We start from the raw sequence: 57,671 nt of genomic DNA, 5'->3' as shown, positions 1-57,671 counted from the left end.
ACTTAATCACCGAAATATCAGGTAGCAAATTGACAACATCATCTTAAAATTTTATTGGATGAATTTATAAAAATTAAATTATTTAAAATAATGAGTAATATTTAGATCTAAAAGTAAGGATGATATATGCAATTCTGGAAAAAATTATTATCAAAAAATAAAAAACTTGACCAATTTGGAGCGCATCAAGAAAAACAAACATTAGAAACCCTTATCGAACAATATGTTGGACTTGCTTTTGAAAAGCAAATGGATTTAGATGGTGTTATCAACGATAAGCCTTGGCAAATTGATATGCTCAAACAGCAACTTGTTTTTGGTAATGATTTATATTGTTCTTTTCAGCTATTGGGATCTTTTTCACATTTGAGCGAGACTTGGCTTTGGGCTTGGGGAAATGAACAAGCTGATCTTCCAAAAAATGTTATCGAACAGTCTCTTAAGCTTAAAAAATTTGGTGAAGAGAACAATATTGATTTATTTAAATTTCCTAAATTTGATGCCACCAAAGAAGATCTACATCCATTGGGAATTATTGCAAGTGGTATGTTTAACTCAAGTGGTTATTATGTCGGTAATTATGGTCAAGGTACACTTGTGTTAACTTTTAATAATGATTATATTGACCAAATTCATCAAGAGAAGGATACGCATTACCGCGTTGCTAGTGTAATCTCGCAATATATTGCCGGCTTTGAAGTAAATCACTATGCTGCTATAAAATACTATTTGCTAGCTAAAGATTATCAAATAACGTTTGATGATGGTTTAAAGCTGATCGCAACCAAAGGTGAAAAACAAATTAACGCAGAATTTGACGACTCATTGCGCTTACGTAACCTTGATACATCCTGTGATGATTCAGATTTTATCAAAACCAAAGATAAAAACTAAATGCTCATATAGGTATTTATGCTCTGATAAACATACTTGTGTATATTTTAATCTGTCGCTATTGTTTACTATGATAGTTCCAGTTCCTTAGATTAAAGGAAATAACCATAAGGAAATTGTATAATCATGACAAAGACAACATATAATAATCCTTATCATCCATATCCATATGAGATGCGTGGGCAATGTGCAGAAAGAAAAGAAAATAATAAATCTCGATTTTTTCAGATTTTTTCACTTGAATATGATGAAAAATATATAAAAAGGTTAAAAGAAATTGATGCGCTAGAACACTCAAAGTTAGGTAGATACCTTGGTTGGCTAAATAGACCAATTACTGATAGTGATAATGTTTTTTATTTGTACAAGTTTGAAACTTATTATGCGGATCCTAATCAAGAGGATCTTTATTTATTTAATAAAAGCATTGATTGTTATGAGGCTTATGTTTTTCAAAACATTGATGAATTATTTGAGTATGCTAATCATAAGTGGGGATTGGTTTTAAGTGATTTTGTACCGATTTATGAAACCCATATACCAGATTAAGAACAGTTAACTGCCGGATAGCCATCCGGCTTCTTATAAAATTAATTATTAGTTACATAGCCGTATTCCCGTATCTCTCCTCTGTTTTTGGTAACTAGTTAATCACCATTAATCAAATCAGGGAGACCGTTATTTTTTGCATCTATTTCTAATCTATCCTAACCGTTAATGTAGACGATTTACTTGATTCTGTATTTATTTCCAATTTATTCTGACAGTTAACTTAGGAGACTACCCTAACCTAGAAAGGTGTTTGATAATCTAAATAAGTATATTGGTTAGCAAAAGTTGATAAACATACTTGTGTATATTTTAATCTAGCGCTATTGTTTACTATGATAGTTCCAGTTCCCTAGATAAAAGGAAATAACCATAAGGAAATTGTATAAACATGACAAAGACAACATATAATAATCCTTATCATCCATATCCATATGAGATGCGCGGGCAATTTGCAGAAAAACAGGAGAAAGATAAGACTCGGTTTTTTCGGATTTATTCACTTGAATATGATAAAGAAATGATTAAGCGTTTCAAAGAAAATGATATATATGAGGACTCTAGATTTGATTCATATATCAGACGGTTAAATAGACCAATTACTGATAGTGATAATGTTTTTTATTTGTATAAGTTTGAAACTTATTATGCAGATCCTAAGCAAGAGAATCTTTCTTTATTTAATGAAGGAATTAATTGTTATGAACGCTATTATTTTCAAAACATTGATGAATTACTCGAGGTTGCTAATCATAAGTGGGGATTGGTATTAAGTGATTTCGTACCGAGTCGCGAAACACATTTCCCACTTAAAAATCTTTAACAGCCGGATACCCATCCGGCCTTTTATAAAATTAATTATTAGTCACATAGCCGTATTCCCCCTATGTTTTGGTACTAGTTAATCACCATTAATCAAATCAGGGCGACCGTTATTTTTTGCATCTATTTCTAATCTATCCTAACCGCAGTTTTGGCAAGTTGCTTGATAAACGGCGTAGTTGACATGAAGTTAAATCATGTAAACCACCATTTTCTTCATCTATCTCTAATTTATCCTAACATAGAAGGGGGGTAGATAATCTAAATAAGTATATTGGTTAGCAAAAGTTGATAAACATACTTGTGCATATTTTAATCTAGCGCTATTGTTTACTATGATAGTTCCAGTTCCCTAGATTAAAGGAAATAACCATAAGGAAATTGTATAAACATGGCAAAGACAACATATAATAATCCTTATCATCCATATCCCTATGAGATGCGCGGGCAATGTGCAGAAAAACAGGAGAAAGATAAGACTCGGTTTTTTGAGGTTCATTCATATAAATATGATAAAGAAAAAATACAACGGTTAAAAGAAAATGATATGTTTGAAGACTCTGGGTTGGCTAGGAAAATAGAACGGTTAAATAGACCAATTACTGATAGTGATAATGTTTTTTATTTGTATAAGTTTGAAACTTATTATGCGGATCCTAATCAAGACGAGATTGAATTATTTAATGAAAGCTCTAATTGTTATGAGACTTATTATTTTCAAAACATTGATGAATTACTCGAATTTGCTAATCATAACTGGGGATTGGTTTTAAGTGATTTTGTACCGAGTTATGAAACACATATACCATCATATTAAAAACAGTTAACCGCCGGATAGCATCCGGCTTTTTGTAATATTAGTTGCATAGCCGTATTCCCGTATCTCTCCTCTGTTTTTGGTAACTAGTTAATCACCATTAATCAAATCAGGGAGACCGTTATTTTTTGCATCTATTTCTAATCTATCCTAACCGCAGTTTAGGCAAGTTGTTTGATAAACGGCATAATTGACATGAAGTTAAATCATGTAAACCACCATTTTCTTCATCTATCTCTAATCTATCCTAATTTAAAAAAGTGTTAGATAATCTAAATATTTACATTGGTTTGCATAACCGGATTAATATAGTTGTGCTTAAACCATGGTAGCGTTATTATCTGTAATGGTATTGATAAATTAGCTGGTTAGTAAATGGAAGGACGCATTATGGAACCCAATATACAAGAAGCAGTAGCAGTACTAAAAAAATTTATTATCGCAATGAATAAATGGGAAGTATATTATGGTAATTTAACTATGGACTACGTAGACAAAGGTGAATATGAAAAGTTAGAATCCTTGGACCCCAAAAAGGGAGAGGAGCTTGATGCAATATTTAATACTTATTGTACCTTAAAAGAGCGGAAATATGGTAGGCAATCTGCTTTAAGTGTTAGATATCCACCAGAATATTCTCCTGATGAAGAAATACTGGCAACCGAAGTGTTAAAGAAAAATAAAATTGCCATTGAAACCCAAGATCATTCTATCTTGGAATATCGCTATCGTTATACGCTTCACTATAAAAATAAAGAGTGGCGAATCGATAAAAAAGAAGCTTATGATGACAAAGACGATAAATGGGAAAGGTGGATTCTGTAGAGGATAGTTAAATTAAGGCTTAACGATTTTAATTTGCAGTAAGTGTAGTAAGCTTTTAAATCGCAGTTTTAAATATAGTTTAAGTAATAAAATGCATTATAAGTTAAATATCATACTAGCTAAATGTAAAACGAAAATTAAGCTTGATATAATAACCAGTGCTGAAAGTTAGGAAACGATAATGTTAATATATTTTATCTAGTTTCAGTTCAATGATTTTGCATAAGAAGGTTAACTTGACCACGTGACTTATTTGCTTAATAATCAAGTATATTAAAATAGGTTATATTTATAACTAAATAAGGATGATATATGAATTTTTATAAAAATTTATTTGCTAAAAATAAAAAACTTGACCAATCTGGAGAAAATCAAGAAAATCAAGAAAATCAAGAAAATCAAGAAAATCAAGAAAATCAAGAAAAGCAAACATTTGAAGATCTTATCGAACAATATATTGGACTTGCTTTTGAAAAGCAAATGGATCTTGAAGATATTATTTACGGTAAGCCTTGGCAAATTGATATGGCCAAACAGCAACTTGTTTTTGGCGATGATTTATATTGTTCTTTTCAGCTATTGGGAACCTTTTCGCATTCATCCGAGACTTGGCTTTGGGCTTGGGGTAATGAACAATCACAACTTCCGAAAAATATTATCGAGCAGTCTCTTGAGCTTAAAAAAATTGGTGAAAAGAACAATATTGAATTATTAAAATTTCCTAAATTTGATGCCACCGAAGACGATCTACATTTATTTGGAATTATTGCTAGTGGTATGTTTAATTCAAGTGGTTATTATGTTGCTGATTATGGTCAAGGTACATTGGTGTTAACTTTTAATAATGAAGATATTGAACAAATTCATAAAAAGAACGACACTCATAACCGCGTTGCTAGCGTAATCCCGCAATTAATTGCCAATTATGACGTTAATCACTATGCTGCAATAAAACACTATTTGCTAGCTAAAAATTATCAAATAACCTTTGATGATGGTTCAAAGCTGATCGCAACCAAAGGGGAAAACCAAATCAGTGCAGAATTTGATAATTCATCGCGCTTAATTGGACTAAAAGGTTAAAAGCGATTATTAGTGAGAACATAGATAAAAGTTTATTAACAAAATATTAATTAGGCAGAAAATAACTGAACATTCATGTTATATGCCATAAGAATGCTCATATAGTTGTATATGCTCTAAGGAGGATTCTTATGTTTGCTTTAATCTGACGCTATTATTTGCCGTGATAGTTTCAGCTCGATAGATTAAAAGGAATAAACATAAGGAAATTTTATAAGTATGACAAAGACAACATATAATAATCCTTATCATCCATATCCATATGAAATGCGCGGGCAATTTGCAGAAAAGCAAAAGAATGATAAAACTCGTTTTTTTGAGCTTGATTCAATCAAATATGATGAGGAAAAAATTAAATCGTCAATAGAAAATGATTCATATAAATACTCTTTAAGTGAAATTTATATCGAACGGTTAAATAGACCAATTACTGATAGTGATAATGTTTTTTATTTGTATAAGATTGAATCTTATTATGCGGATCCTAACCTAGAGAAACGTGATTTATTCATTGACAGTATAAATTCTTATGAGCGCTATTATTTTCAAAACATTGATGAATTACTCGCGTTAGTTAATTATCGGTGGGGATTGGTTTTAACTGATTTTGTACCGATTTATGAAACCCATATACCACAATATTAAGAACAGTTAAACGCCGGATAGCCATCCGGCTTTTTGTAAAATTGATTATTAGCGGTATAGCCGTATTCCTCCTCTGTTTTTGGTAACTAGTTAATCACCATTAATCAAATCAGGTAGACTGTGATTTTTTGCATTTATTTCTAATCAATCCTAACCGCAGTTTAGGCGATTTGTTTGATAAACGACGTAATTGACATGAAATTAAATCACGCAAACACCATTTTCTGTATTCATTGCTAATTTATCCCAACCGTAATAGCCGTTATGACTAATAAATTGAGTAAGTATTATCATAAGTTCGATATCGCGAAGCGACCTATCAAGCGAAAATTAAACCAGTGTTATAACGGCAGTTCACCAAAAGGTAGCGAAAACGTTAATAGATTTTATCTATCTCAATCTCTATGATTTTACATAAGAATAGTTAACTTGACTGTATCAATCGTTTGCTTAATAATTGAGCATGTAAAACCGGAAGTGAATCATGATAAAAAGCTTTTAGGTTATTTTTCTTACTTAATCGCTGAAATAGCAGCTAGCAAATTGATAACATCATCTTAAAAAATTTATTGGGTGAATTTATAAAAATTAAATTATTTAAAATAATGAGTAATATTTAGATCTAAAAGGAAGGACGATATGAAATTATGGAAAAAATTATTATCAAAAATTAAAAAATTTGACCAATTTGTTGTAGAGCAAGCGAAACAAGATCCCAATATTCAAAAATACTTAACCGCTACTATAATTCGCAAAGTTATTTATCTACCAGGTAAATTATTGAATCTGGTAGTAAGTTAATATTATTGAATAATTGAGATAAAGGAGGTAATACCAATGAAAAAATATTTAGCTTTACTGATGTTATTGACAATATCACTAACTAGTTATGGTTCTCAGTTGCCAAATGAAACAGAAGTTCCTGCCCAATTTAACACACTCTTTTATGTTAGTAGCGAGCCTGATGGTCGTTTGTCTAGAGACATTAAAGAGTCACAACGCGACAATGGCGTAATTTTAACTAATCTTAATACCGAACAATATCAAGGAAAACACCCATTACAAGCCCTTATTGAACAATATGGAGGGAGTAGTTTTGAAAAACAAATGGATTTAGAAGATCTTATTGTCGGTAAGCCTTGGCAAATTGATATGGATGAACAGGAACTTGTTTTTGATGATGATTTATTATGTTCTTTTCAGCTATTGGGAACCTTTTCGCATTCGACCAAAACTTGGCTTTGGGCTTGGGCAAATGAACAATCAGATCTTCCTATAGATGTGATCGAGCAGTCTTTTGAACTTAAAAAATATGGTGAAAAGAACAATATTGATTTATTTAAAAAGGCTAAATTTGATGCCACCGAAGACGATCTCCCTATATTTGGACTTATTGCTAGTGGTATGTTTAACTCAAGTGGTTATTATGTCGCTAACTTTGGTTCAGGTACACTGGTGCTAACCTTTAACAATAAGGAAATTGACCAAATTCATAAAAAGAACGACACTCATAACCGCGTTGCTAGCGTAATCCCGCAATTAATTGCCAATTATGACGTTAATCACTATGCTGCAATAAAACACTATTTGCTAGCTAAAAATTATCAAATAACCTTTGATGATGGTTCAAAGCTGATCGCAACCAAAGGTAATAAACAAATTACCGCAGAATTTGATAATTTATCGCGCTTAATTGGACTAAAAGGCTAAAAGCGATTATTAGTGAAAACAGAGATAAAAGTTTATTAACAAAATATTAATTGGGTAGGAAGTAGAAAAATTCTGTTTTGAATATATAAATGACTGATTAGAAATAACAGAGAAAATAGCTGTTCTTTTACTCCGTTTTACTAATTGGTCAGTTATATTATGTTAAACTCAACCGAAAAAACGATAGTATATTCCGTTGAGAGCTTGGTTGTAGAACGAAAATATCAATTAAACTTTTTAAGGTAATATTAAATTTAGCAGCCAAGCACCAGTATTAAATTTTAGGTCTAAATCCCAAATAGCGAAAACAATAGATATAGTCATGATTGAAAGTATTATAAGCAGTATTAAGTTGATTACAGATCCCGGTATTTCGTCTGAAATAGATGTTTTTTTTCGAGATAAGGAGTGTGTTTTAGATTATGAAGTTTCAATTAAAGATAGTAAATATTTTGTGGAAGTTGAATTGAATCAACCTTCGAGAGCAATAGCGAGCGAGTTATTTATGTCTCTGATATCCTTTATTCAATATTCTCGTTTTACTTATTATCAACGGAATTTATTAGATAACACTATCATATATGAGTTAGTTACCGCAATTGATGATAGGGAGGGATTTTATTGTAAAGTTATATTTAAATAATAAATAGATATTAATTTTTATTACAGTAAATATCTGCCAGCTAAGGAATGCTATTTTACTGTTATTATCGTTGAAACTCACTTCTAAAAATCCAACACTATAACGTTGTTGAAAAATTGTTCTAAAAACGCATATCAAAGCAATAAATCGATTGTTAATTCAGGAAAAAAGTTATAAATATCATGTAAATAGCATAATATATTCTGTTTTGTATCATAAAAAATAGTTTTTTACTGCGACATTGTGTATATTATGTTAGTATTAGTTTTACACTAGAAGTAGAATAACAGAACTTTTTTAATTTAAATAGTAGTTAGGTAATAGTAATGGTTGTTTAATTTATGTAAAGGTGGTGTATCTATGAGTAAAAGTACCAGTGTTGCTCCAAAAGAGAGAATCAATATTAAGTACGTGCCGGCAACAGGCGATCAGGTTGAAGAAAAGGAATTACCTCTAAACCTAGTTGTTGTTGGTGATCACAAAGGTAGAGCTGAAGATAAATCGATCGAAGAACGTCAGCTAGTCTCTATAAACAAAAATAACTTCAATGATGTAATGGAAAAATCAGCAATAAGTTTGTCATTTAACGTGCCAAATAAGCTGGAAGATAATTCAGATGATGAATTGTCAATCAATCTTGATATCAAAAATCTTTCTTCTTTTAATCCTGATAACATTGCACAACAAGTACCAGAAATCAATAATTTAATCCAATTGCGCGAAGCACTCACTGCTCTAAAAGGTCCTATGGGAAATATCAAAGCTTTTAGAGAGGCGATTGCTAATGTATTGACTGATGAAGTATCAAGAAAAAATTTATTAGATGAGTTAAAACTTTCTGAGAACGAATAACTTTCTTGTATATATAGTAATTATGGGATTAATAATAAATTAAATAAGGAATCTGGTATATGTCTAAAGCAGAATCTAATGCTCTTCAAGAATCAACAGTAGTTCAAGAAAGTTGCCTACTTGATCAAATCATGTCGAAATCTCGCCTAGAGCCGTCAGAAGAAGGTTATGAAACCGCTAAAAAAGGTGTAGCTGCCTTCATCGCTAAAATGTTAGAAAGCGACAATAAAGAAGAACCGATTAATAAGATACTTGTTGATCAAATGATTGCCGAGGTGGATAAAAAAATATCTGCACAAATGGATGAAATTTTGCATCATGAAAAATTCCAACAAGTTGAAAGTGCTTGGCGTGGAATAAAATTATTGGTTGATAGAACAGATTTTCGTGAAAATATTAAAATTCAATTGATGCATGCAACCAAAGAAGAGTTATTGGAAGATTTTGAATATTCGCCTGAGATAGTGCAAAGTGGCTTTTTTAAACACATTTACTCAGCTGAATATGGGCAATTTGGTGGTGAGCCTGTTGCTGCCATTATTGGTAACTATGCTTTTACCGCAGGCGCTCATGATATTAAATTATTGCAATATGCGACATCAGTTGGTGCGATGGCTCATGCTCCATTTATTTCAGCTGTATCTCCTAAGTTTTTTGGCGTGGATAGTTACACTGAACTTTCGTCAATTAAAGAACTTAGTTCAATTTTTGAAAGCCCAGCTTATGCCAAATGGCGTTCATTCAGAGAGTCTGAAGATGCTCGATATTGTGGTTTATTAGCAGGTAATTATCTTGCTCGCTTACCTTATTCGATTTCAGACAATCCTATTAAAACGTTTAATTATAATGAACAAGTAGACGATAATCATAATCACTTCTTATGGGCCAATTCAGCGTTTACTTTTGCATCACGTATTACTGAAAGTTTTGCCAAATATCGTTTTTGCGCCAATATTATTGGTCCTCAAAGTGGTGGGGCAGTTGAAGATTTGCCTGTCCATTTATATGAGTCAATGGGTGAACTTCAAGCAAAAATTCCTACAGAAACACTTATTTCTGATCGACGTGAATTTGAATTATCGGAACAAGGTTTTATTGCTTTAACGATGAGAAAAGGTTCGGATAATGCAGCATTTTTCTCCGCTAATTCAGTACAAATGCCTAAACGATTTGCAAATACGAAAGAAGGAAAAAATGCTGAAACTAACTATAAACTAGGTACACAGTTGCCTTATATGTTTATCATTAATCGATTAGCACATTATATTAAAGTGTTACAACGTGAACAAATTGGTTCTTGGAAGGAACGAGCTGATATAGAACGCGGTTTAAATGTTTGGCTTAAACAATATGTGGCTGATCAAGAAAATCCTCCTGCAGATGTTCGTAGTCGTAAACCATTACGTGCGGCGCAAGTTGCTGTTTCTGATGTTGAAGGCGATCCAGGTTGGTATCAAGTAGAATTATTAGTTCGCCCACATTTTAAATACATGGGTGCTAATTTTGAATTATCATTAGTTGGCCGCTTAGACAAAGAATAAAATTTGTTATGGCAGCCTTGTTAAGATGGAAGAACGATCAACAGCAAAGCTTGTTTGATCGTATAAATACTGAGTCCAATCGAGATGATTATCGAGTAGATAAAAATCGATTGGATTCGATTAAGTATAATTTATCTAGAATTCTTAACAGCCGTCCAGGTGGTTGTCAAAGTGCAAAATCTATCGGTGTTGTTGATTTAAATGATGCAACTATAAGTGCATCAGAAATTAGAGCTGAAGTTTGTCGGGCTATCAAAGACTGTATAATGCAATATGAACCACGCATTGTTGAAGTCACGGTGGTTTCTCGAACAAATGAAGATGATGCATTGACAATGCAATTCGAAATCCTAGCGGTTGTGAAAGATGAGCTGGGTACGGATAACGTAACGTTCAGAATGTATATTGATAATAGGCAACATTACTTTTTTGATTAATTCAGGATTGACCTTATGTCGTTAGTTGCAGAACAATTTCAGGATGAAATCACATTTGTTCGAAATGTAGTGCGTGATTTTGCTAAAGTTAATCCTCAATTACTTCAGTTTATAATTGAGGAAGAGACAGATCCCGATGTCGAAAGGCTTATTGAAGGGCTTGCTTATATTACAAGTACGCTTAAATTAAAGCTAAAACATGATTTTCCTGAATTAATCCAATCGCTTTTGGTTTTACTGTGGCCAAACTATTTAAAACCGATTCCGAGCCTAACTATTCTTGAAGCATCAATCAACGATGAAACCCAACAAGTGATGTTGCCTAGAGGAAATAATGTCTATTATCAAACTCAAACTTTATTTCCTTATACTTTCCAAACTTGTCGTGATTTGATAGTTACTCCATTGATTATTAGTGATTTACAACTCTCACGTCAGTTACAAAATGATTCGCTGATTATTCATTTTAAGTTGGATACTAACTTTAAACCTCGTAATCTTAATGATCTTCAATTTTATCTTGGTGAAGATAGTTATGTCGGTTCGATTTTGTATATGATGCTAATGAATTATGTAGAATCTGGTTGTATTGTAATTAATGGTGTTGAATTGCCCCTCACTAATTTACAATTTAGTCCAATTGGTTTTAGTCGTGAACAATCTCTATTGCCTTACGCAGAGAACACCAATAAAGGATTTAGAATTCTTCATGAATATTTTGCTTTTCCTGAAGCCTTCCTTTTTTTGCAACTTTCTCATCAAGATGATCATATACTACCTGATAGCATTGATTATTCAGAGTTTCAATTAAAGATCTCCTTTAGTCACATGTTTGATTCTCGAATTAAATTACGTAAAAACATGATTAAGCTTAATTGTGTGCCGGCGATAAATTTATTTTCTCATGATAGTGAACCGATTCTTCTCGATGGCAAAAAAGAGAAATATCCATTAGTAGCTAGCTATCAAAATAGTGACCAATTCGAAATTTTTACTGTCACAAAAGTTGAAAGTGGTTCAAGGCGAAATAAGAACGGTAAAAAGAGAGCAGAATATGTTGATTTTAATAGTTTTGATCATCAACATCAATTTGATAAAGGTAGAGATAAACTCTTTTATAATGTCGTAGAAACGCAAGATAAACGTACGTTAGCAATTCGTCACTGGCTCTCTTTTATACGTGGAGACGAAGAGAATTGGATCAATAAGATTGAAACGATCTCTGTCACCTTATTATGCTCAAATAAAGATAAACCCTCTAACTTAAAAATTGGAGAATTAAAACAAGTTATTTCATTGGAAAATCATATACAGGTATATTTAACTAATATTATTCGTCCCACCTTGCAATTAGTGCCAATGATTGATGAAACTCAATATTGGACAACAATTTCAAATTTAGCAAAAAATTATAATTCATTATTACAAAAAGATATCTTGAAGCAACTTTTTCAAAGCTATCATTTTCCTGCAATGCATAACAGACAAGAAGAAAAAAGTTTATTAAAAGTCATTAGTGGTATTGTGGAAATTGATTCAAAGCAAGTCGAACGTAAATTGAAAAATGGTCTTATTGTTAGAGGAGTTGAAACTTACTTATATTTAAGTCAATCAGTCTTTAAATCCGAAGGTGACCTTTATGTATGGAGTACTGTATTGGCTCACTTTTTTGCTCAACAAGCCGCATTAAATTCATTTCATTTGTTAAATGTGATCAATGTTGATAATCAGGAGCACTACACATGGCCAGTGAAAATCGGGCAGCACTTGCTGATATAGACCCGAAAACATATAGTTTTTATCAACTGCTAGAGTTAATTTATAAAATATACGATCGGCAGGATGATTTAAATAAGGATATTTTTCCTGAAGATGAATTAGTTCGCTTTAAGTCAAGTGGTACCTTAGCTTTTCCTAAAAGTGATATTGCTGATTTAAAAAAGGATAAAGATGGACATTATCTTTTAGAAACCACCTTTTTAGGGCTTCAAGGTAGTCAGTCTCCTTTGCCAAGTTTTTATCTGGAAGAGTTAGCTTGGAGTTATGCCCAAGATGAACCAGGTATGAACAATTTTCTTGATTTATTCAATCATCGTTTCACGACGCTTATTCACCGTATTTGGCGGAAATATCGTTATTATATTTCTTATAAAGACGGAAAAGATTCTTTTTCCCAAAGAATGTTTGCATTCGCTGGTTTAGAAAATCCAATGATAAGGCAAGCATTAAAAATTAATCACAGCAAAATGTTATCTTATGTAGGATTACTTTCTGATTCTACACGTTCTCCCGAAGTAATTAGTGGCTTAATTGCTCATTGCTTTGATTTAGATGATGTTTCGATTATTTCATGGCAAGAGAGGCTAGTACCTATTCCAGAAGATCAACAGACTAACTTGGGTGAAAAAAATAGTGAGCTAGGTGAAAATTTTGTTATTGGTGATTGTGTTGATGATTGTAATGGAAAATTTATTTTATGTTTAGGTAATTTGACGGTTAAACGTTATCTCTCTTTTTTACCTTCCGGTGATACGTTTGAACCATTGAAAACGTTTGTGTCATTTATTTTACGTGATCAGTTTGCCTTTGATGTCAAACTTTCCCTAGCTAAAAATCAATTAACTGAAATGACGTTAGGTGATGACATTAGTTGTTTATTAGGTTGGACTACTTTTATTGGTGAAATGCCAGATTATCCAAGTGTTACCATTTGTATGAGAGAATAAAAATATGGATCAAACAAACTCCCCAAAAGTTTTACAATTAAAAATCAGAAATACAGAAGCCCTTCAAAGTGGTAATACTAGGGATCATGTGTTTGAACGATTAGGCGGTACGTTAGGTAGTAATCAAAATGCTGAATGGCAGATTCAGGATCTGTATAAAAGTGTATCAGCAGTACATGCGCAGATAGAATATAACGATAGTGAATATTTTATTAAACCATTGGGTGATAAGTTATTTATCAATCGTTCTGAAATTAGCCTAAATAGCAAATCTGTAAAATTACAACATGGTGATGAAATAAGAGTAGGTAACTTGGTCATACTAGTCAGGATTGCTGATAGTCTTGAGTTTTTGTTAGATGACCCTTTGGATAAATCACCTGAACAAATAATATCAATGAGGGAAATTTCAGTGAATGATATGTTAAAAACCGATAATCCAAATGAGGCCTCATACCACTTTGATGATGATCTATCTGCATCACAAGCCAATGAAGTGATTGATCCACTTAAAGCAATAGAAAAAGATTCTCAAGATGAATTAACTCGCTTTTATAACAGTATTCCAAATAATCAACAGCAAGTATCAACCAGAACATCTTCATTAATTGACTATAATGCCAACGCTGAACAAGGTAATGTGTTAGATAACTCTTTTATTGATGTTCCGCGATTTGAGTCAAAATTATATGATGACAATACCTTTAGTATGGAAAAAATAAATTTGAGTTTAGTCCCTTTTCTTCGTGGATTAGGTATCGGATTAGACATTAGTAACACCGATGAAGCTAACTTACTTTTGGAGGAGTTAGGAGAAACATTAAAAGCAACTGTTGAAGGATTATTGAAATTAAACCATTCAAAAGCAGTCTTAAAAAATAAAAATTTGCGACCGATTGAAGATAATCCCTTAAGGTTAAATCAAAATTATGCGGATACGATGGATCTCTTGTTTTCAGAGCAACCTTGTACTGTTTATCTATCTGCCCCTGCTGCAGTAAAAGAGTCACTAGAAAATGTAGCTATTCATAATCAAGCAAGTGAAGTTGCGACGAAATTTGCACTTTCGGCCATGTTAGATGCTTTTTCCCCAGAACAATTAACTAACAGATTTGAAATTTATCGTAATAGCCGTAGAGTGAAAGAGCATGATGGTACATGGTTTTGGAACATGTATTGCAGTTATTATAAAGAGCTATCGTCAAATCGCCAGCAAGGCTTTGAAAAATTGTTCTGGGAACATTATGAGCAAGAGTATGATCGACAATTGCGATTACTTAATCAGGAGCAACAAAGAAATGTGTAATCGTTTACTTAGATTCTCTTTTTTAGTTTTAATCTCGCTGACGTTGTTTGGCTGTGAGACATCTAAAAAGATTTACGAGGTGATCAGCGATCCAAATATACCGGTTGGTTATCCTTCGGATAATCCAACTGAGTTGGTATTGACTTTTCTGTCTGATGATAATATCAACGAGAATCTAGATGGCGATGCAACACCTATCGAGATACAAGTTATTTATCTCAATGAAGATTCCTATTTCTTGAGTGTGGATTATGATCAAGTATTAATCAATGGACCAGAGAAGACATTTAGTAAGAATTATGTTGATCATCAAGACTATATTATCTCGCCCGATCAGTATAAGGTTTTACCTCCATTAAAGCTTGATTCAAAAACCCGTTTTGTCGGCGTTATTGCTCATTATGCTGATATCAATGAATCTTATTGGGCTGATATTGTTGATGTTGAAGCAGTGGGTAAGAAAACAACGCTCATTATTCATATAAAAGCAGATGAAGTTTTAATTAAGAAGGAAGAAAAATAATGGGTACACATAGTAATGTTATTTGGGTAAATGGTGCTGTTCGACCACAGAATTTTCAGCAACAACAGCGTTATTATGATTATTTGTTAAGTCACCATTTAAATCTAATGAATCACTATTTTTATGGATTTAGTATCCTAGAACTAAATCGTGAGTTTTTGCGATTAGGTCGAATCGGTTTAGCCTCAGCATTAGGTTTGATGCCTGATGGTACTTTATTTGACTTGCCTTTCCAAGATAAGTTACCTGAACCGATTGAAATTAAAAAATTGGATTCTGCTGAAAGTCATAATATTTATCTTGTATTACCTAATCGAAATGATTCTGTCACAAACATTGAATCAATAAACGGAACCACTAAGTTAGGAAATACTCGATATGTACAAGATGAGATCCCTGTTCGTGATGTGTTTGGTAAAAATGGTGAAGTGCGAGACGTGCCAATCGCTAAATTCTCTCCAAGACTAATGCAGGGGTCAGAAGATCTCAGTGCTTACACTGTGTTGCCTGTTTGTCGAATTAAAGAAAAGAAAGCAGATGGTACAATTGTATTGGATGAAAATTTTATTCCTACCTGTAATTCAATTAATGTGTCATATCTACTTTATGACTTCTTGGGTGAAGTGGCGGGATTAATTGCCGAACGAGGGAAACAGTTGTCACAAAGGATCAGTGCTCCAGGCCAACAAGGTGTTGCTGATGTCGCTGAATTTATGATGTTACAACTATTTAATCGAGCAAAACCTGTCTTTTTACATCTATCTAAACAGACGAGTGTTCATCCAGAGGTGCTTTATCATCAATTAGTCTCACTTTGTGGCGAGTTAATGACGTTCACCGATGAATCTCGAGTTGCCCCGCTTTTTGAAAACTATAATCATGATGATCTTACCATGACTTTTTATGACTTAATGTTAATCACTCGGCGAGCATTAAGTACTGTATTGACCCCAAGAGCGGTATCAATTCAATTAACTAAACGGTCTCATGGTATTTTAGATGGCGTAATTCATGATAAGACATTATTACGTACCGCCGACTTTATTCTCGCGGTTAAAGCTCAAGTTCCACAAGAGATCTTATTACGATTGTTTGTTCAACAAACTAAAGTCGCAACACCTAATAGAATTCGTGAGCTTGTGAGTGTTCAAATACCTGGTGTGCCACTTAAAGCACTTAGCGCCGCACCGTCACAGTTACCCCATCACTCTGGTTATACTTATTTTCAATTAGATACTAATGTGAGCGCTTGGGAAGAAATTGTGAAAAATGGCGCTATTGCATTCCATGTATCAGGTGATTTCCCTGAACTTGATATGCAATTTTGGGCTATAAGAGGTAAATAGTCATGCAAAATACAACATTTCAGAATGAAGAAAGCATTCAACAAGAGTTTATCTTGCGCGGTAATAGTATTAACCCAATGATTGATGCCGCAACCCCTTTGCTTGGTATGACTCAAAGGTTAAGAGATGTGACAATTTTAGATAATGCCGAAGAAGTTTATAAACAGGTGGTGAATGATATTTTAGCTATTGAGCATATTTTACAAACCAAAGGGTATGAACCTGGTGCGATTGTCTCTTTCCGCTATGTACTTTGTACCTTTATTGATGAGTTAGCAATGCAACATCCATGGAATACCCAAAATAATTGGGGTAAACATTCGCTACTTGTGCGTTTTCATAATGAATCATGGGGCGGTGAACGCGTTTACTTATTGCTTGAACGTCTAATGAGTGAACCTAAAAAGTATAAAGATCTTCTCGAATTTATTTATCTCTGTTTCTGCCTTGGTTTTCGTGGTCGTTATAAAGTGGGTATTGGACATACAGAAGAGTTTAATAAGATTTTTCGCCAATTACATAATCTGGTTATCTCCATGCAAGAAGAATATGGTAATACCGTATTATCTCAAGGGAAAAGCCTGAAGAGCATCTATAAAGTGAAGAAGAAAGTATCAATCAGGGCTCTATGTGTATGGTTGATTACCTCTTTTATGATTATTTATCTCATTTACGCTCTAAAATTGAATAGTCAAACTCAGGGAATTATAGAACAGTTAAATCAATTGTTACGTTAATATTAGGATAACTATATGATTAGAGTCGATTTGCCGAAACTTGTTGCACAATTACATCCGACTAGCCGACAAATTTTGGAAACTACAGCTTCACTATGTGTCAGTAAAAAGCAACCTGAAATTACAGTATCGCATTATTTATTACAATGTTTAGAAGTTCCATTAAATGATATCAGAGTTATTTTGGATAAAGCTAAAATTGATTATAAATTATTACAAAAGTTGTTAGATGAAAGTGCTATTATTCATGCCGAATGGGACGATATGCCGCCTTTTTCTCCGCTACTGATTGAATGGTTTCAGGACGCATTATTAATTTCTCAAGTCGAATTAAAACAGCATCAGATTCGAACTGGTGCAATGTTACTTGCTTTACTTCATAACCCAACTCGTTATGTTTCTGTACAAATTGCTCAATATCTTAAGCCAATTAACCAAGAGTTACTAAAAGATCAGTTTGCATTATGGACAGAAGGTTCGGCAGAAAATCTTACTGAAGATGAAAGTTCACAATCTAGGCTCGCTAAGTCAACCGGCGAATTAACTTTGTTAGATCGTTATGCCACAAATGTTACTGAATTAGCAAGAAATTCCAAGCTTGATCCTGTTTTATGCCGTGATGAAGAAATTGATCTTATGATCGATATTTTATGCCGTCGCCGCAAAAACAACCCGATTGTTGTCGGTGAGGCTGGTGTGGGTAAAAGTGCACTTATTGAGGGATTGGCATTACGAATTATTGATAATCAAGTACCTGATAAGTTAAAAGGAACGGAGTTAATGAACCTTGATTTAGGGGCACTGCAAGCTGGTGCGTCAGTAAAAGGTGAATTTGAAAAACGTTTCAAAGGTATTATGTCCGAAGTGATTGAATCACCAACACCAATTATTCTGTTTATTGATGAAGCACACACATTAATTGGTGCAGGTAATAATGCCGGGGGATTAGATATCTCCAATTTATTAAAGCCCGCATTGGCGAGAGGCGAATTAAAAACCATTGCTGCAACAACATGGAGTGAGTATAAAAAATATTTTGAAAAAGATGCTGCGTTATCTAGGCGATTTCAACTGGTAAAAGTCGATGAGCCAAGCGCTAAAGAAGCTGTGATTATTCTTCGAGGATTGAGATCTATCTATGAACATTCACATGGTGTTTTAATTGATGATGATGCATTACAAGCTGCGGCAGTATTAAGTGACCGCTATTTATCCGGAAGACAGTTACCAGATAAAGCAATTGATGTATTAGACACAGCTTGTGCGCGGGTTGCGATTAATTTAACCACGCCACCAAGGCAAATTTCGGCGTTACAAAATTTATTACATCAACATAAAGCTGAAATGGAGTTACTACAACGTCAACAATGTTTAGGATTAGGCGATCATACTGAACGTTTAGCTGAATTAAATGAAAAAAATGTTTCAATAGAAAATGATCTTCAACAAATGGAAAAACTTTGGCAACAACAGCAAAATTTGGTTCTTGAAGTGATTGATTTGAGAACCCAGTTATTGCAATTAGATGAAAACGCTAATAATGAGAAAAGTGTAACGGATGAATCAGCAGAGATCTCTAAAATAGAGTTGATTGATCAGCTTAAACAATTAATGCAGCAATTAGATCAGTTACAGAAAAAAGAACGTCTAGTCTCTCCGCATGTCGACAAGTCTCAAATAGCGAATGTTATTGCTGAATGGACAGGAGTTCCGCTCAAACAGATTTCACAAGATGAACTAAGAGTTGTGACTGAATTACCGACTTATTTGAATAAGACAATAAAAGGTCAAGAACTCGCGATTGCTCATTTACATAAGCATTTATTAACATCAAGGGCAGATCTTAGAAGACAAGGTAGACCATTGGGATCTTTTTTACTTGTTGGTCCAAGTGGTGTCGGTAAGACGGAAACTGTTCTACAAATTGCTGAGTTATTATTTGGTGGCAATCAATATTTGACGACAATTAATATGTCTGAATTTCAGGAAAAGCATACAGTTTCTCGTTTAATTGGTTCTCCTCCTGGTTATGTCGGTTATGGAGAAGGGGGAATATTAACTGAAGCAATCCGTAAGAAACCTTATTCAGTGGTGTTATTAGATGAGGTTGAAAAAGCCCATCCTGACGTACTTAATTTATTTTACCAAGCTTTTGATAAAGGGGAGCTTGCAGATGGTGAAGGACGCATTATCGATTGTAAAAATGTAGCTTTCTTTTTAACTTCCAATTTGGGTTATCAAACTATTGTACAAAATGCTGATCAACCTAGTGACCTTCTTGATAAGTTATACCAAGAATTGGCTAATTTTTTCAAACCAGCCCTTCTCGCTAGAATGGAAGTGATTCCTTATTTACCATTATCAACTGAAACGCTTAAATCTATCATTGCTGACAAGTTGGAACGGTTGCAAAATGTACTTCATTCTCGCTTTAAAGCTGAGGTTATTTTTGATCCTGCGGTAGCAGAAGAAATTATAAATAGAGCAACACGAAATGAGAATGGAGCCCGTATGTTAGAGTCGATTATAGACGGGTACTTATTACCACCTGTTTCTTTATTGCTATTAAAGAAAATATCAGCTAATGAAACAATAACACAGATTAATTTTAGTGTTGATAATCATCAATTTACGGCAGAGGTGAGCTAATATATGCGTAAAATTCTCTATTGTAATCTTGTTTATATTGCATTTTCCTTGTGTCTCTTATTAAGCATGAGTTTTATAAATATTGCCGATGCTGAATTAAATAATGAAAGCAAATTTAATATGTTAAATAATTGTGCTAATGAAGAATCAGCACTGACTAGGTTAGAATGTTACGATAAAATTTTACGTCCTAATATGGGGTTTAAGTCTGATAATCAACAACATAGCGCTATTTGGTCGTGGATTGTTGATCAGGAAAAACAGCGTATTGAAAATAATACTGAAATTATTGTTAACCTATTTGATAAAGGAGATCGTGTTTTGTTAACCACTCCGGCAATAGGTCATCAACCGCCGAGGCCTATTTTGGCCTTTAGTTGTGTCGATAATATTACGCGGATGCAAATTGTTTTATTTAATCCAATGAACAATAAGAATACACCAATAAATTTAGAGACAGATAAAAGTTCTTTGAGCGCTAATTGGTTTGTTAGAGAAAACGGTTTTATTTTTGAATCCAGTCGTGGTTTATTAGGTATTGAACAAATTAAGCGTCTGCTTGATGCAAAGTCATTAACCCTGAAGTCGGATGAACCGATTCTAAATGGTTTAGTCTTTAATTTAACAGGATTAGAGACAGCTATAAAGCCATTAAGAACATCCTGTCACTGGTAATAATATAAGGAATAATGATGACAGAATTAGAAAATCATCCTTGGTTGGCCGTTATATTGAGTGAAATAGATGATCCGACATTACCTGTTGATGATGAAAATCCACTATGGGATTATATTGATAGTTCAATAACGATTATCGGAACGATAAACCATAGTCAAATCGATTTTGATAAGTTGCAACAAAATGCATTGCAGTTATTGAAACAAACAAAAGATATGCGGGTAATTACTCATCTATTACGGACATTACAGCACGCAAAAAAACCGCAAAATATTTTGTTAGCTATTTACTTATTTTCCGCCTATATCCCTAAATATTGGTTGGTTTCTGCACCACAACCTCAATTGAAAAAAAAATTATTTAGGCAAGTTATTCAGCGATTTTTGCAAGCGAATAAAAATTTTGATTTAGAAGCAACCGCTATAGAAAAAAAGCTAGCATTTGAATACTTAGGCATAATTAAAAAATTTTTTGAAGAGAATAATCAAACAATTGATGATGATTTTTTGCAACTTATCACGGCATATGAGCGATTTTCTGCTCAATCATCTATCTCAAGTGTCGATGAAAATACTATTGTTCATGAGACTCCATCTAAGGTTAAAACTGCAACTGTTGATGGTAATGAAGTTAAAAATCAACCGCAACAAGCGGCGCACACTGCTTTTCAAACTATCACGATAAATCATAACACAGAGGTAGAGTGGAAAAGAACTCTCATCAAGGTTGCAGAACTTTTAATGGAACGAAATCCAAGTGCACCTATTGGTGCGCGTTTAAGAAGACATGCTATTTTTTCTTCTCTTTCTGAACCAATTAATAATAATAATGTTACAGAGTTGATGTCTGCTCATATCGATCGTGTTAATGAATATAAATCTAATATTAAAAACATAACAATTGAAGAGTGGATAAAAATCGAAAATGAGTTAACTTTAATGCCATTCTGGCTTGAAGGCCACTATATTTCAGCTGCTGTGGCGTCAAATTTAGGTTTTGATTTGGTTGCTGAAGCTATCTTAGATGAAGTACAAGTTTTATTAAATCGCATACCTAAATTATACGATTTAAAATATAGTGATCTTACCCCTTTTATTAGTGCTGACATGAAAAAATGGTTGAAACCCAAAAATCAATCATCACCAAATGAGCCTGAAAAATTAGAAGAATTAGTTTTCGATTGTTTTGATAAAAATGGTCTAGAGGTTGCCGTTAAGATGCTTGAAGAACATTGTCGTTCTCAAGATATGAGAGATAATTATTATTGTCAAAAAATCAATGCCCAACTTTTAAAACATGCAGGATTTAAAGCTGTAGCTAAGCAACAAGCATTAAGTATTTTAATGGCTTGTGAAAATATGACGTTGTCAGAGTGGGAGCCTTCTTTCATTGAGGCATTAACTCAAATAACTAGGATTAATAATTCAGTAAAATAGGACGATATGCAATGAAGTTACCTGCTATATTACAATTAATTAGACCCTCGTTGCCTAAATTAAAACCGTCAATAACATTATTGATATTTCTTTTCACTATTGTATCACTTGTTTGGTTATGGATATGGGGTTCTGAATGGACATTTGCCGAATATAAACCTTTTTCTTCCTTTGGAACTCGGCTACTGATCACGGCATTTTACATTATTATTTATTTGGGATGGGGTTTTTATTTTATTTTTAAAAAACTTCAAAAATATGAGCAGAAGCAAAAAGAGACAAAATCAAAAGCAAGGGATCCGATCAAAGAGGATATCGATATACAGAAGCGATATTTAAAACATTGGATTGTAAAGCTAAAAGAACATTTCAATAATGATCGTGATACTGTTTATCAACTGCCTTGGTATCTTGTTGTAGGCGCACAAAAAAGTGGTAAAAGTACACTTTTGGCAGAAGGTTATCCTTTTACATCGCTTTACTCCGAAGAGTCAAAAGAACAAAAATCTTCTCTTATCAATGCGTTGTTAGGTGAACAAGCGGTCATTTTTGATGTCGATGGTTTATTAATCGAACAACCACATACAGATGATCAAGGAAAACCTAAATTATATAACAGATTATGGTTTTCATTTTTAGATTGGTTATTACAAGTGCGCAATAAACAACCTTTAAATGGTCTTATTTTAACCCTTGATTTGCATGATTTTGTCTCTTCAAACAAGAGGCGACAAGATGAAATTTTGTCTAGTTTACATCAAAGAATATTAGATATTTATAAAACATTGCAATGTAAATTACCTGTTTATATTGTTTTCACCAAGCTTGATCTATTTTATGGTTTTGATGCAATGTATCAGAAGCTTGATAAACATCAGCGTGATAGCATTTTAGGTGTGACATTTGACAATGAAGACAAATGGGCTGAAGAATTCAACGTTTTTTGGTCTAATTGGATTGAAGGGATGAATCGAGCTATACCTGATATGATGCTTAACGGTGTAGATAGTATACAAAGAAGTGCACTTTTTTCATTTAGTCGGCAGATGAATGGTATTGAAGATTACATGAAGTATATTGTTAACTATTTATTGCTCAATCAAGATAAGCAAACATTTATTCTTCGAGGCCTATATTTAGTATCATCTACACAAAAAGGGCAAATAGACGATATTTTTGTTAAGACAACCGCACAACAATATCATTTAAGCATTCAACCTTATCCAACCTGGCCGATTTCGCAGACAAGCCCTTATTTTTCTACTCAGCTATTTAAAGAGGTATTATTATCAGAACCAAATATTGCCGGTTATAATCAAAAGGCAGAGCAGCAATATTGGCATAAAGTTAAAATATTTGCAGGTATTGGAGCATTATGTTCAATTGGTTTGATTAGTGTCTGTCACTACTTCTATGAGAAAAATTATAAATCAGGTGAATATGTTTTAGAGCAAGTCAAACAGTATATGGGAACTTCAGCCAGCAATGAAGATGATATCTATGGTGACTCAGAATTACCGACTCTAAATCCACTCCGTGAAGCAATGTTTGCTTATGGAAATTATCATGAATATAACCGCTTTATCTCTAATTTCGGCTTTTATCAAGGCTATAAAATAGCACCGTCAATTGAATCAACCTATTTAACATTATTACAACAAAAATACTTGCCAGCTATTTTGCGAGGATTAACGGTTGAGCTTGAGCATGCAGCAAAAGAAAGTGAACAAAAATTAGAAATATTACGTGTGATGCGTATGATTGAGGATGAGTCAGGAAGAGATACTGATCTGGTAATGAATTATATGCGCCACCGTTGGAGTGATCTATTTGTTGGTCAACAAGATAAACAATACCAACTTGCCCAGCATTTAGAATATGCAATGAACCACAATCAATGGAAAAAAGAACGTGATGATGGTGATAAAATGGCTATTGAGGCATTTTTACCGTTTAAGCAGCCAATCCAACTAGCCCAAGTTGAATTAAGAAAGCTATCTATTTTCCAACGAGTCTATCAAAGCTCATTAATTAAATCTGTACATGTATTACCAATAGATCTGAATGTTAAAACCCAAATTGGGGCATCATTTGATTCAGTTTTTAAAGTCAATAATGAGAAATTATTGGTTATCCCTCAATTTCTAACTTATGAAGGACTAGTCAATTACTTCTTAAAACAAGATGAACAACTAATAGATTTAACTGCACTAGATAGTTGGGTTTTAGATATTACCAAGAATGTAAAATATACCGATACAGATAGGGCAAATATCAAGCGCCATATTATTGACCTTTATATGAGTGATTATATTAATACATGGCATAAAGCTATTGATAATTTGATGATAAAAGATTTTGACAGTATTGCTAGTGCGATTGTAACTTTAGAAACTATCAATAATAGTGAGCAACCTTTAAAAAAAGCGATTTTACTAATTAAAGATAATTCTCAGGTAGTGACTTTATCCGATACGACTAGTAAAGATGAACCAAAAATAACATTTACTGTTGAAGAAAGAACGCTGATTAACCATATTCATCGAGAGTTTGCAAAAGAGGTTTCTGTTTTACAAGATAATAATGAGCAATTAAGTGCTATCCAAAATGCATCGCAGAAATTAAGTGATCTTCATCGTTACTTACTTATGATACAAAATTCACCATCCCCAGGTAAATCTGCTTTAAAAGCTGTACAATTACATGTTAATCAAAACAGTAGTGATCCAATTATTGAAATTCAACAATTGGCTAAAACAGTACCTGAACCGTTAGGACGTTGGTTGAATGAGTTGGCGGACCAAATTTGGGATGTGATTATTAGAGAAGCGATTCGTTCTTTAGAAGTGGAATGGAATGAAAAAGTTGTCAAAGATTTTAATTTGAATATAGCTGATCGTTATCCATTTAATCCATCATCTAATCGAGATGTTTCACTTAGTGAGTTTCAGAGATTTTTTAAAAACAATGGCGTTATTGATAGTTTTTATCAAGAAAATTTGAAAGTATTTATTGATAATAACCTGTTTAAAGATTCAAATGATAAATTGCTGATCAGACCTGATGTGTTAGCACAGTTGAAGGCAGCCGATAAAATTCGTCGAACTTTTTTTGATGCGCAAAATGCTTTGATTGTTCAATATACTATTGAACCTGTGTCTATGTCAGGTAATAAACGCCGAAGTCTCTTGAATCTAGATGGTCAATTAATCGATTATAGCCATGGCAAGAGTATTAAAACTCAATTAATATGGCCAAATACCATGCGAGAAGAAATAGAAAGTAAGTTAACGCTTATTTCTAATAGTAATCAGAGTTCGCGAAGTTTAACCCGTTCTGGCTCTTGGGGGCAATTCAAATTATTTGGTATGGGTAAATTGACCAATATTACCGAGTCATCATTTGATGTACGATATGATATTGATGGCGGATATATTCTTTATCGGATTAGTGTTGATAGTGCAGAAAATCCATTTGCTGGTGGATTATTTAGTCAATTTAAACTTTCCGAGACACTTTATTAAAATTATGCAGATCCTTTTTATTAAAGGATCTGCTTTTTAGGATCTTATTATCATTAAAAAATTATATTTAAATTATCAAAATAGCCACAGACTCTTGCCGTTATGATAAGTGTGAAATAAAAAAATCTGCTATTAATTTATCTTAGTATTTTATAACTACAAATTTATTCGCTATGGAGAAAAAATGCATTAATATTATTTCTAATAATCGAATAGTTATTGTAAAATTTCAAAGATATTATTGTTAGAGTGTAACTCAATTACTGGCAAAATATGAATTATTATCAGCATCAATAGCAAAGATTATGTTCAACACTCACCATTTGTGGTATTGAATGGATTAGCTAATATGATGATAGGCTTTGAGAATGTAACTGACAAAATAATTCAAACTGACAATAGCTAGCGAAGATGGTAAAAATATTAACTGGATAAACGAGATTGCTAAATGAATGTAAATTGAAATGCCAACATAATATCAATGATTAAAAGGCATCTGCCTTTCAATCATTGAATTCAAACTAATTAAGACTCGATTGGAGCTCTCCAGTCATCAGTACCTGAAGTTCCCGCTACAGTGTGTTCCCAATCAATTTTTCGATAAGCTAAAGATACTTTTAAAAGCTGTGTATATTCTTTATCATTTGCTGATTGGCAATGAGGCATATGCAGATCCATATCTACAATAGTTGCATCCTCAAGGGTTGTTGTAAAAAAGTGCTCTTGTTTACCTTCAATAGAGGTTCTATACCATTTTAATTCCACTTTAGTTAACATTTCACCTGAGGCTAATGCATTATATAGTAAGGGAACGGCTTTATTTAAAGCGACAACGAATTGAAAAGGCTTATGTGCGCGCTGACCTGAAGGTTGACCAGATTGAGGATCAGTTGGTACGGTTATATTATGTAAAAACTCTTGAACCAACATTTCATCTTCGTGACCATTAACATAGATGTTACCGACTGATTCAGCAGTAAATGCACCTGCAGTGATGTTTCCTTGTGTTTTTCCTTCAATGGAAATATAACATGGAGTAGGCATAGTTGTTCTCCTATAAAACGATTATCATGATTGTAAACTTTACTTCCTGCTAATATTAAATATGTACAACTAGGCATATTATACATGGTTTACGATAAAAAAAACTATAATATTTACTAATATTACAAAAAAATTTTTTTAAGCTAATTTCTTTCTAGCTTAATAAAAAAAGATTATATTTTTCATGATATTGTTCTGAATTTATATAATATCAGTTTCTTGTTTAACACTAATAAAATGATCTAAGAACACCGAATAAGTAAATATCCTCAAGGGATAATGTTTATTAATAAAAAGATCAATAGAGAAAAAGTAAAAATAGATTTATTTGGCAGATATCATGATTTAATAATATTAAAAAAACACTTGTTATTAAGATAAAAAAAGTTAACGATATGCAGTATTAACACTAATGACATAAGTTTAAATTTTTTAGGAGATAATAACCATGAGGGGCATAATTCGACTTGGTGATCCAACAAGTCACGGTGGTAAAGTTATCACCGCATCGTCGCATACTTTTATTAAAACTAAACCCGTTGCGCGTGTTGGTGACTTAGTGTCATGTCCTATTTCTGGGCATGGTGTGAACCCGATAGTTGAAGGGGAAGCTAATTTGCTGGATGAAGGTAAAAAAATTGCTTTAGATGGACATAAAACAGCTTGTGGTTGTTCATTGATCTCAACCTTAGATGATGTTGGTTTTGGCTAATTATAAATTTATTATTGTTTAAGCAATACAATGCTAAGGAAATTTGCAATCGATTTATGCTTTTTTCTAGTAATATTTTTCAAATAACGGTTACTAAACTTTTGGCTTAACACACAAATAGGTGTCCTTCACTTAATATTGATTAAATTATTTATAGGTCGAGAATCAATAAATTGGTGTTCTGCAAGTTTAAATTTTGTTTTTTGCCTGCTTTATCTATTGATTTAGTGAATATGAAGAAACGCAAAAAATAGTATTATTATTCAAAATGTTGGTATTAGTTTATAAAGAGGTTGCTGCAGGTCAAGTTACCAATGTAAATGTGACAGTTAACCATTAAAGAGGTTAAAAGAAAAAAGTTTGAGGCTTGTGTATTTTGAGGCTTATGTATAAAGTTGCTTTAACGCCAAATACAGAGGCAGACGTGGTTGTTATTTATGGCAGAGTTACTACCTATATACTTGAATATAACAACAAAAGCTTACTTTTACTATTAGATTATTTGACACTGATTACTTTAATCAAAGCTTATCCCTTGATCTTATTGTATAAGAACAGAAGACATTTCAGTTTTAGATTTTTGAAAGAGAGAGAAAATGGTGGGTCGTGAGCGATTCGAACGCTCGACAAACGGATTAAAAGTCCGCTGCTCTACCGACTGAGCTAACAACCCATAAAATAAGTAGTAAGTGGTGGGTGATACCGGGTTCGAACCAGTGACCCCCTCCTTGTAAGGGAGGTGCTCTCCCAACTGAGCTAATCACCCCAAGTGTTTCTTTCGAAAAACTTCACGGTAAGAATTGGTGGGTGATACCGGGTTCGAACCAGTGACCCCCTCCTTGTAAGGGAGGTGCTCTCCCAACTGAGCTAATCACCCTTACCGTGTGGATGTGCATTATAAGGCGTGTCTTATTTGAGTCAACCTTTTTTTTTAATTTTCCCAAAATTTAGCTCTGTTCGGTTTAATTTTAGTCGTTTTTTGGATAATACCTCACAAAAATGGCATTTGTTGGTTTATATCGCAATCTTTATGCCTAAGATTGGGCGATATTACCAATCAATCAATTTAAGCTAAAAATGATGGTTTTTAATAACAGTCGGGTAGTGATTTTTCTTGAGCCAAACCAATTGCGCTATCAAATAATAGAAGCAAAAACGCGCAAAGAAGAAAGTCACAATAAAAATTTTATTGATATTGCTTATCAAGATTTAGCTGATATCGATCGATTTATAGAAAATCTAAAACAACAAGTGCCTAGATTAACCGCAATTGAACTAAAGTTAAGTGATAATTTAGTAAGGTATCAGAAAATTGCTTACCCGGATATCGAATTGACGGCAACCGAATTAGTCACATATGTTCAAGCCTCTCTTTATAAACTCTTTCAACAGTCTGATAATCTCCTTTTTTTCGATTTTGTTTTATTACTCAGTTCGCCTAAGGCTCTGATGATCGCGGTTTGTGAGCGAGATATTGTCAATTATTGGTTAGATTTGTCGCGAAAATATGGATTGACTCTATTATTTGTGGGCAGTCACTTTGAAAATAATTCATTTAACTTTTTACCTTGGCGTGCGCAAAAGGCGAAGCAGCACCAATTCCAAATGCTTATTTTTGTTGTTAGTTTGATTGGTGTGATGACATGTTATTTTATTTATCTATTGATAAACGCTCAATCAGACTTTGATCACTATTCTCAACAATTATCAGAGCAACAAGCATTGCAACAAGAGTTGACGTTAAAATTAGCCGGTTATATTCCTAATCCTTCTCCAAGCCAGAAACAGATCGAACAATCGCTACAGTTGTTCTCAGACAAACTGCCGGCAACGATTTGGTTAAATTTGTACTCATATGAACCACCAAAAATAAAGATTACTGGAGGTAGTATCAATTATGTCGATATTATCAACTTTAACCAGCTACTTTCCGCAAATCATGCAGTAAAGAAAAGCCAAGTAAAAAATATTGAAAACAGTCATGAAAGTTTATTGTTTCAGATGGATATTGAGTTGAATGAATAGCACTTTCTTTAATATACCTATTTGGCAACAATACTTAATTTGCGTGTTGTTAACGTCAACGCTGTTTTTTATTGGTTATCAATTTGTTATTCGAGATTTAAAGCAACAAGCCGATCAGCAGATGCTCTTGTATGAAGAAAAAAACGCTGAAATCAAAATTCTTCAAGCAAAAATTGAACGTTATCAGATGGCTCAAAACAGTTCCTTAACGTTGATAACTGAGCATGAGCTCGCTAAAGCTATTGATCGCAATCAGTTAAGGTTGACCTCGTTCAAACATCAAAAAAGTGATTTGGCAACTTATTGGGAAGTGGAACTGAATGGTCAGTTTGTCAATTTTATGCAATTTATAGCCGATTTTAACCACAATTTTTATTATTTGAACTTTCAAAATCTGTCTATTGCTAAACAGGATACTTATTTGCAAATTAGATTTAGTTTACTGTTTAAAGAAGAGGATATGCAGTGAATCGCCACTTAATTGCACTTACATTATTAATGATCTGTTATTGCAAAATTCATGCTGATCAGATTATTAGGCGCGATCCTTTTTTGCCGACGATAGAGCTTAATTGTCAAGAACAGATCGATCTTCTAACTAAGCAGATCCAAGTATGGCAATTTAAAGGCACCATTCAGGGCGTTAATAGTGGTTATCAGCAAATATGGCTTTCGACCGATAGGGATTGGTTAGCGATTACCAATAATAACCTGCCACATATTTTGTTTCCGTGGACAATTCAAGCTGTATTAAGCGATAAGATTTTATGGCAAGCAAATCTACCAGAGTATTGCAATCATAAGGTGTTATGGACCATGCCATTAACTAAATGAAATTTAAATATATTTAAGGTGGTAATTAATGAATCAGGCCAACCAACTATCTAGTCAATTAGTCAACCAATTAGTAAAAAAAGTGAGACAACTAAGGTTGATGATTTTGCGTATTCTTATCTTCCTCGCCATGCCTTGCTTAGCTGATCCTATTGCTTCAGCAACGAATGAAGCAGATAATCTTATTTCAATGAATTTTTATCAAACCGATGTCGCGATTATTTTGCAGGCGCTAGCTGATAATAAGCAGATGAATTTGGTAATGAAGGATGATATATCGACTAGGCAAACCATTAAGCTCCAGAATGTCGATTGGCAAAAAGCATTAAACATTGTATTAAACTCTGCAAATTTACAAGCCGAAACTGAAGACAATATCTTATTTGTTTCTAAATATGTTGCCCCGGAACAGTTGGCGCAAAAAGAGTTATTAGAACAGCAGGGACAGGAGTTGAATCAACCGTTAAACTTGTTAACAATTCCGATCAATCATGCCGATCCTAATAATTTAATCGAAACTATTCAACAACAAGGATTGTTATCTGATCGAGGAAAGGTGATGGTTGATAAGCGAACCAATTCAATACTGATTACCGATTTAACCAAGCAATTTGCTGATATTAAAAAGTTAGTTAAAACTTTAGATAAACCCATTCCACAAGTCCATATTTCGGCGCATATTGTAACGATGAGTGATGAGAGTATGCAGGAATTAGGAATCAAATGGGGATATTCCGGTAAATCTTCACAATTTTTTAATCAGTTGGATATTGATCTTGGTGTTGCTCAGCCGTCGTCTTCGGTCGGTTTTAATTTAGCTAAACGTCCCGGCAGTTTGTTAAATTTGGAACTTTCGGCACTAGAATCGGAAAATCAGCTCGAAATTATTGCTAGCCCCAATTTATTAACTGCCAATCAAAATATGGCGTCGATAAAGCAAGGAACAGAAATTCCTTACGAGGTATCGAATGGCGGTAATGGTTCGACATCCATTGAATTCAAACAAGCAGTGCTGGGGTTGGAAGTTACGCCGAAAATCGTTGCCGAAAATCAAATGATATTGGATCTCTATATCACTCAAAACACCACTGGTCGTTCAATAAAACGCCGTGATGGTGGCGAAGCTTTAGCTATTGAAACGCAAGAAATTAAAACGCAAGTAAAAGTTAAAAGTGGAGAAACTGTAGTATTGGGTGGCATTTTTCAGCAAGTTAATAACAATGAAAAGAACAAAGTACCCGGTTTTTCGTCGCTGCCGATTATAGGTAATGCTTTTAAACATAACGCAAAAAAACATCAAAAACGCGAATTAGTGATTTTTATTACTCCGCAATTAGTTGAGTAAATAGCGAGGGAGTTGTATCATACGCTACCATATTTTATGACTTTGTATTGAGTTGATTAACTCATGGCAAAGTGTAGTCACTCGAATCACCAATTATTATAAAAGTTGAGAATATCATGTTTCATTTTGTCGCTTCTGATCTGGATGGTACTTTATTAAACACCGAACATAGCTTATCACCATTTACTAAAAAAATTCTTCAAGCATTACGTGAAATGGGAATTCACTTTGCTTTTGCCACTGGTCGACATCATATTGACGTCGCTCAAATGCGTGACAATTTGGAAATCGATGCTTTTATGATCACCTCAAATGGTGCAAGAGTTCACGATAGTAGAGGTAATTTAGTCTTTAGCCGTAGCTTCGAGCCTAATACGGCTAGTGAGTTGGCGCAAATTTGCAGAGATAATCCATATATTTATACACATGTATTTCGTGGGGATGATTGGTTAATTAATAAGCCAGATGCCTATTCACTTAGCTTTTTTGTTGATACACAATTTAAATATCAATTTTTCGAGCCGACTGATTTTGAAACGGATGATATTGCGAAAATTTATTTTACAACTTCTGATGTTGCCCATAACCATCATTTAGTAGAATTGAAACATCAAATTGAAAAGCAGTTCGGTAATAGAGTGAGCATCGCGTTTTCAACCGCAAATTGCCTCGAAGTTATGGCCGAAAACGTGACCAAGGGTAGTGCATTAAAGTTAGTCGTTGAAAGTTTAGGTTATCAGCTTAAAGACAGTATCGCCTTTGGTGATGGTATGAATGATTATGAGATGCTAAAGATGGCCGGCAAGGGTTGTATTATGAAAGATGCGAGTCCTGAGCTTAAAGCATTGCTACCTGAACTGGAAGTTATTGGCTCTAATGCTGATGATGCGGTTCCTCACTATTTAGCTAATTTGTTACTTTAATTATTTTTATTAACGATAATTATGATTGGTGATAAAGAATTAAATACGCTTGGCTTGCGTTGTCCTGAGCCGATTATGCTTGTGCGAAAAGCGATTAGGGAATTATCCGTTGGCCAAATATTGCACGTGGTTGCTGATGATTTGGCCACAACCCGCGATATTCCTAGCTTTTGTCGTCACATGGATCACGAGTTAGTTAACTCACAGATTGAATCCGTTCCATTTGAGTACTGGATTAGAAAATCGCATTAATATTATATTGTTATAAATAATATGTTTTTATTAAAACTATTTTTTATTAAAAATAGTTTTTATTAATATTATGTCTTTATTGTGACTATGTTTGCATTAATGTTATGTTTGTATTAATACCATATGTGCATTAATACTATATGTTAAGTCATCTTTAATGAACTATTAATGAACTATTTCGATAAATCAATGTTTTTAAAATGATAACGAAGTGTGCGCCAATCATTAGGCGCAAGGTTATCTATCATCAAAAACAGCACTTGTTTTTTACCATTATGTCGTGATTTTAAATTGATAATCATCATATAACGTAACAATAATGGTTTTCGCATTAGGTACCAACGTTGTTTGTGCCAATAAATTTGATGTATGCTCTCAAATAGCGCCAATTCGCCCTTAATGGTTTTGAAATAACAAATACTTCGCCACCATTCAATAATTAAGATCAAATTTAAGATAAAGGTATAGCAATTTAACGAGGTATGCGCTAATTGAATTAAACAGCTTATAAGTAAAATTAGGTAGAAGCAGCTAGCACTAAGAAAGTGTAGTAATGAAGGGGTAAGATTTGTACTCCACATATCAATATCTTTAAATAGAGAATAAATCACAATTCTCTAATTGCTCTATCATTTTTATTTAAAAATATGAAAAAATTGTGAGATAATACGCAATATTATTTAATAATTTACTAATAGGGATCTTAAAATCTATTAATTGTTTACCCATATCTTAGTTATATGGCATTTTATTTATAACTTTTTTTAATTAAGTGTTTAACAACAATTAAACTTATTAATTATCAAATTTCATCGTGTAAATAACATGAATAATCAATTTCCGTATAAATATAATGCATTGATTAGTTTAATTAATTTAAATAGTCAATTAAGCAATTAACTAGACATAGATAAAAAAGCGTTTTTTATTTTGAGTCTCTTCAAGTAAGTAGTATACTCGTCTGCTAAAAATAGATTGAAATCAATAAGTAAAAAATAAATTTATTATCTTTTTTGATTTTCAATCAATTGGATAGGAATGATTTGTGATAATATTAAAACTATTAAAATATGGTGTTAAACTCTTCACCGGTCTAGCGCTTTATGGCTTATTGCTTTGTATGGCTACTTACGACCATTTTGCTCAAGATTTGCCAGACGTGGCAACATTGAAAGATGTTCGTTTGCAAACGCCAATGCAGGTTTATAGTAAGGACGGTGAATTAATTGCGATTTTTGGCGAGCGTCACCGAATTCCATTAAAATATGATGAAATTCCCCAAATTGTTGTCAATGCGGTTATCGCGACCGAAGATGCGCGTTTTTATGAACATTTTGGGATTGATCCTATTGGTATTATGCGAGCCATGTATATAGGGGTTAAGGAAAAAAGCTTTTCACAAGGTGGTAGTACCATCACACAGCAAGTGGCTAAAAACTTTTTCTTAACACCAGAAAAAAGCATAACCCGTAAAGTAAAAGAGATGATTATTGCCATTCGTATGGAGCGAGAGTTATCTAAAGATGAGATAATGGCATTATATCTCAATATGATCAACTTTGGATCGCGTGCTTATGGGGTGGCTGCTGCATCATATACTTTCTTTGGCAAAACGCCAGATCAGTTAACCATTGATGAAGCCGCATTACTGGCAGGTTTACCAAATGCACCATCAGCCTATAATCCAATATCTCATCCAGAAAAAGCGCTAATAAGACGCAATTGGGTGTTAGGGCGAATGTTAGATCAATCCTATATAACGCAAGCCCAATTTAACGAAGCAATAAAAAAACCATTAAATGCCAGTTATCATACGCAAAAAATCGAATTTTCAGCACCATACGTTGCTGAAATGGCCAGACAGTTTATGTACGACAAATTTGGCGAAAATGCCTATACCGATGGTTATAAAGTTTATACCACTATTTCTAAAACCGATCAGTTAGCGGCAACAGAAGCAGTGCAAAAACATATTATTGATTATGATATTCGGCATGGTTATCGTGGACCGGAAAAAGTGTTATGGAAAAACAATGAAAAACCATTAAACGCCAAACAAATTCAAGAAGCTTTACATAAATATATTTGTTATAGCGGTATGTGTCCTGCCGTGGTTTTAGAATCTTCTGACAAGGTAGCTAAAGCTGTGTTATCTGATAATACAAATATTAAGATTACCTTTCAAGATATGAAATGGGCAAGAAAATTTATTAATGATGATAGACAAGGTGCTTTCCCGAAAAAAGTAAATGATACCTTAAATCCAGGCCAACTAATTTGGGTTAAAAAATCGGGCGATAATTGGACGCTAGCACAAATACCTGCAGTAAATGGGGCACTGGTTTCTTTAGACTCAAATAATGGGGCTATTAAGGCTATTGTTGGCGGGTATGACTTTAACTTAAGCAAATTTAATCGTGCAACTCAAGCATTACGTCAATTAGGTTCAAATATAAAACCATTTGTTTATACTGCCACGTTAGAAAAAGGACTAACCATGGCAACCCTGCTAAACGATGCACCTATTGTACGCAAAACAGGGAGTGTAATTTGGCGTCCTAAAAATTCTCCGCCAACTTATGCTGGTCCTTTACGTATGCGAGTTGGTTTAGGTATGTCTAAAAATGTTATGATGGTAAGGGCACTACGTGCAATTGGTATTGATTATGTGGCTGAGTATTTAGAGCGTTTTGGATTCCCTAAAGAGAATATTTCGCATAATGAATCACTTGCTTTAGGAGCGGCGTCATTTACACCATTGCAAGTTGCTCGTGCGTATTCGGTTATTGTTAATGGTGGTTATTTGATTACCCCTTATCTAATCGAAAAAATCGAATATGACAATGATAGTGGCGTAATTTATCAACATCAACCACTGATTGCTTGCAAAAACTGCAAAGGTGAAGTGGTGAAATTTGATTCGGTTTCATTGTCGTTAGATAACGTTGAAAACGAGATAAACGACGCAGGTAATGAAGAGCCAGAAGTGGCAAATCTTAAATCAGAAGATAATTTAATTTTACCTGATATTAGTGCTGACAATAAAACGACAGATGTTTCACCTAAATATGCACCACATACAGTTGATAGTGGTATTGCTTTTATCATGAAAGATGGCCTTCGAAGTATCGTATTTGGTGGTTCCGATTGGCAAGGTACCGCTTGGCGAGTAAAAGCACTAGGTCGTAGAGACGTTGGTGGTAAAACTGGTACGACTAACTTATCGAAAGATGTTTGGTTTTCCGGATTTGGTGGTAACATTGTCACCTCAGTTTGGATGGGCTTTGATGACCACCGTCGTGCTTTAGGACGAACTAACCGTGCCGAAGCAGGGGCCGTTACCGCGAATCCTCTCTGGGTTGACTATATGAAAGTTGCCCTTGAAAATGTTCCAGAAAAAGAAGATGTAAAACCTGATAATGTTATTTCGCTGAAAATTGACCAACGAACAGGAAAGTTAGCTGGCTATGGATCTAAATCCATGTCTGAATACTTTATTAAAGGAACGGAACCAACTAGCTATAGTTCACAAGAAGTTGGTACCAGAGTGACCAATTCAGAAGGTGTTTCCCAAGAAATATTCTAAGTAAAATTTTATAGTTATATGAATGGTTCAATAAGAATTATCGGTGGTAAGTGGCGTGGACGAAAATTATCGGTACTCGATAAACAAGGTTTGCGCCCGACAACCGATCGAGTTAAAGAGACTTTATATAACTGGTTAATGCCAGTTATACAAAGTAGTGTTTGTCTAGATTGTTTTTCTGGTAGTGGATCATTAGGTTTTGAAGCTGCATCCCGCGGTGCTCAAAATGTCACACTATTAGAGAAAGACAAACAAGTTGCTAACCAGCTAAAGAAAAATAAGCAATTAATTGCATGCGATAATGTCGAAATTTATTCAACAGATACTTTTCAATGGCTTGATAAACCTGCCCAAAAGCAATTCGATATTGCGTTTATCGATCCCCCTTTTCATCATTCATTGATTGAAAAAACAGTGCAACTCCTTGAAAATAACCATTGGTTAAGTCCGTTAGCTTATATTTATATTGAGTCTGAGCTAGAGCATGATTTAACCGGTTATATTCCAACCAATTGGTTTTTACATCGTGAAAAAATCGCAGGGCAAGTTCATAGCTACCTATTTATACGAGAAGAGAGATAATGTTCATACTTTTAGGTAAACTAGTCTATTCATTTATCTGGTTATTTTTATTATTTAATCTTGTTCATCCTTTCCCAAAACCAGCGAATATTGTTGCTTACGTTGGCTTAGCTGCTTTTGTCCTTACTCATGGGCTACAAGCTTGGATGCTACAATCAACAATGACTAACCAAGAAAAAGAGCAGGATAAATTTAAAGCACTTAAACTTTTTATTTTTGGTGTTTTTGAAACACTTAGCTGGAAAAATAAAAAATAAAAGACAAAAAAGGTTGCTATACACGAATATTTTTGTATAATGCTCACCACTTCTTTCGAAGTATCCTATATGCGGGAATAGCTCAGTTGGTAGAGCGCAACCTTGCCAAGGTTGAGGTCGCGAGTTCGAACCTCGTTTCCCGCTCCAATTCAAAAAAATTAATCAAATCAATTAGTAGTAATATCAGTTCAAGTCGTATAAATATTTCTCTTTTGCATTTAAATTATTGATATTAATAATAAATATAGCTTACCCCCTCTTTTCATACCCACTCCAACCAAGCATAAGTGGTACCGAATTTAGTACATCAGAAACTGGTTAGTACTTCAGATAAAGACCTGTAATATTTTGATTTTATATATTATATAAAGCTTATCCCATAAGCCCTTATGAAATTCATGTTTTAGGTTAAAAACTTATTTATATCCATCGTTTGCAACGTAAGATATCATTTAGTTATGAGTACTGTGTACTTGATCTAGTACCTCGGAAGCTAGGCAGTACACTGGCTTAAAACTTCAGTGTAAAATTATTTCATTGAAATAATGAGCCTTTATCTCTATGGAACTAACAAATTTAATGGTCGAATAATTAAAGCCTGAGAAAAAAACTACTCAATTCTTGATGATGTCAAATATTGTTGAAAAGTACAACACGAATCTAAAAATATTCAGCTGCAGGAAAGTAATCCTAAATATAAGCAAATGGACAATCCAGAGGTTGGTTTTGTTGAACCTCCTTTGAAGAGATTTAGCAAGATTGACCACAATTTTATTCGCTGTGGAATGAGCTAGATTATCAATCAACGCATCAAGAAAATGTAACTAGATGTTTAGAAAAAATATTTAATTCTTTTTAAAAACCTAATTAGGTATTTAATTAAATGATTAAAAAGTGTTATTAAGGAGCCTATTATGAATTTAAGCGGACAAGTAAAATCTATTACCTACTTAAAAAACAATACGGGTGAAGTCATGAGCAAATTAGCTGAAGATAGACAGCTGTTAGTTATTACCCAAAACGGTGAAGCTACAGCTGTTTTAGTGGAAGTGAGTGAGTATGATAGGCAAATGAATACGATTGCTATGTTAAAGCGACTTGTTATCTCAAGTCAACAACGACAAAAAGGCCAAAGTCGTTCAGTCGATGAGGTATTTGATGAGATTCTAAGTAAAGATAACGAAAGTTAATCATGACGGTTAAATATAGAGTTGAAATCGTTGATATTGCCAGTAAAGATATCAACCAGATTTACCAATATATTAAAAAATATGATTGTATTGAAAATGCTAGATATGTATTTAATCAGCTTAGAGAGACTATTAAAAAACTTGAGATACTTCCCCAAAGTTGTTCTCATCCTTATGAACTTTATGAGTGGAATGTCTATACTTTTTCATACGACAAAGTTAAAGGGTAACTGTTTATAAAATGCCATCGGCATCAAATAACCTAATGATAAATGCAGTCGATTGTTGTTGTACCAATATGCATAAGCAGAAAATTTTGTCTTAGTTCATTGTCTAAGTTCATATCTAACGTTGGATAGGCTACACTAATTCGTACAACTTTTTTAAGGGATAAGATAAACTACTCTAAAAAAGGAAAATACGATGAAAATAAAACGACGAGAAAGACGAACCTATACAGATGATTTTAAACAGCAGATGGTAACGCTCTATCAACAAGGTAAAACCCGCAGTGAATTAGTTTTACAGTATGAGTTAACGCCATCAGCATTAGATAGATGGATAACACAATACTCCACAACGGGTTCATTTAAAACTAAAGATAATCGAAGTCCTGAGGATAATGAGTTGCTAGCCTTGCGCAAAGAGAATAAAAGGTTATTGATGGAAAACGATATCCTAAAGCAAGCCGCACTGATAATGGCACGAAAATCGCAGTGATACAATCAAATCGACATCGCCATTCATTGAGTTGGTTGTGTCGATGTTTAGGTGTATCAAGGCATTACTTTTATTATCAGTGCAAAACGCGGCTTGAGAAAAAAGTTCTAAAGTATGCACAAGAGATTCAATCTATTTTTAATCGTAGTTATCAATCTTATGGTACGCGACGGATACGAAAAGTGTTGTCAAATCAAGGTATAATCGTATCGCGTCGTTATGTGGCTAGAGTCATGAAAGCATTATCATTGAAATCAAAATATACCGTAAAACGTTATAAAAACCATTCTAAAGAAGTTAATTCTGTTGCGATTGCCAATGTATTACAGCGAAATTTTACTGTTGGTGCAAAAGCAAATGTTATTGTCGCTGATTTAACTTATATAAAAGTGGGGCAAAAATGGAATTATCTGTGTGTATTACTCGAACTCTCAGCACGAAAGATAGCCGGATTCAGTGTTGGACAACACAAAACAGCAGAGCTTGTTATGCAAGCATTAAGCCAAATTAAAGCACCATTATCCTCAATCGCACTATTTCATTCAGACCGAGGAAAAGAGTTTGATAATCAATTACTCGATAGTTGTTTTGAGGTATTTGGTATCACTCGCTCATTGAGCCATAAAGGATGTCCTTACGATAATGCCGTTGCTGAAGCGACATTTAAGACAATTAAAACGGAATTTGTCAAAAATGAGATATTCACCAATACCAATGAACTACGACAACGTTTTTCTGCTTATGCATATTGGTACAACAACAATCGGCTGCATTCATCATTAGGTTATTTGACGCCGATGGCATTTAATAAACAGTTACCCCTTAATTTTGTTGTATGAAAAAGGGTAGACATTCCACTGTATCTAACAAGGTTTTATCGAAAAAGAAGCCCTAGTCCTCAGTTCTATGGATTTGGGCATGGGATGGTATGGGCAATATGTTCAAAGGGTTTATAGTTTAAAAAGAAATTAGTATTAATTTTTTGTACCAAGCATAAAAATGAAATTAGGAATTTGGATATATAAATATATCGAACTCATCTCTACTAATTATTTCATCTAAATTATCAAAAATATTATTATTAAAAAATGAATTATTTTCCAAAATTTTTAAGATTTTCTCACTTGTTATCCATGAGTGATTCCATATTTTTATTTGGTTATCTCCAGCAACTAATAGACATAATTTTTCAGAAAAGTTTATTGTAGGAATAGCATTTTTTAGCATACGCTGTAACCATATTTGAGCAAATCCAGAGTTAGGCGCTGTTTTTAGTTTATTATAAACTTTTGTAGCTAATTCATTATATACATTTCTATTTAATTCAAGTAAGAATTGGCTAATGATGGCACAACAAATAGAAATACATTTAGGATTATGATAGGCAATATCTGTAACAATACTAATGATTTGATTTGAATATTGCTTAATATTTTTTTTACTTTCTAGTTTTAGGCGTTTTTGGAAATTGCTAAGAGCTGCGATTAAACTACCTGAATTCGGATAGTTTAATGAATGCTGTCGAATAACTAAAATATATTTTTGTAAATTAGAAGTGTTTGATTCTGGATCAGGTAGTTGAAGCCAGGCTAATTTATCTTTTTTAATAGAGGCTGTAATAACATCACTGTTACTTTTTGTTTTACTTGAATTAAGCTTTAATCCAAAAGGCACTAATATTTCTGATAAAAGTTTTAAGATAATTTCACCATCATTAATATTATTAACAAAAATTCGATAATCATCTCGATATCTCAGTATTTGATAATTTTCAATGTTATTATTTTTAAGTTGTTGGGTCAATAATTCATCAATATATCCTAAGACCATTTCTGCTATAAAATCCATTAGTACAGATCCCTGTGGGATACCATTTGTTTGTTGGTATTGAGCAGACTGGATACTTTTATCAATAATATTACCAAGTAAACTTTTATCATTAATATGTTGTTTTGCAATATCTTTAGTTTCAAGAGCCCAAGCGATTGAGTGTGTGTAAATTGAACCATAACAATCTGCAATATCTGTATCAAAAACGAAATTATATTCAAGAGATAAAGTAATTGATTCTTGTTCAACCTCTTCCCACCATTGTAAGATTTGTTGGGCTTTATTTGATTGTTTATTCAGAGATTCAACAGGTATACTCAAACAACGAATTTTAGGGTTTTTTTGAAAATCCTTAAACCGATTTTTTATTTTTTTCCAATTTTTTTGTTCAGTTATCTTATGTACCAAAGAAACATATACCAAGGGATGAATAATTTGTAAAGGTCTCCATGAGAGTTTTCCATCTTTATTTGTATACAGCGTATAGTTTATATCATCTAACTCTTTCATTCTTTTTGTATTAGCTATACTAGTCAAAGATTTATTTTCAATTTCTGCTGATAATTTTTCTAACAAATCTTTAAATGAAAAGTAAGGTGGTAAATCAATACTACAATAACTTTCTTGTTTTAAAAAAAAGTCTTTTGCCGATTTACTTTTTAACCTCAATAGTGAAGTCCTATTTTTCATTACTCTATCCTTAATTGTAGCTAGTGCTAATAATATTATTATGTTGTAATAATTGCTAAAATATAGCAAAACTGATAGGTAGAAATACTACTAAAATAATCTATTTAGAAATCAATTCTTTCCTCTATACATCTAATAGCATTGAGGGCGGCATAACCATATGATTCATGATCACATAGCTCTCTTAATGATAACAAATCATTGATATTACCGAGCTTTCCTAAAACATGTATAACAAACTCAATAATATCGTTTGGATTTATTTTAAACATATATGGAAAATAATATAATTGTTCATTTTGGCTTCTAAGTACTTCTCTACAAACTGAAAGAACCATATCTGGATATTTATTCACAAGAGATTTTGTTAATTGTCCATCCAGAGTGGTTATCATAAGAGCTGAAGCACTTGCAGTTTTAGAGTATTCTAAAATTGTTGTACGAGCATTTAAAGTATGATGAGAGAACTGTGGTTTTTCAATATCTTTTCTATTATACCAATAGTAAAGTTCACCACATGCAAGTAAAGTGAAATCTTCAGCAGTTTTTGGTTTACCTCTATTCTGAGGCAAAGGATATTTGAGATATCCAATAGCCTCGTGAGCGATAATAAAAGTTTTTATAGATTCTTGGGGGGTAATACTTTTTTTGTCAGGTAATACTGTCCATTTTGCAATTGTAGGAGCTATTTTTAGATCATTGAATTCAGATAACTGTCTAAGTAGTATTCCTAAGAAAAAATTATCAGAAGACCTAGCCCCTAGACATGCTTTATTGAGAAGAAGTTTTTTTTGGGATTCATCTAGGTTTTGTATCTTTTCCGAGTATAAATAGTCAAATGGATGATCAAATTGTCGAGCAAATAATTGCCATGCGAGTTGATTAGATTCGCTATCATCTAATGTTAGAGTATTTTCAATTTCATTATTTATGATTAATTCATAATCATCTTCATCTTTCTTTAAAGCTCCGAATACTTTCAAAGTATCAAGTATTAGGCTATCTATTATAACCCCTAATTTGTTTACGACAGCTGTCAATGCGTTAATAATTTGGATACGATAGGGGAGGGCTGACTCTGAAAAATATTGACAAAAACGGATTAAAGTGAATTGTAAATGATAAGGAAATGAAGAAATATTTTTCACTAATTCAACTATAAAGGGATTTGCAACCTCTTCAGCTGAAGCCATACGAGTAATTTCTATAAGAAAATAAATTTCTCCAGAGGTTTTTGCGTCTAACCATGCTTTTTTGAGTCTTGAATAAAATTCTAAGCATTTTTCATTTTTTGAAAAATAATTATAACTACCAATAAAACTTACTATTTTTGATACCGCTGTATCCTTGTGCATTACATATAAAGTAGAGAAAAGATTGTGTTTTAGAGAAATATTTTTTTTATTTGCCTCAGATTTCAACTCCATTGCAGAGACTTTCATTGCTTTATCAGTATTTAAACAAGCAGCCATAACATAATCAAAATATAGTCCATTCATAAGTCCTTTACTGATGGGAATAAGATAATAGCTAAAATTTTCCAGATCACTATTCAAAGAAAATTTATCAATAATTATTTCATTCCAGCTTTTTTCACTAATTTTGAATTTAATTTGCTGTGCTTCTAGTACCATACTTTTCAACATTTCATCAATTTTACAATTAATGATAGATTGAGCAACTACACCACATTCTCCATTAGCACATGCAGCAACTAAATCTTGATCTTTGCAATCATTAATAATTTTACGTAATAGGCGGTCATTCTCAATAGCTCCCAATATTAGAACTTTTGAGAAAGAGAGTCGTGGCGAAGATAATGCTGTAATGAAAGTAGAATAATCATCATTAGCAATCCTAATCATAGCCTCTGCAGCAAAAGCAGCAAAAAATAATTCATGGGAAAAACTAACTCTATCACTCCTTGCTTGCAATAAACCAGATAATAATATTTGTTGACGAGTCTTTGCGTCTAAGTTATTAGAGTCACAAACACGATCAAACTCACGAATAGACATGCTAAAGCAGGCTTTCCGTATTAATGTATCTGCAAAATAACTAAGAGCACGAATTCCATCAACGGCGTTACTTTTTAATAAATTTCTTACATATGTATTAAAAAGAACGAATCTACTAGCTCCTACAGGTAAGAATTTACTAATCTTACCAATAAGAGAAGCTTCAAGGCACGTATCCACTATCTGTAAAAGACCATGGAGATTTTTAGTATCATAATCCTTAGTTTCTTTTATTCCTGAAACCGCAATTTTAAACTCATTAGAAGGTCGTTCTACAAATAATGTTTTTGTTTGTAACAGATCAGATCGAGTAAGTTCTATCTGAGAACTAATAACAATCATTACATCATAACGTAATGAAAATGCTTTAAGACTCCGTGTTAATCCCAATTTTAAATAATCTGGACACTCATTGTATCCATCCATAAACAAAATGAGACGCTTTCCAAGTATTTTTCCTGTGTTAATAAGGTCGATTACAGTACAATTATTTAATAAAAACGTTTCTTTATTAAGAAGTTTTTGAAATTGATTATTAAATTCTTTCGCTCTAACAAAAATTGGAATACAGTCAGAATCGCAGCATAAGGTTGCACAATATAGAGATAGAAATGTCTTTCCACAACCAGAAGGTCCCATAATAACTAAACTAGTTTCTCCTCTAGAAATCATTGAGTTAATATGGAAAAAATCAATATTATTGGATTCATAAGTGTAGTGACCGTGAATAAATTTCCTTATGTATGGGGTATAAAAATCTTGAAAAGCTTTAATATATGTATAATAAGATTTTTCTGCATGTAAAGTATCTTCTGCAAATACTGAATCAATACTTGATACAGGATAAAGATTTAAACTATTGGCTAATGCTTCACATAATAAAGGAGTTAAAACTGCTCCTGATGGTTGGGTTAATTGTTTTTTGAGAACGTCAATTCCACCCACTGCGACTTTAAAGTCTCCTTTTGTGAGGGATGAGCCATTAGGTATATGAGGCACAATTGTGACAACAGCATTTGGATAGCCTTCTACCTGAGATATTTTTTGAATGTTGTCGCGTAAAGCATTCTTAGCATCTAATGCCTGATTATATCCATTTCTTATTGCTTTTTCACCATATGCCCCATGTACTGACCATTGTCCATTAATTTGACCATACACTGATGAAACATAATTTTTAACTTCTATAATCAGTGTTGTATTTTCAGTAAATACAGCTAAATCAATTTGTCGATCGGATGCGTGAAAATTAGCAAAAATATAAAACCAGTTATGTGATTCATTTAAAATCTCATAGATAGCTAGGAAACAATCATACTCAGATCGATATTTTATAGACTCTCCAATATATATATTCATAGATACCGGCAATTTAGCTTTTATATTAAATAGTTATCATAAAAAATAGAAAAAATTAATTTTATGTTGGCTTGCAATTGTTTCTAATGGGAAAAATAAATTATTAGAATCTACCATATTTTTTCTATTAATTACTGTTTATTTTATTAATAACCTTATTAACAGCTTTTGGTGTAATTTCCATAATTTTAGCAATATCCTCTATAGAAACATTTTTATCTAACAATGCTTTAACCGTTACTAATTCCAATTTTTCTCGTCTTTCTTTTTCAGCTTTAGTCTTATTTTTCTCTAAATCTAATTTTTCCTTAGCAATCTGTTTCTCTTCTTTCCTAATCTGCTCAACCACCTGATAAGTTGGCACATATTTAAGGCTTTTTTCCAACTCATCCATTAAACCAATCGACCTAAAACTAGTATAAGACTCAGAGGAGATTATCAAATGGTCTACAAATTCTATATTTAAGATTTGTCCCACTTGGATTAATCGATCAGTGATATCTTTATCAGTTACGGAGGGTGACAATCTTCCTGAAGGATGATTATGTACAGCGATCACTCGTGAAGCATTTTTCATGACTGCTACACGAAATACATTCATTGGCTCAACATCTACCGATTTATAAGACCCTAAGGCAATGAGTTCAATATATAGAATGTAACCCGCTAGATTCATACCAACAATCCAGAAATGTTCTTTTTCTTGGTCTATTTTGTTGTCACGTAATAGCACATTCTTCATGATATTATAGACATCATCCGTGCCTTCTATATAACGTTTATCGTTTTTAGCGAGTTTTATATCCATTATGAGGTACACTGTGTAAGAATGAGTTTGTTAATGTTATCAATATAACATAATTCCATAAATTCAAAAGCCATTGATAGTATAGCAATAATGGCTAATTATTAGCCTTATTAGCCTTATAGCCGCTAGCTTGTAATATGCGCTACCTTAATAAACGCCGCGTTAATAATGCTTGCATATCACGTCGGCCATCGGTAATTAAAAAGATAACGACCTGTTGGTCGATGATTTTGTAGATAAGCCGGTAGGATTTAAACAAGGTTTGACGATAATCGTGATTGCCTAAATCTAGTAATTCTTTAGGGATACTGCCTTTTTCAGGAAAATGGTTTAAATTATTAGCTGTTTTTAGCAGTTCATCCAATACGTAATCGGCATTTTCAGGGCAGTCATACTCTGCTATATAGTCATAAATGGCTTCTAAGTCTGCCTCTGCATCCTGCGTTAAGACGACTTTATGTGTAAGCATTAAGCTTTTTCCTTTTATTTTTTAGACGGTTAATCACCTCATTTACATCGGTAATTTGTCCTGCCTCTACCTGTTTTTGACCTAATGCCAGAATTTTAAGTAATGCTAGTGTTTCTTGCGTTTTTTCATAGGAGGCAATATCTTGAATGACTGCTTTGGCTTCGCCGTTTTGAGTGATAATTAATGGCTCTCTTGATCTAGTTAAATTGTTCATTACCTCGGCGGCATTAGCTTTTAAGTAACTGATTGGTTTTATCTGCTGAGAATAGCGCATGTATACCTCATATTGTTAAGACTAAATAAAGTCTAAAAAAAGACTTGATCTATTCTAAGCAGTTAAAGCCAAAAAAGCAATCTGTGTTTAATGACAACGACTAACAACTATTTCATAACGTTCATAGTAAAGTCATAATTAAGTACAGAAAACATTAATGCACAGTTATGATATGTTTTTTCAATAGATTAGACCTTTCCTTTGAGATTTGTTTCTCACTCTAAATTTAACTGAAATAATAAATAATTCAAATTCGAGTTATAGTTTATGTATTAAAAACTTTTGAAATCTTAGTAGAATTGCAATGTATTTGTTATTGCATTTTTCAATTTTTATTGTTTCATTGTGTCTATCTATTTTGTTATGCTCATATATTCTATTAAACTATCAACAAATAACCTTACATTTAGCGGTAGGTATTGGGCATGCGGATATAATAAAAAGAATGGCCGTGTTGCGCCATTAAATTCCGTCAATACCTCAACAAGTTCACCACTTTTTAATTCTTTTTCTACCGAAAAACGATAAACTTGCATAAGGCCGGCATGATTTTTGACTAATTCATTAGTTGCCAAAAAATCATCCAGTATTGTATAGTTGCCTTTTATTTCTAACTCTACTGGCTTTCCTTCCTCACAGAAGTGCCATGAGATTTTACGTCCTGTACTCGGTAATTCAAATTCAATACAATTATGTTTTTTTAAATCTTCTAACATGACTGGCATCCCCATATTTTGTAAATATGTTGGGGTTGCTGTAAATACCCCAAACCTAGTACAAGATTCAAGTAGAAAATCATGCTGCTTGTTTTAGTGTTTTATACTCAATCGGTGTCATGTTATTTAATGCCTCATGCGGTCTTTCGGTATTATAAATCGTTAACCATTCTTCGGTTATTCTCCTTGCTTGTGCTAAGTTGTTAAAAAGATATAAATCGAGTACTTCAGTACGATAGGTACGATTAAATCGTTCAATATAGCCATTTTGATAAGGACTACCGGGCTGGATATAATCAATGGCTATATCATGGGATTTAGCCCAGTTTATAAAGGTTTTTCCTGTAAATTCTGGCCCATTATCGACTCGTATTTTTAATGGATACCCATGATATTCAGCCAATTTATCTAAGTAACGGGTAACTCTCCCTGCTGGTAAGCTTACAGCAATATCAATGCCTAGCGCCTCACGATTAAAGTCATCGATGACATTGAATGTCCTAAAGTGACGTTGATTACAACTACTGTCACTCATAAAATCCATTGACCAACATTCACCTTGTTTATTGGGTGCTGATAGCCTTTCTGGGGTTCGTGGGGGAATGCGTTTTTTACGCTTTACCCTGAGATTAAGCTTTAATTCACAATACACCCGATATACTCGTTTATGATTCCATTTATAGCCGAGCTTTCTGATACGATTAAAGCATTTAGGAAAGCCCCAGCGTAAATGCCGGTCTGTGATAGCATTCAACACCGAAACAATCACCGAATCATCCAGTAACTTAGGTTGATAATAGTAAGCACAACGGCTTAAGCCAACAATGGCACAACTCATAGCAATAGTAATAGAATGATTTTGTTGTAGTTGCTGTGCCCACGTTTTACGTGCTTTTGTGGGCTCTAAAGCTTTTTTATAATTTCTTCCTGAAGCTGGGATTTTAAGCTCAGTTCGGCAAACATCTGCTTAAGCTTACGGTTTTCAGCCTCAAGCTCCTTTAAGCGTTTGATATCCGAAGTTTCCATTCCGCCATATTTTTCCCGCCATTTATAGAAAGTTGAATTACCCATGCCATATTTACGACAGAGCTCTTTGACAGGAATACCCGCTTCAGCTTCTTTTAAAATAGCTACTATTTGATGTTCAGTCATTTTTTTCATAATTAAATCCCCTTTACTTTTATCATAGAGAATTTTCTACTTTTTTGCTGTACTATTTTAGGGGATAGTTACAAGTTTCTGTTCTACATCCATTTATAGTCAATAGACTCTTGAAAAATCTTAACGCGAAAAAATGAAGGTATTGGTAAATCAGGATTGATTTTTAATCGAACTATTAACTTTTTTAACTCTTTTTTGTATGACAACAGACAGCATAATAAGCAAGATTTTTAAGCTAGTAAGATTTAGCTAAAGATTTACGTAACTAATTTAAAATATATAAGGAATGTATAATGATAATTGTAACATTTAAGTTTAAAAGACCTTTGGAAGAACTATTAGCTAAATTTGAAGAACATAACAAATTTTTAGATGAGTATTTTGCCAACAATAAGTTTATCGCGTCTGGTCCTTTAGAGAATAAAAAAGGTGCTATTATTGTAGTAATGAGTGATTCACTTGAAGAAGTTAAAAATATTATGAAATTAGATCCATTTTGTGTTTATGACTTGGTTGATTTAGAATTTACCCTATTTCATGCAGCTAAAATCTCGCCTAACTTATTAACTCATTGAGTTTAAATTATCTGATCTGATAGGGTAAAAGTAGGTTGCATTTAATGCACCTACTTAATGAACTATTTAGTAAATACTAAAAAACTTACTTGCATAAAACTAATTTTATTTATATAAAAATTAACTTATCTATAAAATAGTTTTTTCTATCTTTAAATATCTACTAATTTCTTTATATTATTTCATCAATAAAATCTTTTTATAACCATAATATCTTTATTATTTGTATAGTTAAAAACTATCCGTAGTCCGATATCCACCTCCACCAGACGAAGAACTCGATGAATAACCATTACTACTCGATGAGGAACTCGACGAATAACTATTTCTACTGGATGACCGACTTGATGATGATCGCCCTGAACGATTAGACGATGAACTTAAGCTACTTAATACCGACCAGCCACTCTTGGTATTTGTTGAAGTTGTATTATTTTTTAGGACGCGCCAAGCTAGAAGCTCCATGACCATTTTTTCAGGGGAATAACCATGATTTTTTAAGTTTTCTAGTAGGTCATTGAGAGTGTATGAAGAAATATTATATTCATAAAAAGAGCTAGGAACATTATTTTGTCTAAATAGCTTCAGTGTCTCATTAAAGCGAATATAAATCTTTTCCTGATTATTAATTGATTCTTGAACATGTGGTATACGTTCTTCAAGTTGTTTTATTTGTTCATCTATTTCAGGAATTCTCTTAAGTAAGAAATCATCTTCCTTAGATTCTGTTTGTAAGGTTAGCCGCTCAAGTTGTTTAATTGACTGATTTTTTAATAATTTAGCTAATTGCGCTGATAGCTGTTTAAACTGATCACTTTGTCCTGTTTGTGTGCCATTTAAGGTGTCATAAGCCTTTTTCCTTTGTCGTTGGGCATCTTCCAAATCATATTCAATGTTTACCAATTGAGATTTTAGTTGCGGTAGATTCAAACTTTTTTCAACTAATTGTTCTTTATCAAATTTTTGATCTCTGGCTAACTCATATGATTTTTTTTGATTTTCGTATTTTATTTGCGATTCTTTTATTAATGATTCGAGTATTTTTTGATTTTTATAATTTTCATTAAAATGAATAAATCCAGCTATCGTTTCATCTAGATTTCTAAAAATCCAACGACCTTTATAATTATCTTCACCATAGTTTCTTTTGCGCAAATAATTGTAATAACAATTTTTACTGTACTCTGCTAATTTTTTGGTGAACTCTTCTTGGCATAGTTCGTAATCTTTTGTTATTTTTTCTAAAAATCCTTTTTCCTTGGTAAACAGATTAAACAATGCAACATATTCAGGATCGCTTTCAAGTTGCAGCACCTTTTGGGTAGTGAGTTCATCTATTTTTGCATGAATATCTTGCAATTCCTGTTGAAATTGAGCTATTACTTTATCTAAATGACTAATTTTGCTAGTTAAGTCATTAGATAATCCTTGCAATTGCTTAATAATATTTTGTATTTGAAAATTATCATTATGGGGTGATTCTTTTAAATAAATGGTGGCAATTTTTTGATATATACTAGCTTGCTCATTCTTTAATTTTAAAATATCATCAAGAATATCTTGTCTTTTTTGATAAGCTATATCTAACGAGGCTTTAATCTTTTCTGCCTCAGCACAAATTTTCTTTTCAATGCTTTTCGGTTGCTGCATAGTTTACCACTCCAAAATCCGACCTGATTTAACTGATTTTGGACAATTGAATATTAATCTTCCCTGTGGTTTGGTACAAAGTTTATTGTTATCAATATGCCCATCTTGCATTTTATCGGCTTTAACACTGTTATATTGTTCTAAAGTGACTTGTTGACCAAATGTATCCACCAATTTTGATTCCCCTGTTTCAATACTTTTTACCCATAATGAATCTGGATTGTTGGTTGTTGTCATCGGTCTGACGATTAAGTACCAAGATTTACCATTAGTATTGTCATGAGTACGCTCAACTCCTGATTTATAATTTGGGTGATCAACAATCGTTAACGTTAAATTGGTTTGAGCCAGTTTTATATAGTAAGCCATCATTTCTTGATAATGCTCGACATGCTTAAAATTCAAATTTTTTAAATCAGCACTTAAAGCATTTTGCAAGGCAATAACCTCACTCATATCAGAGTTAGGCACATTTAATGCTTGTAACTGTTTCAAGTCAGATTGAATTTTATTTTCAAGCGTTTCTGCACGCCCAACAGAATTATAAAGTGATTCGATTGATTCAAGATCAATATCCTGTTGCCCTTGATTAAGCCTATCAAGCGCTTTATCAACTGAAATTTGTAAAATAGGATATATTTTTTTAGCCTGTATAAATTCATCACTTTTAATTAAATTATTGAGTTTTTTATCCTCCTCAAGCAATTCACTTAATTTTGATATTTCTCTGGCAGCTTGAGATGAAATTGTAGTGATTGAAAAATCAATTTCTTCTAGTTTATAAAGTGTTTCTTGATCATAATTAAAAGTTGGCGATGAATTCTTTGAAGATTCTGAAAAAGGAAGATTAAACTCTTGGTTGAGTATATAACTGATTGAGGTTTTTAAATCTTTTACAGGCACTTGTGCATTATATACCGGAAGCTTATCAAGCGGCAAAAATTCTCTGTTTAGGTCAGTTAAGATTTTTTTTTCAATTAAAATATGACGATAAGTTTTATCGATTTTGTTGTTGAGTTCAAAAATTTTTTTGAATTCGTTACAATTTAGACACAATAGAATACATAAGATCCCAGCAATAAATGGATAAAATTTTACTCTTTTTACGTAACAAAAAGCAAAAAAACGGATTAACCAATTATGTTTAGGCGCAACAAATTGTAATCTTTGGCTGAACCAAAGATTAATTCCTTTCTCAATGATTTCGTCGTTAACAATTTGCCCTTTAACTTGATAATAATTCTTTATATTTTCGGCTAATTTACTACGCAAAGCGTCATAATTTAGGTGCTCAAGTAACAATTGTTGTTTTTGATAAAGTTCGTCAATGATTGCCATTGCACCTAGTTGTTCACTAAGCTTAATATTCGACATTAATTATTAACCTTAAAAATAATATTATTAAAGCGTTGTTTGCCATCTTCAACGATACGATCTATCTCTTTGGCATTATCAATCGATTCATTACGTAGCTCGGCAATTAATTGTTGACTTGATTCTTGATAATTGACAATCGCTTCCACTAAAGCACGTAGAGAATCGGCTTTAATGGTTGAACCATATCCAGCACGTAGACTTTCTTCTAATTGCTTATTACCAGCAGATGCAATGCTTTCAATACCTTTATTCATGCCATCTTTCATTGCTTCTAATGTCTTAGTGCTTTCGCTTAAACCAGTCAAAGAGGTGATTGAAGCACTTAATGCCGTAAAGACAATTTCATTGGTAGAAAAAAAGCTAACACTTTGTTGATAAACTCTTTCTTTCACGGAAGTTGTTTGTTGTATACGGGCAAAAACGGCTTCGGCTGAATTATAAGAAACGGTTAAATTATTGGCTAAATCCAAAATAATTTGATAACGGCTGTCTTCTTGTTGCACATTACGTAATGCCTCGTCACGGATAAGCTCTAAACGTGCTTTTGCCACATGATCATCTTCATTAAAATTATCTACGTCAGCAATGGCAGAGGCTAATTTAACTTTACATTCTTCAAGGCGATCTGTTGCTATTTGCACTAATTCCTGAGCAATGATTTGTGCTTGTTTCAATCCAAATCGAAAATCTTGATAAGCATTTAAAATAGTATGTTCACGCTCAATTTGATTGCCGGTTTCTTGCGATACTTGTAAATAGGTCTTTTTTATAAGATTAAATCGGTCGGGAATAGAACCTCGTTGCAGTTTCATCCAACCAATTTTGATTCTTTCAAAAAAATCTAATTTACCATCATCAAGCCAACCTAACATCTTTTCCATATCCGTTCGGATGCTATCAAAATGATTAACAATTTGGGTATAACGTTGTGAAACTTCAACACCATCAATTTGCTCGCGAACCACTTGGTTGAATGCGCTTTGTTGTTGTAAAGTTCGAGCTATTGTAATAACTCGATTTTTATCAATCTCAGCAACATTATCCAAGAACTTTAAAATCGGTGCATCGGCTTGTGGTTTAATAATAATTCCGATTTTATTTAATAATTGAACCGCTCTATCAACGTAAGATATAACCTGACTAGACATTTCTAAATCCTTTATAATTTTATTTATCGCATCTGCGAATTTATTGAATTATATCTTAATATATTCTTTACAACAATTTTTCTAAATTGTCTTTTTTCACTATTTATTTTATTACCGCGTAGAAGATGTTGAGAATTATGGGCAACATCGTGAGGATGTTATCTGTGCAATGTGGAAAGGTAATCTTGCAATTGGTTCTCAACGGTAAATATTGGTTAAAGTCGTTGATTTACATTCTAAGTTTATTTATGGAGTAATACCTATGGACCTTGCAAAAAAACTATCGATAAACCATAAGTATAAAAATAGTATAACTATATAAGCAAATTTGGATTTTTTAATTCGCATCGACATATTTTGTTCTTTTGATTGCTAAGATTTCTACTATGTGGTAAAAAGAGAGAATTAATATTGTTTTTTTATATGTAAATTTAAACTCATCAATAACATATCTTTTTTCTGCTTTAAATTATTTTTCAATTTACTCATGTTTTTATAAATTGAATCTTATAGTTATTTAAGATTTTTGGCAGTTCCACAATTAGTAATGATTTTCTAACCTTTAATTCCCAAATGGACTAGGACTTATTAGTACTGTGTATTAATTCTCTATCTAATTTTTCCAATGAAAATGTTGTTTGACTAGCATAGATTTATTTCGGGAGAGAAAATAATGAATAAAGTATATAAGTTAGTTTGGAGTGTACGACGTCAAGCCTATATAGTGACATCAGAAAAATCGCAATCTAAAGGTAAATTATTCTTTATTAATTTATTATCAATTGCCGGTTTATCATTAGCAATAATCCCTTTCAGTTATGCCCAATGTGACAGTTCATCGCTCAACAAAAATTGTGGAAAAAATATTACTAATCAAAACCTGAATAAAAATTCTGTTGGCAAACAATCACCAACTTTTATAAGTCAATTTTTGGCAATGACTAACTTTGGCAATTCTGTCGATTTACCTATATCTAACCATGTTGAGTCCAATGACGATGGTTATAACTATATGAGTGGTAATGATATCAATGATATCAATTTAAACCAGTCTGATGGTGAGGTCATTGGTGGTAAAAACGGAATCAATCTTGGCCATAATGGTTCTGGCTCTACAACGATTAATATTTCGGGTGATGTTACGGGTAAGCAAAACGATGGTTTACATGTGGTAAACTCAAATAACACTCATGATTTGAATATCATGGAGCTTATTGATGCCAGTATCCATGGAAAATCAAATGGAATTAATGCGGTTAATTATGGGCATGGTACCACAATGATATCGACCATTGGCTCTGTGGTAGGTGATGATCTTGATGGTATTTTGGCTGTGAATGATGGAGATACTCAGGGATTAAATATAATCCAATCATCAGGTGAGATTCACGGTAAAAAAAATGGTATTAATGCTGATAATAAAGGAAAAGGCAAATTAAATATTGATACTAATGACAATGTCATTGGTGATGAGAAAGAAGGGATTAATGCAACTAATGAACAAAATGCAGGCGATTTAACTATTTCGCAAGATCGTGGTTTAATTTCAGGTGCACTTAATGGAATCAAAGCAAATAATTTTGGTAATGGTTCAACTTCTATCACGGTAGCGGGAAAAGTTATCGGTAAACAAAATGACGGTCTTTTTGCCAATAACAATTCCAACACTCATGATTTAACCATTAGTCAAAAATCAGGCGAGATCAATGGTTTGGCAAACGGCATCAATGCTGTTAATAGTGGCAATGGTTCAACGATAGTCACAACGTCCGGTAAGATAGTGGCTAATCAAAGTTCTGGGGTATCTATTACTAATTTTGCGAATACTCACAAATTAACCTTTAATCAGGTAGCAGGTTCCATTATAGGAAAAGGATCTGGTGTTGGTATTGTTAATAATGGCAATGAAACAACGTCTATTTCTATTATGGGTGATATTGAAGGCCAACATCAAGAAGGTATGTCTGTATTTAGTGGGGTAAACACGACTGGTTTAAAGGTTGAACAGTCGAATGGTAATATCAAAGGGTTAAGTTATGGCATGATTCTAACTAATCAAGGTAATGGTTCAAGCGAAATTAACACTAATGGTACAGTGACAGGTTCTGGGGATGATGGGCTTCGTATAATCAATGGAACTAATACTCGTGATCTCATTATCAATCAAAATGGTGGCGCGATTTATGGTCAAAACGCTGGTATCAATATTACCCATAGAGGTACTGGTTCTTCTAATGTAACTATCAAAGGTAATGTTACTGGCAATATTAATTCTGGCATTATAGCTGCTGCTGATACTAATACCAAGGATATTACTATTTCTCAAGCATCAGGTGAAATTCATGGTAATACAGATGGTATTAATGTTAACCATAATGGAACAGGTTCAACAATTATCTCTACCACAGGTAGCGTGATTGGTGAAAATGGTAATGGTATCAATGCCACGATTCAAACAAATACCCAAAATATTATAGCTAAACAAGAATCAGGGCGTATCCAAGGTGGTCTAAATGGAATTTCTTTAACAAATTATGGCACAGGGTCAACCACTGTTGATACCAATGGTGATGTTATTGGTGGTCAGCATTATGGTATCTATATTAACAACTATAGACATAGCCAAGAAGCAAGTGTTACTCAGTCTGGAGGAAGTATTCAAGGTAAATTAGACGGAATAAATATTGATAATAATGGAGTTAATACCACGACAATAACAGCAGATGGCGACATTATAGGTACTCAAAATAATGGTATTTTAGTAGTTAATGGTGAAAATAGTCAAGGTATTACGGTTTCTCAGAACAGTGGCAATATTAAAGGTAACACTTATGGGATTATTTTGTTTAATAGTGGTAAAAATACTACGTCGGTAAGTGTTTCTGGTAACGTTATCGGCTCACAGAATGATGGAATAACTGTAGCAAATTATGAAAATACCAATGATATTAAAATTGATCAATTAGCTGGTAATATTAAAGGTAAGGAAAATGGAATAAATATAATCAGTACAGGTCAAGGTGCAACGAATATCACTACAAAAAGTAAAATAGTCGCTGAGGAGAAAGATGGGATTACCGCGGCAATTAGAGGCAATAGTAAGGAGATTAATATTATTCAAGCAGGAGGTGAAATCAATGCCAATAATTATGGATTCAATATATCTAATGATGGGCAACGTTCAACACTAATCAGTTTAGCGGGTAAAGTCGTAAGTAATAATGACAGTGTTTGGGTGAATAATGGCTCATCTAGCTCTGATTTAATTGTCAATCAAACTGAAGATAGTGAGATTATTGGGCAAACTAATGGTTTTAATCTTACTAATAGTGGCCAGGGGTTAACTACTATTAAAATTGCGGGTAAAGTTACGAGTAGAAATTTAGATGCCGTTATGGCGGGTAATGAGTTTAACACTAGTGAGTTAATATTTAAGCAAACCACTAATAGTGTTATTCAAGGTGGAATTAATGGTGTAAATTTGGTAAATCGAGGTCAGCGTTCGACCGAGATTTTTATTGATGGCGATGTCTCTGGTATAGGTGGTTCTGGAATTATTGCCACTAATTATGGTAGCGCACAGGATCTATTATTGCAACAAACAAATGGGATTATTAGTGGCTTTGATAAGGGGATTTCTGTATTCAATAATGCTAGTGGTAACACCAAAATCGATATATCAAGTAAAGTAATCGCCAACAATAGTACATCCGGAATAGCCATAAATAGTAATGGTAGAGAAGGGATTAAAACCTATATAAATCTGAATCAAGGTGCTGATGTTTCATCGGCTAGCGGTATTGCGATTAAAAATGATAAAACAGATTCTATAATCTCTTTAAATGATGGTGCAAAAATCAGTGGTAAAATTGTACTTGGAACTGGTAATGATACCTTGTTTATTAATGAAGGTGCAGATATATCGCAACTGATTATGGTTGATGGCGGTAATAAATTTACTCGTCTTGCAGGCTCTTCAGATAATGATACCCTAAATTTGAATAAGCATCTTATTGGATCATCCACCTCTGATGGTTCGCTAAATAATGTGGCTATTTGGGGTTGGGAAAATATTAATTTGAGCGGTAGCGGTAAACTAACGTTAACCGGTAATTTAAATACTGATAATTTAACGCTTGATTCTGGCGCAATAGTTGAACTGCAATCAGGTCTGCACCAATCTATAATAACTGGTAGCGTCAATAACGCTGGTTCAATTAATCTTAATAATGCTTTTACAGGTGACCGTTTAACGGTTACAGGCGATTATATAGGCAATGGCGGTAAATTAATTTTTGATACAGTCCTTCAAGATAGTGATAGTGCTACCGATCGCCTACTAGTAAATGGTAATGTTTCAGGCAACACATGGATACAAATCAA

50 protein-coding genes, 4 tRNA genes and 1 pseudogene (1 of these 55 running past the window's edge) are annotated in these 57,671 nt (G+C 33.1%); 40 read left to right on the top strand and 15 right to left on the bottom strand.

The window, feature by feature from the left end; all coding sequences use genetic code 11:
• Positions 1-126 precede the first annotated feature (126 nt).
• The 23 genes from AC5LXV_RS13470 (at position 127) to tssM (ending at position 25,743) form a co-directional block, all read left to right on the top strand.
• Positions 127-894: a DUF6882 domain-containing protein gene (locus AC5LXV_RS13470; protein ID WP_493466758.1), complete on the top strand. Its 768-nt coding sequence runs from the start codon at positions 127-129 to the stop codon at positions 892-894.
• A gap of 126 nt (positions 895-1,020) precedes the next feature.
• On the top strand, positions 1,021-1,443 hold the full coding sequence (locus tag AC5LXV_RS13465; RefSeq protein WP_493466757.1) for a hypothetical protein: 423 nt from the start codon (positions 1,021-1,023) through the stop codon (positions 1,441-1,443).
• A 391-nt stretch (positions 1,444-1,834) separates the two neighbouring features.
• Positions 1,835-2,266, top strand: coding sequence for a hypothetical protein (locus AC5LXV_RS13460; RefSeq protein ID WP_493466756.1), 432 nt, complete (start codon positions 1,835-1,837; stop codon positions 2,264-2,266).
• Between the two features lie 390 nt (positions 2,267-2,656).
• Positions 2,657-3,082, top strand: a complete 426-nt coding sequence (locus tag AC5LXV_RS13455) for a hypothetical protein (RefSeq protein WP_493466755.1) — start codon at positions 2,657-2,659, stop codon at positions 3,080-3,082.
• Between the two features lie 390 nt (positions 3,083-3,472).
• Positions 3,473-3,907 (top strand): NTF2 fold immunity protein, encoded by a 435-nt coding sequence (locus tag AC5LXV_RS13450; protein ID WP_493466754.1) that lies wholly within the window; start codon positions 3,473-3,475, stop codon positions 3,905-3,907.
• A gap of 312 nt (positions 3,908-4,219) precedes the next feature.
• Positions 4,220-4,990 carry a DUF6882 domain-containing protein gene (locus tag AC5LXV_RS13445; RefSeq protein ID WP_493466753.1) on the top strand — a complete coding sequence of 257 codons (771 nt, stop codon included), beginning with the start codon at positions 4,220-4,222 and terminating at the stop codon, positions 4,988-4,990.
• 219 nt (positions 4,991-5,209) lie between these two features.
• Entirely contained in the window at positions 5,210-5,635 is a 426-nt protein-coding gene (locus tag AC5LXV_RS13440) for a hypothetical protein (protein WP_493466752.1), read from the top strand.
• A 639-nt stretch (positions 5,636-6,274) separates the two neighbouring features.
• On the top strand, positions 6,275-6,436 hold the full coding sequence (locus AC5LXV_RS13435) for a hypothetical protein (protein ID WP_181415916.1): 162 nt from the start codon (positions 6,275-6,277) through the stop codon (positions 6,434-6,436).
• A gap of 36 nt (positions 6,437-6,472) precedes the next feature.
• Positions 6,473-7,345, top strand: coding sequence for a DUF6882 domain-containing protein (locus AC5LXV_RS13430; RefSeq protein WP_493466751.1), 873 nt, complete (start codon positions 6,473-6,475; stop codon positions 7,343-7,345).
• A gap of 322 nt (positions 7,346-7,667) precedes the next feature.
• Positions 7,668-7,988: a hypothetical protein gene (locus tag AC5LXV_RS13425; protein WP_493451198.1), complete on the top strand. Its 321-nt coding sequence runs from the start codon at positions 7,668-7,670 to the stop codon at positions 7,986-7,988.
• 360 nt (positions 7,989-8,348) lie between these two features.
• Positions 8,349-8,840 (top strand): type VI secretion system contractile sheath small subunit, encoded by a 492-nt coding sequence (gene tssB, locus AC5LXV_RS13420; RefSeq protein ID WP_493445109.1) that lies wholly within the window; start codon positions 8,349-8,351, stop codon positions 8,838-8,840.
• Positions 8,841-8,899: 59 nt separating this feature from the next.
• Positions 8,900-10,381 (top strand): type VI secretion system contractile sheath large subunit, encoded by a 1,482-nt coding sequence (tssC, locus tag AC5LXV_RS13415; RefSeq protein WP_493466750.1) that lies wholly within the window; start codon positions 8,900-8,902, stop codon positions 10,379-10,381.
• Positions 10,382-10,389: 8 nt separating this feature from the next.
• Positions 10,390-10,818, top strand: coding sequence for a type VI secretion system baseplate subunit TssE (tssE, locus tag AC5LXV_RS13410; RefSeq protein ID WP_110432961.1), 429 nt, complete (start codon positions 10,390-10,392; stop codon positions 10,816-10,818).
• Positions 10,819-10,833: 15 nt separating this feature from the next.
• Positions 10,834-12,597 (top strand): type VI secretion system baseplate subunit TssF, encoded by a 1,764-nt coding sequence (gene tssF, locus AC5LXV_RS13405; RefSeq protein ID WP_110432962.1) that lies wholly within the window; start codon positions 10,834-10,836, stop codon positions 12,595-12,597.
• On the top strand, positions 12,561-13,544 hold the full coding sequence (tssG, locus tag AC5LXV_RS13400; RefSeq protein ID WP_110432963.1) for a type VI secretion system baseplate subunit TssG: 984 nt from the start codon (positions 12,561-12,563) through the stop codon (positions 13,542-13,544). The genes tssF and tssG overlap by 37 nt, the downstream gene beginning before the upstream one ends.
• A gap of 4 nt (positions 13,545-13,548) precedes the next feature.
• Positions 13,549-14,850, top strand: coding sequence for a type VI secretion system-associated FHA domain protein TagH (gene tagH, locus AC5LXV_RS13395; protein ID WP_493466749.1), 1,302 nt, complete (start codon positions 13,549-13,551; stop codon positions 14,848-14,850).
• Positions 14,843-15,373, top strand: a complete 531-nt coding sequence (gene tssJ, locus AC5LXV_RS13390; protein ID WP_181415917.1) for a type VI secretion system lipoprotein TssJ — start codon at positions 14,843-14,845, stop codon at positions 15,371-15,373. Before tagH ends, tssJ begins: the two co-directional genes overlap by 8 nt.
• Entirely contained in the window at positions 15,373-16,719 is a 1,347-nt protein-coding gene (tssK, locus tag AC5LXV_RS13385) for a type VI secretion system baseplate subunit TssK (RefSeq protein ID WP_110432966.1), read from the top strand. Before tssJ ends, tssK begins: the two co-directional genes overlap by 1 nt.
• Positions 16,720-16,721: 2 nt before the next feature.
• Positions 16,722-17,456, top strand: coding sequence for a type IVB secretion system protein IcmH/DotU (gene icmH, locus AC5LXV_RS13380; RefSeq protein WP_110432967.1), 735 nt, complete (start codon positions 16,722-16,724; stop codon positions 17,454-17,456).
• Positions 17,457-17,471: 15 nt separating this feature from the next.
• Positions 17,472-20,105: a type VI secretion system ATPase TssH gene (gene tssH / locus AC5LXV_RS13375; protein WP_493466748.1), complete on the top strand. Its 2,634-nt coding sequence runs from the start codon at positions 17,472-17,474 to the stop codon at positions 20,103-20,105.
• A gap of 3 nt (positions 20,106-20,108) precedes the next feature.
• Positions 20,109-20,780: a type VI secretion system-associated protein VasI gene (vasI, locus tag AC5LXV_RS13370; RefSeq protein ID WP_493466747.1), complete on the top strand. Its 672-nt coding sequence runs from the start codon at positions 20,109-20,111 to the stop codon at positions 20,778-20,780.
• A gap of 17 nt (positions 20,781-20,797) precedes the next feature.
• Positions 20,798-22,219: a type VI secretion system protein TssA gene (gene tssA / locus AC5LXV_RS13365; RefSeq protein WP_493466746.1), complete on the top strand. Its 1,422-nt coding sequence runs from the start codon at positions 20,798-20,800 to the stop codon at positions 22,217-22,219.
• Between the two features lie 11 nt (positions 22,220-22,230).
• Positions 22,231-25,743: a type VI secretion system membrane subunit TssM gene (gene tssM, locus AC5LXV_RS13360; RefSeq protein ID WP_493466745.1), complete on the top strand. Its 3,513-nt coding sequence runs from the start codon at positions 22,231-22,233 to the stop codon at positions 25,741-25,743.
• 525 nt (positions 25,744-26,268) lie between these two features.
• Here tssM and AC5LXV_RS13355 read toward each other — a convergent pair.
• Positions 26,269-26,787 carry an Hcp family type VI secretion system effector gene (locus AC5LXV_RS13355; protein WP_110432972.1) on the bottom strand — a complete coding sequence of 173 codons (519 nt, stop codon included), beginning with the start codon at positions 26,785-26,787 and terminating at the stop codon, positions 26,269-26,271.
• Positions 26,788-27,235: 448 nt separating this feature from the next.
• On the opposite strand from AC5LXV_RS13355, the gene AC5LXV_RS13350 reads away from it, so the two are divergent.
• On the top strand, positions 27,236-27,499 hold the full coding sequence (locus tag AC5LXV_RS13350) for a PAAR domain-containing protein (RefSeq protein WP_493466744.1): 264 nt from the start codon (positions 27,236-27,238) through the stop codon (positions 27,497-27,499).
• A 597-nt stretch (positions 27,500-28,096) separates the two neighbouring features.
• Here AC5LXV_RS13350 and AC5LXV_RS13345 read toward each other — a convergent pair.
• From AC5LXV_RS13345 to AC5LXV_RS13335, 3 genes are all read right to left on the bottom strand, one after another.
• A tRNA-Lys gene (locus AC5LXV_RS13345) sits at positions 28,097-28,172 on the bottom strand.
• A 17-nt stretch (positions 28,173-28,189) separates the two neighbouring features.
• Positions 28,190-28,265 (bottom strand) — tRNA-Val (locus AC5LXV_RS13340).
• A gap of 35 nt (positions 28,266-28,300) precedes the next feature.
• Positions 28,301-28,376, bottom strand: a tRNA-Val gene (locus AC5LXV_RS13335).
• 200 nt (positions 28,377-28,576) lie between these two features.
• On the opposite strand from AC5LXV_RS13335, the gene AC5LXV_RS13330 reads away from it, so the two are divergent.
• The 6 genes from AC5LXV_RS13330 to tusA all read left to right on the top strand — a co-directional run bounded on the left by AC5LXV_RS13330 (position 28,577) and on the right by tusA (position 32,878).
• Entirely contained in the window at positions 28,577-29,524 is a 948-nt protein-coding gene (locus AC5LXV_RS13330; RefSeq protein ID WP_493466743.1) for a PilN domain-containing protein, read from the top strand.
• Positions 29,517-29,993, top strand: coding sequence for a lipocalin/fatty acid-binding family protein (locus tag AC5LXV_RS13325; protein WP_110432975.1), 477 nt, complete (start codon positions 29,517-29,519; stop codon positions 29,991-29,993). The genes AC5LXV_RS13330 and AC5LXV_RS13325 overlap by 8 nt, the downstream gene beginning before the upstream one ends.
• Positions 29,990-30,358: a hypothetical protein gene (locus tag AC5LXV_RS13320; RefSeq protein WP_493466742.1), complete on the top strand. Its 369-nt coding sequence runs from the start codon at positions 29,990-29,992 to the stop codon at positions 30,356-30,358. Before AC5LXV_RS13325 ends, AC5LXV_RS13320 begins: the two co-directional genes overlap by 4 nt.
• Before the next feature lie 28 nt (positions 30,359-30,386).
• Positions 30,387-31,703: a secretin GspD/PilQ domain-containing protein gene (locus tag AC5LXV_RS13315; protein WP_493466741.1), complete on the top strand. Its 1,317-nt coding sequence runs from the start codon at positions 30,387-30,389 to the stop codon at positions 31,701-31,703.
• Positions 31,704-31,819: 116 nt separating this feature from the next.
• Positions 31,820-32,626 carry a Cof-type HAD-IIB family hydrolase gene (locus AC5LXV_RS13310; RefSeq protein WP_110432978.1) on the top strand — a complete coding sequence of 269 codons (807 nt, stop codon included), beginning with the start codon at positions 31,820-31,822 and terminating at the stop codon, positions 32,624-32,626.
• Between the two features lie 21 nt (positions 32,627-32,647).
• The gene (tusA, locus tag AC5LXV_RS13305) at positions 32,648-32,878 is read left to right on the top strand and encodes a sulfurtransferase TusA (protein WP_110432979.1); all 231 of its coding nucleotides are present in this window, start codon (positions 32,648-32,650) and stop codon (positions 32,876-32,878) included.
• Positions 32,879-33,051: 173 nt separating this feature from the next.
• On the opposite strand, the gene AC5LXV_RS13300 is transcribed toward tusA, so the two are convergent.
• Positions 33,052-33,489, bottom strand: a complete 438-nt coding sequence (locus tag AC5LXV_RS13300; RefSeq protein ID WP_493451209.1) for a protein YgfX — start codon at positions 33,487-33,489, stop codon at positions 33,052-33,054.
• A 434-nt stretch (positions 33,490-33,923) separates the two neighbouring features.
• Between AC5LXV_RS13300 and AC5LXV_RS13295 the strand changes: the two genes are divergently transcribed.
• The 8 genes from AC5LXV_RS13295 to AC5LXV_RS13260 all read left to right on the top strand — a co-directional run bounded on the left by AC5LXV_RS13295 (position 33,924) and on the right by AC5LXV_RS13260 (position 40,052).
• Positions 33,924-36,464: a penicillin-binding protein 1A gene (locus AC5LXV_RS13295; RefSeq protein ID WP_110432981.1), complete on the top strand. Its 2,541-nt coding sequence runs from the start codon at positions 33,924-33,926 to the stop codon at positions 36,462-36,464.
• Positions 36,465-36,482: 18 nt separating this feature from the next.
• Positions 36,483-37,046 carry a 16S rRNA (guanine(966)-N(2))-methyltransferase RsmD gene (rsmD, locus tag AC5LXV_RS13290; protein ID WP_493466740.1) on the top strand — a complete coding sequence of 188 codons (564 nt, stop codon included), beginning with the start codon at positions 36,483-36,485 and terminating at the stop codon, positions 37,044-37,046.
• Positions 37,046-37,303, top strand: coding sequence for a DUF1145 domain-containing protein (locus AC5LXV_RS13285; protein ID WP_110432982.1), 258 nt, complete (start codon positions 37,046-37,048; stop codon positions 37,301-37,303). The genes rsmD and AC5LXV_RS13285 overlap by 1 nt, the downstream gene beginning before the upstream one ends.
• Before the next feature lie 71 nt (positions 37,304-37,374).
• Positions 37,375-37,450 (top strand) — tRNA-Gly (locus AC5LXV_RS13280).
• A 767-nt stretch (positions 37,451-38,217) separates the two neighbouring features.
• The gene (locus tag AC5LXV_RS13275; protein ID WP_493466739.1) at positions 38,218-38,493 is read left to right on the top strand and encodes a type II toxin-antitoxin system Phd/YefM family antitoxin; all 276 of its coding nucleotides are present in this window, start codon (positions 38,218-38,220) and stop codon (positions 38,491-38,493) included.
• A 2-nt stretch (positions 38,494-38,495) separates the two neighbouring features.
• Complete coding sequence (locus tag AC5LXV_RS13270) at positions 38,496-38,723, top strand: hypothetical protein (protein WP_493466738.1); 228 nt, start codon at positions 38,496-38,498, stop codon at positions 38,721-38,723.
• Positions 38,724-38,916: 193 nt separating this feature from the next.
• Entirely contained in the window at positions 38,917-39,213 is a 297-nt protein-coding gene (locus AC5LXV_RS13265; RefSeq protein ID WP_493452894.1) for a transposase, read from the top strand.
• Positions 39,210-40,052, top strand: a complete 843-nt coding sequence (locus tag AC5LXV_RS13260) for an IS3 family transposase (RefSeq protein WP_493466737.1) — start codon at positions 39,210-39,212, stop codon at positions 40,050-40,052. Before AC5LXV_RS13265 ends, AC5LXV_RS13260 begins: the two co-directional genes overlap by 4 nt.
• A 166-nt stretch (positions 40,053-40,218) precedes the next feature.
• On the opposite strand, the gene AC5LXV_RS13255 is transcribed toward AC5LXV_RS13260, so the two are convergent.
• The 7 genes and pseudogenes from AC5LXV_RS13255 to AC5LXV_RS13225 form a co-directional block, all read right to left on the bottom strand.
• Positions 40,219-41,733, bottom strand: coding sequence for an RNA-directed DNA polymerase (locus AC5LXV_RS13255; protein ID WP_493466736.1), 1,515 nt, complete (start codon positions 41,731-41,733; stop codon positions 40,219-40,221).
• A 104-nt stretch (positions 41,734-41,837) separates the two neighbouring features.
• Positions 41,838-45,110, bottom strand: a complete 3,273-nt coding sequence (locus AC5LXV_RS13250; protein ID WP_493466735.1) for a nuclease-related domain-containing protein — start codon at positions 45,108-45,110, stop codon at positions 41,838-41,840.
• A gap of 127 nt (positions 45,111-45,237) precedes the next feature.
• Positions 45,238-45,918, bottom strand: a complete 681-nt coding sequence (locus AC5LXV_RS13245) for a JAB domain-containing protein (RefSeq protein WP_493466734.1) — start codon at positions 45,916-45,918, stop codon at positions 45,238-45,240.
• Between the two features lie 142 nt (positions 45,919-46,060).
• Positions 46,061-46,387 carry a type II toxin-antitoxin system RelE/ParE family toxin gene (locus tag AC5LXV_RS13240; RefSeq protein ID WP_493466733.1) on the bottom strand — a complete coding sequence of 109 codons (327 nt, stop codon included), beginning with the start codon at positions 46,385-46,387 and terminating at the stop codon, positions 46,061-46,063.
• Positions 46,374-46,661 (bottom strand): type II toxin-antitoxin system Phd/YefM family antitoxin, encoded by a 288-nt coding sequence (locus AC5LXV_RS13235; protein ID WP_493466732.1) that lies wholly within the window; start codon positions 46,659-46,661, stop codon positions 46,374-46,376. The genes AC5LXV_RS13240 and AC5LXV_RS13235 overlap by 14 nt, the downstream gene beginning before the upstream one ends.
• Positions 46,662-47,014: 353 nt before the next feature.
• A pseudogene (locus AC5LXV_RS13230) lies at positions 47,015-47,410 on the bottom strand (LysR substrate-binding domain-containing protein); the annotation flags it as partial.
• Positions 47,411-47,456: 46 nt separating this feature from the next.
• A protein-coding gene (locus AC5LXV_RS13225; RefSeq protein ID WP_493466731.1) for an IS3 family transposase occupies positions 47,457-48,538 on the bottom strand; the annotation gives its coding sequence in 2 pieces (ribosomal slippage) (positions 47,457-48,295 and positions 48,295-48,538; 1,083 coding nt in all).
• 293 nt (positions 48,539-48,831) lie between these two features.
• Between AC5LXV_RS13225 and AC5LXV_RS13220 the strand changes: the two genes are divergently transcribed.
• A complete protein-coding gene (locus AC5LXV_RS13220) occupies positions 48,832-49,113 on the top strand; it encodes a YciI family protein (protein ID WP_493445094.1) in 282 nt (93 codons plus the stop codon).
• A 231-nt stretch (positions 49,114-49,344) separates the two neighbouring features.
• Here the strand turns inward: AC5LXV_RS13220 and AC5LXV_RS13215 are convergent, their stop codons facing one another.
• The 3 genes from AC5LXV_RS13215 to AC5LXV_RS13205 are packed head-to-tail and all read right to left on the bottom strand — an operon-like array spanning position 49,345 to position 53,288.
• Positions 49,345-50,763 carry a hypothetical protein gene (locus AC5LXV_RS13215; protein ID WP_493466730.1) on the bottom strand — a complete coding sequence of 473 codons (1,419 nt, stop codon included), beginning with the start codon at positions 50,761-50,763 and terminating at the stop codon, positions 49,345-49,347.
• Between the two features lie 3 nt (positions 50,764-50,766).
• A complete protein-coding gene (locus AC5LXV_RS13210; RefSeq protein ID WP_493466729.1) occupies positions 50,767-52,137 on the bottom strand; it encodes a DUF6384 family protein in 1,371 nt (456 codons plus the stop codon).
• A complete protein-coding gene (locus AC5LXV_RS13205; protein ID WP_493466728.1) occupies positions 52,137-53,288 on the bottom strand; it encodes a merozoite surface protein 3b in 1,152 nt (383 codons plus the stop codon). Before AC5LXV_RS13205 ends, AC5LXV_RS13210 begins: the two co-directional genes overlap by 1 nt.
• Positions 53,289-53,961: 673 nt before the next feature.
• Here AC5LXV_RS13205 and AC5LXV_RS13200 point away from each other — a divergent pair.
• A protein-coding gene (locus AC5LXV_RS13200; protein ID WP_493466727.1) for an autotransporter outer membrane beta-barrel domain-containing protein crosses the window boundary here: on the top strand, positions 53,962-57,671 show its 5' portion. 1,501 nt of this gene lie beyond the right edge of the window; 3,710 of the gene's 5,211 nt are visible here — the first part of the coding sequence; its start codon is at positions 53,962-53,964; its stop codon lies off the right edge, out of view.

The sequence above is a fragment of the Gilliamella sp. LMG 34359 genome, assembly GCF_984569085.1.
The sequence above is the reverse complement of the archived record's forward strand: the minus strand, read 5'-3'. Positions and strand labels throughout refer to the sequence as shown.

Bases quoted from the DNA above. Each gene is read 5' to 3' on its own strand.
- AC5LXV_RS13265 (WP_493452894.1), top strand. From the start codon at position 38,917: ATGAAAATAAAACGACGAGAAAGACGAACCTATACAGATGATTTTAAA.
- AC5LXV_RS13250 (WP_493466735.1), bottom strand. From the start codon at position 45,110: ATGAATATATATATTGGAGAGTCTATAAAATATCGATCTGAGTATGAT.
- AC5LXV_RS13330 (WP_493466743.1), top strand. From the start codon at position 28,577: ATGATGGTTTTTAATAACAGTCGGGTAGTGATTTTTCTTGAGCCAAAC.
- AC5LXV_RS13205 (WP_493466728.1), bottom strand. From the start codon at position 53,288: ATGTCTAGTCAGGTTATATCTTACGTTGATAGAGCGGTTCAATTATTA.
- AC5LXV_RS13325 (WP_110432975.1), top strand. From the start codon at position 29,517: ATGAATAGCACTTTCTTTAATATACCTATTTGGCAACAATACTTAATT.
- tssM (WP_493466745.1), top strand. From the start codon at position 22,231: ATGAAGTTACCTGCTATATTACAATTAATTAGACCCTCGTTGCCTAAA.
- AC5LXV_RS13245 (WP_493466734.1), bottom strand. From the start codon at position 45,918: ATGGATATAAAACTCGCTAAAAACGATAAACGTTATATAGAAGGCACG.
- AC5LXV_RS13240 (WP_493466733.1), bottom strand. From the start codon at position 46,387: ATGCTTACACATAAAGTCGTCTTAACGCAGGATGCAGAGGCAGACTTA.
- AC5LXV_RS13310 (WP_110432978.1), top strand. From the start codon at position 31,820: ATGTTTCATTTTGTCGCTTCTGATCTGGATGGTACTTTATTAAACACC.
- AC5LXV_RS13460 (WP_493466756.1), top strand. From the start codon at position 1,835: ATGACAAAGACAACATATAATAATCCTTATCATCCATATCCATATGAG.
- AC5LXV_RS13315 (WP_493466741.1), top strand. From the start codon at position 30,387: ATGAATCAGGCCAACCAACTATCTAGTCAATTAGTCAACCAATTAGTA.
- rsmD (WP_493466740.1), top strand. From the start codon at position 36,483: ATGAATGGTTCAATAAGAATTATCGGTGGTAAGTGGCGTGGACGAAAA.
- AC5LXV_RS13220 (WP_493445094.1), top strand. From the start codon at position 48,832: ATGATAATTGTAACATTTAAGTTTAAAAGACCTTTGGAAGAACTATTA.
- AC5LXV_RS13430 (WP_493466751.1), top strand. From the start codon at position 6,473: ATGAAAAAATATTTAGCTTTACTGATGTTATTGACAATATCACTAACT.
- AC5LXV_RS13470 (WP_493466758.1), top strand. From the start codon at position 127: ATGCAATTCTGGAAAAAATTATTATCAAAAAATAAAAAACTTGACCAA.
- AC5LXV_RS13445 (WP_493466753.1), top strand. From the start codon at position 4,220: ATGAATTTTTATAAAAATTTATTTGCTAAAAATAAAAAACTTGACCAA.
- tssA (WP_493466746.1), top strand. From the start codon at position 20,798: ATGACAGAATTAGAAAATCATCCTTGGTTGGCCGTTATATTGAGTGAA.
- tssH (WP_493466748.1), top strand. From the start codon at position 17,472: ATGATTAGAGTCGATTTGCCGAAACTTGTTGCACAATTACATCCGACT.
- tssB (WP_493445109.1), top strand. From the start codon at position 8,349: ATGAGTAAAAGTACCAGTGTTGCTCCAAAAGAGAGAATCAATATTAAG.
- tssG (WP_110432963.1), top strand. From the start codon at position 12,561: ATGGCCAGTGAAAATCGGGCAGCACTTGCTGATATAGACCCGAAAACA.
- tssC (WP_493466750.1), top strand. From the start codon at position 8,900: ATGTCTAAAGCAGAATCTAATGCTCTTCAAGAATCAACAGTAGTTCAA.
- AC5LXV_RS13435 (WP_181415916.1), top strand. From the start codon at position 6,275: ATGAAATTATGGAAAAAATTATTATCAAAAATTAAAAAATTTGACCAA.
- tssK (WP_110432966.1), top strand. From the start codon at position 15,373: ATGGGTACACATAGTAATGTTATTTGGGTAAATGGTGCTGTTCGACCA.
- AC5LXV_RS13255 (WP_493466736.1), bottom strand. From the start codon at position 41,733: ATGAAAAATAGGACTTCACTATTGAGGTTAAAAAGTAAATCGGCAAAA.
- AC5LXV_RS13285 (WP_110432982.1), top strand. From the start codon at position 37,046: ATGTTCATACTTTTAGGTAAACTAGTCTATTCATTTATCTGGTTATTT.
- tssE (WP_110432961.1), top strand. From the start codon at position 10,390: ATGGCAGCCTTGTTAAGATGGAAGAACGATCAACAGCAAAGCTTGTTT.
- vasI (WP_493466747.1), top strand. From the start codon at position 20,109: ATGCGTAAAATTCTCTATTGTAATCTTGTTTATATTGCATTTTCCTTG.
- tagH (WP_493466749.1), top strand. From the start codon at position 13,549: ATGGATCAAACAAACTCCCCAAAAGTTTTACAATTAAAAATCAGAAAT.
- AC5LXV_RS13440 (WP_493466752.1), top strand. From the start codon at position 5,210: ATGACAAAGACAACATATAATAATCCTTATCATCCATATCCATATGAA.
- AC5LXV_RS13235 (WP_493466732.1), bottom strand. From the start codon at position 46,661: ATGCGCTATTCTCAGCAGATAAAACCAATCAGTTACTTAAAAGCTAAT.
- tusA (WP_110432979.1), top strand. From the start codon at position 32,648: ATGATTGGTGATAAAGAATTAAATACGCTTGGCTTGCGTTGTCCTGAG.
- AC5LXV_RS13270 (WP_493466738.1), top strand. From the start codon at position 38,496: ATGACGGTTAAATATAGAGTTGAAATCGTTGATATTGCCAGTAAAGAT.
- icmH (WP_110432967.1), top strand. From the start codon at position 16,722: ATGCAAAATACAACATTTCAGAATGAAGAAAGCATTCAACAAGAGTTT.
- tssJ (WP_181415917.1), top strand. From the start codon at position 14,843: ATGTGTAATCGTTTACTTAGATTCTCTTTTTTAGTTTTAATCTCGCTG.
- tssF (WP_110432962.1), top strand. From the start codon at position 10,834: ATGTCGTTAGTTGCAGAACAATTTCAGGATGAAATCACATTTGTTCGA.
- AC5LXV_RS13450 (WP_493466754.1), top strand. From the start codon at position 3,473: ATGGAACCCAATATACAAGAAGCAGTAGCAGTACTAAAAAAATTTATT.
- AC5LXV_RS13465 (WP_493466757.1), top strand. From the start codon at position 1,021: ATGACAAAGACAACATATAATAATCCTTATCATCCATATCCATATGAG.
- AC5LXV_RS13275 (WP_493466739.1), top strand. From the start codon at position 38,218: ATGAATTTAAGCGGACAAGTAAAATCTATTACCTACTTAAAAAACAAT.
- AC5LXV_RS13355 (WP_110432972.1), bottom strand. From the start codon at position 26,787: ATGCCTACTCCATGTTATATTTCCATTGAAGGAAAAACACAAGGAAAC.
- AC5LXV_RS13210 (WP_493466729.1), bottom strand. From the start codon at position 52,137: ATGTCGAATATTAAGCTTAGTGAACAACTAGGTGCAATGGCAATCATT.
- AC5LXV_RS13350 (WP_493466744.1), top strand. From the start codon at position 27,236: ATGAGGGGCATAATTCGACTTGGTGATCCAACAAGTCACGGTGGTAAA.
- AC5LXV_RS13455 (WP_493466755.1), top strand. From the start codon at position 2,657: ATGGCAAAGACAACATATAATAATCCTTATCATCCATATCCCTATGAG.
- AC5LXV_RS13425 (WP_493451198.1), top strand. From the start codon at position 7,668: ATGATTGAAAGTATTATAAGCAGTATTAAGTTGATTACAGATCCCGGT.
- AC5LXV_RS13215 (WP_493466730.1), bottom strand. From the start codon at position 50,763: ATGCAGCAACCGAAAAGCATTGAAAAGAAAATTTGTGCTGAGGCAGAA.